This window comes from Euzebya sp. (assembly GCF_964222135.1).
Lineage (GTDB): Bacteria > Actinomycetota > Nitriliruptoria > Euzebyales > Euzebyaceae > Euzebya.
In genome coordinates this window covers 53,836-99,514 of record NZ_CAXQBR010000030.1, presented here as the reverse complement: position 1 = coordinate 99,514, position 45,679 = coordinate 53,836, and the positions used below count along the sequence as shown (strand labels likewise).

The 45,679-nt window shown below is 70.8% G+C and carries 44 protein-coding genes and 1 pseudogene (1 of these 45 cut by a window edge); 14 read left to right on the top strand and 31 right to left on the bottom strand.

Annotation, left to right across the window (positions count from 1 at the left end; genetic code table 11):
* The coding region (locus tag ACEQ2X_RS08330; RefSeq protein ID WP_370325337.1) for an FHA domain-containing protein at positions 1-635 on the top strand (635 nt) is incomplete at its 5' end.
* Positions 636-665: 30 nt separating this feature from the next.
* Here ACEQ2X_RS08330 and ACEQ2X_RS08325 read toward each other — a convergent pair.
* Complete coding sequence (locus tag ACEQ2X_RS08325; protein WP_370325336.1) at positions 666-2,411, bottom strand: cell wall-binding repeat-containing protein; 1,746 nt, start codon at positions 2,409-2,411, stop codon at positions 666-668.
* A gap of 178 nt (positions 2,412-2,589) precedes the next feature.
* On the opposite strand from ACEQ2X_RS08325, the gene ACEQ2X_RS08320 reads away from it, so the two are divergent.
* Positions 2,590-2,850 carry a hypothetical protein gene (locus tag ACEQ2X_RS08320; RefSeq protein ID WP_370325335.1) on the top strand — a complete coding sequence of 87 codons (261 nt, stop codon included), beginning with the start codon at positions 2,590-2,592 and terminating at the stop codon, positions 2,848-2,850.
* Between the two features lie 445 nt (positions 2,851-3,295).
* Positions 3,296-4,285 (top strand): LacI family DNA-binding transcriptional regulator, encoded by a 990-nt coding sequence (locus ACEQ2X_RS08315; protein ID WP_370325334.1) that lies wholly within the window; start codon positions 3,296-3,298, stop codon positions 4,283-4,285.
* A 27-nt stretch (positions 4,286-4,312) separates the two neighbouring features.
* Here the strand turns inward: ACEQ2X_RS08315 and araA are convergent, their stop codons facing one another.
* The 3 genes from araA to ACEQ2X_RS08300 are packed head-to-tail and all read right to left on the bottom strand — an operon-like array spanning position 4,313 to position 8,255.
* A complete protein-coding gene (gene araA / locus ACEQ2X_RS08310) occupies positions 4,313-5,815 on the bottom strand; it encodes an L-arabinose isomerase (protein ID WP_370325333.1) in 1,503 nt (500 codons plus the stop codon).
* Positions 5,812-6,537, bottom strand: coding sequence for an L-ribulose-5-phosphate 4-epimerase AraD (araD, locus tag ACEQ2X_RS08305; RefSeq protein ID WP_370325332.1), 726 nt, complete (start codon positions 6,535-6,537; stop codon positions 5,812-5,814). The genes araA and araD overlap by 4 nt, the downstream gene beginning before the upstream one ends.
* Positions 6,537-8,255, bottom strand: a complete 1,719-nt coding sequence (locus ACEQ2X_RS08300; RefSeq protein WP_370325331.1) for a ribulokinase — start codon at positions 8,253-8,255, stop codon at positions 6,537-6,539. Before ACEQ2X_RS08300 ends, araD begins: the two co-directional genes overlap by 1 nt.
* A 57-nt stretch (positions 8,256-8,312) precedes the next feature.
* Between ACEQ2X_RS08300 and ACEQ2X_RS08295 the strand changes: the two genes are divergently transcribed.
* Positions 8,313-9,194 (top strand): hypothetical protein, encoded by an 882-nt coding sequence (locus ACEQ2X_RS08295; protein WP_370325330.1) that lies wholly within the window; start codon positions 8,313-8,315, stop codon positions 9,192-9,194.
* Between the two features lie 31 nt (positions 9,195-9,225).
* Here ACEQ2X_RS08295 and ACEQ2X_RS08290 read toward each other — a convergent pair whose 3' ends face one another.
* From ACEQ2X_RS08290 to ACEQ2X_RS08275, 4 genes are all read right to left on the bottom strand, one after another.
* Positions 9,226-10,248 carry a sugar ABC transporter permease gene (locus ACEQ2X_RS08290; RefSeq protein ID WP_370325329.1) on the bottom strand — a complete coding sequence of 341 codons (1,023 nt, stop codon included), beginning with the start codon at positions 10,246-10,248 and terminating at the stop codon, positions 9,226-9,228.
* Positions 10,245-11,327: an ABC transporter permease gene (locus tag ACEQ2X_RS08285; RefSeq protein ID WP_370325339.1), complete on the bottom strand. Its 1,083-nt coding sequence runs from the start codon at positions 11,325-11,327 to the stop codon at positions 10,245-10,247. Before ACEQ2X_RS08285 ends, ACEQ2X_RS08290 begins: the two co-directional genes overlap by 4 nt.
* A 56-nt stretch (positions 11,328-11,383) precedes the next feature.
* Complete coding sequence (locus ACEQ2X_RS08280) at positions 11,384-12,883, bottom strand: sugar ABC transporter ATP-binding protein (RefSeq protein WP_370325338.1); 1,500 nt, start codon at positions 12,881-12,883, stop codon at positions 11,384-11,386.
* Positions 12,884-12,979: 96 nt separating this feature from the next.
* Positions 12,980-14,032, bottom strand: a complete 1,053-nt coding sequence (locus ACEQ2X_RS08275) for an ABC transporter substrate-binding protein (protein WP_370325328.1) — start codon at positions 14,030-14,032, stop codon at positions 12,980-12,982.
* Positions 14,033-14,289: 257 nt separating this feature from the next.
* Between ACEQ2X_RS08275 and ACEQ2X_RS08270 the strand changes: the two genes are divergently transcribed.
* Entirely contained in the window at positions 14,290-15,015 is a 726-nt protein-coding gene (locus tag ACEQ2X_RS08270) for a hypothetical protein (RefSeq protein ID WP_372530553.1), read from the top strand.
* Entirely contained in the window at positions 15,012-15,392 is a 381-nt protein-coding gene (locus tag ACEQ2X_RS08265) for a hypothetical protein (protein ID WP_370325326.1), read from the top strand. Before ACEQ2X_RS08270 ends, ACEQ2X_RS08265 begins: the two co-directional genes overlap by 4 nt.
* Positions 15,393-15,698: 306 nt before the next feature.
* Here the strand turns inward: ACEQ2X_RS08265 and ACEQ2X_RS08260 are convergent, their stop codons facing one another.
* A complete protein-coding gene (locus tag ACEQ2X_RS08260; RefSeq protein WP_370325325.1) occupies positions 15,699-15,977 on the bottom strand; it encodes a hypothetical protein in 279 nt (92 codons plus the stop codon).
* Positions 15,978-16,114: 137 nt separating this feature from the next.
* Here ACEQ2X_RS08260 and ACEQ2X_RS08255 point away from each other — a divergent pair, with 137 nt between their 5' ends.
* From ACEQ2X_RS08255 to ACEQ2X_RS08240, 4 genes are all read left to right on the top strand, one after another.
* On the top strand, positions 16,115-16,951 hold the full coding sequence (locus tag ACEQ2X_RS08255; RefSeq protein WP_370325324.1) for a helix-turn-helix domain-containing protein: 837 nt from the start codon (positions 16,115-16,117) through the stop codon (positions 16,949-16,951).
* Between the two features lie 646 nt (positions 16,952-17,597).
* Positions 17,598-18,095: an RNA polymerase sigma factor gene (locus tag ACEQ2X_RS08250; RefSeq protein WP_370325323.1), complete on the top strand. Its 498-nt coding sequence runs from the start codon at positions 17,598-17,600 to the stop codon at positions 18,093-18,095.
* A 262-nt stretch (positions 18,096-18,357) separates the two neighbouring features.
* Positions 18,358-19,500 carry a LysM peptidoglycan-binding domain-containing protein gene (locus ACEQ2X_RS08245; protein ID WP_372530552.1) on the top strand — a complete coding sequence of 381 codons (1,143 nt, stop codon included), beginning with the start codon at positions 18,358-18,360 and terminating at the stop codon, positions 19,498-19,500.
* A gap of 704 nt (positions 19,501-20,204) precedes the next feature.
* Positions 20,205-20,378: a hypothetical protein gene (locus tag ACEQ2X_RS08240; protein ID WP_370325321.1), complete on the top strand. Its 174-nt coding sequence runs from the start codon at positions 20,205-20,207 to the stop codon at positions 20,376-20,378.
* Between the two features lie 79 nt (positions 20,379-20,457).
* On the opposite strand, the gene ACEQ2X_RS08235 is transcribed toward ACEQ2X_RS08240, so the two are convergent.
* The 9 genes and pseudogenes from ACEQ2X_RS08235 to ACEQ2X_RS08195 all read right to left on the bottom strand — a co-directional run bounded on the left by ACEQ2X_RS08235 (position 20,458) and on the right by ACEQ2X_RS08195 (position 30,785).
* The gene (locus ACEQ2X_RS08235; protein ID WP_370325320.1) at positions 20,458-20,667 is read right to left on the bottom strand and encodes a hypothetical protein; all 210 of its coding nucleotides are present in this window, start codon (positions 20,665-20,667) and stop codon (positions 20,458-20,460) included.
* 119 nt (positions 20,668-20,786) lie between these two features.
* Positions 20,787-22,649: a cell wall-binding repeat-containing protein gene (locus tag ACEQ2X_RS08230; protein ID WP_370325319.1), complete on the bottom strand. Its 1,863-nt coding sequence runs from the start codon at positions 22,647-22,649 to the stop codon at positions 20,787-20,789.
* 99 nt (positions 22,650-22,748) lie between these two features.
* Positions 22,749-22,996 (bottom strand): annotated as a pseudogene (locus tag ACEQ2X_RS08225) (hypothetical protein); the annotation flags it as partial.
* A 288-nt stretch (positions 22,997-23,284) separates the two neighbouring features.
* Positions 23,285-26,776: a MobF family relaxase gene (gene mobF, locus ACEQ2X_RS08220; protein ID WP_372530551.1), complete on the bottom strand. Its 3,492-nt coding sequence runs from the start codon at positions 26,774-26,776 to the stop codon at positions 23,285-23,287.
* Positions 26,777-26,968: 192 nt separating this feature from the next.
* Entirely contained in the window at positions 26,969-27,865 is an 897-nt protein-coding gene (locus ACEQ2X_RS08215) for a tyrosine-type recombinase/integrase (protein ID WP_370325317.1), read from the bottom strand.
* A 721-nt stretch (positions 27,866-28,586) separates the two neighbouring features.
* On the bottom strand, positions 28,587-29,183 hold the full coding sequence (locus tag ACEQ2X_RS08210; RefSeq protein ID WP_370325316.1) for a hypothetical protein: 597 nt from the start codon (positions 29,181-29,183) through the stop codon (positions 28,587-28,589).
* Positions 29,180-29,503 carry a hypothetical protein gene (locus ACEQ2X_RS08205; RefSeq protein WP_370325315.1) on the bottom strand — a complete coding sequence of 108 codons (324 nt, stop codon included), beginning with the start codon at positions 29,501-29,503 and terminating at the stop codon, positions 29,180-29,182. Before ACEQ2X_RS08205 ends, ACEQ2X_RS08210 begins: the two co-directional genes overlap by 4 nt.
* A gap of 2 nt (positions 29,504-29,505) precedes the next feature.
* Positions 29,506-29,763 carry a hypothetical protein gene (locus ACEQ2X_RS08200; protein WP_370325314.1) on the bottom strand — a complete coding sequence of 86 codons (258 nt, stop codon included), beginning with the start codon at positions 29,761-29,763 and terminating at the stop codon, positions 29,506-29,508.
* Positions 29,760-30,785, bottom strand: a complete 1,026-nt coding sequence (locus ACEQ2X_RS08195; RefSeq protein ID WP_370325313.1) for a peptidoglycan-binding protein — start codon at positions 30,783-30,785, stop codon at positions 29,760-29,762. The genes ACEQ2X_RS08200 and ACEQ2X_RS08195 overlap by 4 nt, the downstream gene beginning before the upstream one ends.
* Positions 30,786-30,849: 64 nt before the next feature.
* Here ACEQ2X_RS08195 and ACEQ2X_RS08190 point away from each other — a divergent pair, with 64 nt between their 5' ends.
* Positions 30,850-31,008: a hypothetical protein gene (locus ACEQ2X_RS08190; RefSeq protein ID WP_370325312.1), complete on the top strand. Its 159-nt coding sequence runs from the start codon at positions 30,850-30,852 to the stop codon at positions 31,006-31,008.
* Positions 31,009-31,024: 16 nt separating this feature from the next.
* Here the strand turns inward: ACEQ2X_RS08190 and ACEQ2X_RS08185 are convergent, their stop codons facing one another.
* Positions 31,025-31,186 carry a hypothetical protein gene (locus ACEQ2X_RS08185; protein ID WP_370325311.1) on the bottom strand — a complete coding sequence of 54 codons (162 nt, stop codon included), beginning with the start codon at positions 31,184-31,186 and terminating at the stop codon, positions 31,025-31,027.
* 159 nt (positions 31,187-31,345) lie between these two features.
* On the opposite strand from ACEQ2X_RS08185, the gene ACEQ2X_RS08180 reads away from it, so the two are divergent.
* Both ACEQ2X_RS08180 and ACEQ2X_RS08175 read left to right on the top strand, forming a co-directional pair.
* Positions 31,346-32,212: an FkbM family methyltransferase gene (locus ACEQ2X_RS08180; RefSeq protein ID WP_370325310.1), complete on the top strand. Its 867-nt coding sequence runs from the start codon at positions 31,346-31,348 to the stop codon at positions 32,210-32,212.
* Positions 32,209-33,495 carry an O-antigen ligase family protein gene (locus ACEQ2X_RS08175; protein WP_370325309.1) on the top strand — a complete coding sequence of 429 codons (1,287 nt, stop codon included), beginning with the start codon at positions 32,209-32,211 and terminating at the stop codon, positions 33,493-33,495. Before ACEQ2X_RS08180 ends, ACEQ2X_RS08175 begins: the two co-directional genes overlap by 4 nt.
* On the opposite strand, the gene ACEQ2X_RS08170 is transcribed toward ACEQ2X_RS08175, so the two are convergent.
* The 9 genes from ACEQ2X_RS08170 to ACEQ2X_RS08130 are packed head-to-tail and all read right to left on the bottom strand — an operon-like array spanning position 33,448 to position 43,749.
* Positions 33,448-35,490 carry a glycosyl hydrolase family 28-related protein gene (locus ACEQ2X_RS08170; RefSeq protein ID WP_370325308.1) on the bottom strand — a complete coding sequence of 681 codons (2,043 nt, stop codon included), beginning with the start codon at positions 35,488-35,490 and terminating at the stop codon, positions 33,448-33,450. The genes ACEQ2X_RS08175 and ACEQ2X_RS08170 overlap by 48 nt on opposite strands.
* Positions 35,487-36,218: a hypothetical protein gene (locus ACEQ2X_RS08165; RefSeq protein ID WP_370325307.1), complete on the bottom strand. Its 732-nt coding sequence runs from the start codon at positions 36,216-36,218 to the stop codon at positions 35,487-35,489. The genes ACEQ2X_RS08170 and ACEQ2X_RS08165 overlap by 4 nt, the downstream gene beginning before the upstream one ends.
* A complete protein-coding gene (locus ACEQ2X_RS08160) occupies positions 36,215-37,111 on the bottom strand; it encodes a hypothetical protein (RefSeq protein ID WP_370325306.1) in 897 nt (298 codons plus the stop codon). Before ACEQ2X_RS08160 ends, ACEQ2X_RS08165 begins: the two co-directional genes overlap by 4 nt.
* 13 nt (positions 37,112-37,124) lie before the next feature.
* Positions 37,125-38,282 carry a baseplate J/gp47 family protein gene (locus tag ACEQ2X_RS08155; protein WP_370325305.1) on the bottom strand — a complete coding sequence of 386 codons (1,158 nt, stop codon included), beginning with the start codon at positions 38,280-38,282 and terminating at the stop codon, positions 37,125-37,127.
* Entirely contained in the window at positions 38,279-38,575 is a 297-nt protein-coding gene (locus ACEQ2X_RS08150) for a hypothetical protein (protein WP_370325304.1), read from the bottom strand. Before ACEQ2X_RS08150 ends, ACEQ2X_RS08155 begins: the two co-directional genes overlap by 4 nt.
* Positions 38,576-38,585: 10 nt before the next feature.
* Positions 38,586-38,849 (bottom strand): hypothetical protein, encoded by a 264-nt coding sequence (locus ACEQ2X_RS08145; RefSeq protein WP_370325303.1) that lies wholly within the window; start codon positions 38,847-38,849, stop codon positions 38,586-38,588.
* 18 nt (positions 38,850-38,867) lie between these two features.
* Entirely contained in the window at positions 38,868-40,655 is a 1,788-nt protein-coding gene (locus ACEQ2X_RS08140) for a C40 family peptidase (protein ID WP_370325302.1), read from the bottom strand.
* On the bottom strand, positions 40,652-41,389 hold the full coding sequence (locus tag ACEQ2X_RS08135; protein ID WP_370325301.1) for a LysM peptidoglycan-binding domain-containing protein: 738 nt from the start codon (positions 41,387-41,389) through the stop codon (positions 40,652-40,654). The genes ACEQ2X_RS08140 and ACEQ2X_RS08135 overlap by 4 nt, the downstream gene beginning before the upstream one ends.
* On the bottom strand, positions 41,386-43,749 hold the full coding sequence (locus tag ACEQ2X_RS08130; protein WP_370325300.1) for a hypothetical protein: 2,364 nt from the start codon (positions 43,747-43,749) through the stop codon (positions 41,386-41,388). The genes ACEQ2X_RS08135 and ACEQ2X_RS08130 overlap by 4 nt, the downstream gene beginning before the upstream one ends.
* Positions 43,750-43,853: 104 nt before the next feature.
* Between ACEQ2X_RS08130 and ACEQ2X_RS08125 the strand changes: the two genes are divergently transcribed.
* Positions 43,854-44,063, top strand: a complete 210-nt coding sequence (locus ACEQ2X_RS08125; RefSeq protein WP_370325299.1) for a hypothetical protein — start codon at positions 43,854-43,856, stop codon at positions 44,061-44,063.
* Here the strand turns inward: ACEQ2X_RS08125 and ACEQ2X_RS08120 are convergent.
* The 3 genes in view from ACEQ2X_RS08120 to ACEQ2X_RS08110 are tightly spaced (at most 14 nt apart) and all read right to left on the bottom strand, a layout consistent with a single transcriptional unit that may run on beyond the window.
* Entirely contained in the window at positions 44,033-44,584 is a 552-nt protein-coding gene (locus ACEQ2X_RS08120; protein ID WP_370325298.1) for a hypothetical protein, read from the bottom strand. The two genes, ACEQ2X_RS08125 and ACEQ2X_RS08120, sit on opposite strands and share 31 nt — an antisense overlap.
* Positions 44,581-45,030 carry a hypothetical protein gene (locus ACEQ2X_RS08115; protein ID WP_370325297.1) on the bottom strand — a complete coding sequence of 150 codons (450 nt, stop codon included), beginning with the start codon at positions 45,028-45,030 and terminating at the stop codon, positions 44,581-44,583. Before ACEQ2X_RS08115 ends, ACEQ2X_RS08120 begins: the two co-directional genes overlap by 4 nt.
* A 14-nt stretch (positions 45,031-45,044) precedes the next feature.
* A protein-coding gene (locus ACEQ2X_RS08110; protein ID WP_370325296.1) for a hypothetical protein crosses the window boundary here: on the bottom strand, positions 45,045-45,679 show its end. It continues 868 nt past the right edge of the window; the window shows 635 of its 1,503 coding nt (coding positions 869-1,503); the start codon falls outside the window, past its right edge; the stop codon is at positions 45,045-45,047.

The following is a 45,679-nucleotide window of genomic DNA, read 5'->3' as shown; positions in this document are numbered from 1 at the left end:
GCCACCGGCGGGTGCTGGCCGGCCCGGTCGCGGAGGTGGTGACGGACCCCGTCCGCGTCGGATTGGTGCCCGTCGGCAGCGCCCTGCGGCCACCCGCCGCCCTGATCGGCCTGCCGGACGGCACGCGGAGCGGTGCGGGGGTGTGGCTGCGGACCGCCGAGGTGCTGGGGGAGGGGCGGGGTGACGTGGAGGGGACGCGCTGTGCCTGCGGCGCCTTCGTGCACCCCCTGACGGTGCTGTGCGCCGCGTGCCACCAGGTCCTGCGGCCACCGCGCCGGCTCGTGGTCGAGCCGACGGTCCCGGTCGCGAGGGTCGTCCTCGACGACGCGCGGGTCCTGCCGCTGTGCGGGTCGGTGCTGATCGGCCGCGAGCCCGCCGCCGACCCTCTGGTGGGGGAGGGGCGGGTCGCCGCGCTGGCCCTGACCGACTCCCAGCGGTCGGTGTCGCGGGCGCACGCGGTGCTGTGGGTCGACGGGTGGGACGTCGTCCTCGAGGACCGGCAGGCGGCGAACGGCACGGCCGTCCGCCCGCCGTCGAGCGCGGGGTGGACCGTGCTCGTGCCGGGCGGATCGGTCCGGCTGCTGCCCGAGACCGAGGTGCAGATCGGCCGTCGGACCTTCCGGCTGACGACCTGAGCCGTCGCGGAGAGGGTGAGGAGCCGGGGCCTACTCGCCGTCGTCCGCCCCGACGTCGGCGGCGATCTGGCCGGCGACGTCGTCGCTGATGAAGTCGGCGTTGCCGATGATGAACGCGGTGCCGGCCGGTGGGGTGAGCCCGCGGAGGAACCCGGCGGTCTCGGTCGGGTAGGTCGTCGCGCCGGTGCCGAGCTGCGGTGCGTCACGTCGGGCCGACACGGGCGCGGAGGCCAGGGTCAATGCCCAGCCGTCCGCCCGCTCGATGTTGGTGACGACGACCTGGTCGACGGTGTCGAGGACCGAGCCCCACAGCTCCGTGGCGACCGCGGCTGCGGTGGCCATCCGGTTCCCGCCGGCCACCCGCGTGCTGCCCGGCGCCGCGTCGGCGGCGGCATCGGACACCGCCGCCGGCCCGCCCAGGACGATCGTCCGGGTGACGCCGAGCTCGTCCATCGCTGCCGCCGTCGCCGGGTGCAGGGACGCGCCGCCCGTCAGCAGGATCGGGGTGCCGGTCTCCGCGCCGTAGGCGCCGCCGGTGACCGCGTCGGGGAACGTGTCGCCCGAGGCGAGCAGCGCGTCGGTGCCGCCGGGGTTCGCGGTCCGGACGGCACGGGCGACCTCGACGGCGGTCTCGATGCGCGTCGGCCCCTCGAAGCGCTGGATCGCGTAGCCGGCCGAGACGAGCTCGGCCTCGGCGGTCGTCGACACCGCGTTGGGCCCGCCGAGGATCCGGATCGGCCCGCCGTCGGGCAGCACCCGGTCGATCTCCGCGCGCGTCTCGGGGTCGAGGGGCTGGTCGGGCCCGCCGGCGGTGTACAGCACGCAGGAGTCGTCCCCGGCGAGGGGCGAGCCCGCGAGCGCGTCGGCGAACACGTCGTCGCGCGCCAGGACGACGGCGGCGGCGGCGTCCGGCTGGTCGAACAGGAAGGTGCAGACGTTGATCGCGATGCGCTGGACGTCATCACCCTCGATCCGGGGCGTGTCCTCGTCCGGGGCGGGCGGCTCGGTGTCGCAGCGGTCGCTCTCGAGCGTCGCCGGCGGGGCGGTCGGCGGGGTGTCAGGCAGGGCGGCGACCTCGGCGGGGGAGAGGACGTGGTCGAACAGCTCGATCGCGGCCACCGCGCCCGCGGATGCCTCCGTCGTCGGTCCGCCACCGCCGTCGTTGTCCCGGAAGAACCGCAGGGCGCCGTCCTCGATCAGGGCGAGCCCGTTGGTGTCCTCGAAGGTGATCGCCTCGGTGCCGTTCACGTACCCGGTGACCTGGCCGGCGGCGGTGCGGGTCAGCACGACCTGGGCGTAGACGTCCTCGGCGAACTGCGTCCCCTCCGCGGTCGTGACCGGGTAGAAGTTCAGCGCCCCACCGAGGACGTAGAGGCCGTCGTCGCCGACCCCGTCGTTGAAGTCGATGATCCGGTTGTAGCCGGTCAGGTTCGAGAACCGCATGAGCACCGCGATCGAGTACTCGTCGGCGGGCACCTGCGGCGTCTCGACGCGGAGGCCGGTCTGGCAGGCGAAGGCCAGGACCGTGCGGGCCTGACCCAGCACCGTCTCGGTCCGGAAGACGTGCGGGACGTCGCCCACCGGCGTCAGGGCCGGGTCGTCGGGGCTGTCGGCGTCGAACGTGCGCTGCAGCCCGTAGCTGGCCACCAGCGCCGCGCCGGCGGGGGTGACCTGCACCCCCAGCAGGACGACGAGCGCCGTGGCGACCACCGCCACCGCCCGCGTCGTCCACGACGGCTCCTGCGCTCGCACGCTGGTGCGGTCCCGTTCACCCATCTGTCTCGCTCCTCGTCGCTCCGGGGGGTTGGCGGCGCGCATGCTAGGCAGCGGCGCGTGGGGTCACGCGATCCGTCATCCGATGGTCAGGATCGGAGAAGCACCACCCGCCGGTCCGGGCCTACCGTCGCCTCACGCGGCCGGCACCCCGTCGACCGCACGACACCGGGAGACGACGATGAAGACGATGACGTGCCGCGAGCTGGGTGGACCCTGCGACCTCGCCCACCACGGCGAGGACGCCAACGAGGTCATCCAGGCCCAGGACCAGCACCTGAAGGACGCCGTCGCCGCCGGCCGGACCGATCACGAGCCCGCGAACGACGACATGCGGGGGCGGTGGCGCCGGCCGGTCTCCGGGCTCAAGTGGTACCGCCAGGTGATCCGCGACTTCGCGGCGCTCCCCGAGCAGCCCGCCGTCCCCGTCGACGGGCGCTGAGCCGGCGCCGGGGAGGGTGGGTCAGGCGACGGCGGTGCCGGCCAACTCACCGCATCACGCGCTGAGTGGTGCGCCGACGCTCTGACGAGGGGCACGGCTGCCCCTCGTGTGCGAGGTCGGCCGCACGTAGTCCGGTCGACCCGATCGGGCGACTGCACGCGACCCAGGACCCTCCGGGAGATCGTGCAGTCGACCCACCCCCACCACCCGGTGCCGTGCAGGCGCCCGTCGCCCAGCGCGGGGTCGCCGTCACCGAGCTGGAGCGACGCGGCAGTTCGGGGTGACGAGTCCCGCCGGTGTGGCCGGTGACCCGGCACGGATAGAGTTGAGACCCCCTGGGCCGCCCCTTCCCCTTCGCCGAAGGCTTGGACCTCCACTGGCCGCGAACCCCCCGCCTCACGATGCCGAACGGCCCGACGTCACCGCCCCTCCGGGGCGCGCGTTGATGGCCGATGTGGCCGCGCTGGCCGGCGTCTCGCAGATGACCGTCTCGCGCGTCATCAACGGCACGGCCACCGTCCGCCCCGCCACGCGCGAGCGGGTGCTGGCGGCGATGCGGAGCCTCGACTACCAGCCGAACACCGCCGCCCGCGCGCTCGCGACCGGGCGGTCGAGTCGGCTCGGCGTGGTGTCGCACAACGCGACGCTGTTCGGCCCGACCTCGACCCTGCACGAGATCGAACGCGTCGCGCGATCCGCCGGGTACACCGTGTCGGTCATCACGGCCGACGCCCTGGACACCGTCGGCATCCGCACGGCCGTCGACGCGCTCCGACGCCAACCGGTCGACGGCATCGTGATCATGACCCCGCACCGCGACGCCGTGGCCGGGGTCGAGGCGCTCGACTGCGACGTGCCCATCGTCACGGTGCACGGCAGGACGGGGCACGGGGCGGCGGCGGTCACCATCGACCAGCGCGCGGGTGCACGTCGGGCCACGAACCTGCTGCTCTCCCTCGGCCACGAGACGATCTGGCACATCGCCGGCCCGCAGGAGTGGCTCGAGGCGCAGGAGCGCGCCGAGGCGTGGGCCACGGCGCTCCGCGACGCTGACCGGCCCGTGCCCGACCTGCTGCAGGGGGACTGGGACGCGCGGTCCGGCTACGAGCTCGGGCGGCAGCTGCTGGTGGAGCACCCCGAGGTGACCGCGGTGTTCGCCGCCAACGACCGTCTGGCCCTCGGCCTGTACCGCGCGGCCGCGGAGCTCGGCCGGCGGATCCCCGAGGACCTCAGCATCGTCGGCTTCGACGACGTGCCCGAGGCCGCCTACTACGCCCCGCCCCTGACGACGATCCGCCAGGACTTCGGCCAGGTCGGGAAGCTGAGCATCGCGCTGCTGCTCGACGAGGTGGACAACGGTGGCGCGACCGTGCGCTACCCGGTGGTCGACGCCGACGTGGTCCTGCGCGACAGTACCGCCCCGCCGCCGGGCTGACGGCGCCGCCCGGATCCCTCCGGGGTCTCAGCGGTCGATGCCGCGTCCTCGACGGCGCGCGCGCAGGCCGTCGACGAACGCGGTCGCGTCCGTGTCGGCCGTGATCGCCAGGACATCGATGCCGGCCATGACGGCGTAGTCGCGCAGCATCTCCGTCGTCACGGCGTAGCTCAGGCACGTGTGGTGGGCGCCGCCGGCCTGGATCCAGCACTCCGCGGAGGTCGCGAGGTCCGGCTTCGGTCGCCACACGGCGCGCGCCACCGGCAGGTTGGGCAGGTCCGCCGGCGGGTCGACGACCTCGATCTCGTTGACCGCCAGCTGCATGCCGTCGCCCATGTCGATCAGGGAGGCGACCACCGCCTCACCCGCGTGGGCGTTGAACACCAGGCGGACCGGGTCCTCACGGTCTCCGATGGACAGCGGGTGCACCTCGGCGGTCGGCGTCTCCCGCGCGATCGAGGGGCAGATCTCCAGCATGTGCGCGCCGAGCACCAGCTCCTCGCCCTCGGCCAGGTGGTAGGTGTAGTCCTCCATGAAGGAGGTGCCGCCACCGAGGCCGGTCTCCATCACCTTCATCGCGCGGACCAGGCCGGCGGTCTTCCAGTCCCCCTCGGCGCCGAAGCCGTAGCCGTCGGCCATCAGCCGCTGGGCGGCGATGCCCGGCAGCTGGCGCAGCCCGTGCAGGTCCTCGAAGGTGTCGGTCACGGCGATCGCGCCGAGGTCGTCGATCAGCATCCGCATGCCGAGCTCGATCCGGGCGGCCTCGCGCATCGACTCGTGCCGCGCCGCCCCGGGCTCGAGCTCGGACGCCACCGCGTAGGCCTCGCCGTACTCCTTGCAGAGGTGGTCGACCGCTTCCTCGGTCACCTCGGCGACGCGGGCGACCAGGTCGCCGACGCCGTAGTAGTCGATCCGGTAGCCGAACCGCCGCTCGGCCTCCAGGCGGTCGCCGTCGGTCACGGCGACGCGGCGCATGTTGTCGCCGAGCCGCGCGATGGTGCCCCGCGACAGGTCGTGGTGCGCGGCGGCGGCACGGATCCAGGCGTCGATGCGCGCGTGGACCCCGGGATCGGCGTGGTGGCCGACGACGACCTTCCGCTCGAGGCCGATGCGCGTGCAGATGTAGCCGAACTCCCGGTCGCCGTGGGCGGCCTGGTTCAGGTTCATGAAGTCCATGTCGATCTCCGCCCAGGGGAGATCGCGGTTGAACTGCGTGTGGAGGTGCAGGAGGGGCCGGCGCAGCGCCTGCAGCCCGTCGACCCACATCTTGGCGGGGCTGAAGGTGTGCATCCACGTGATGACGCCGACGCAGGTGGGGTCGGCGTTGGCCTCCTGGATCGCCTCGGTGATCGCGTCCGCGGTCCGGAGGACGCCGATGGCGCGGACCGGCAGCAACAGGTCGCCGGCCGCGTTGAGGCCGTCGACGATCGCCTCGGTGTGGCGGTCGACCTGCTGCAGCGCCTCGTCGCCGTACAGGTCCTGGCTGCCGACCAGGAAGCGGACGTGCCAGTCGGTCAGGTCGATCCTCATCGTGGTGCTCCGCTCGTGTGGGGGTCGGCCTGGCCGTAGGTGGCGCGCGGTCCGTGCTTGCGGGTGTGGTGCTTGTCGAGCAGGTGGGGCTCGAGGGGTGGCAGGTCGCGCTCGGCCTGCCCGGTCAGCAGGGTCATCTCGGCGCACGCGTCGAGCGCGACGGCGTTGTGGACCGCGTCCTGGCCGTCGGTGCCCCACGTGAACGGGCCGTGCCCGGCGACCAGCACGGCGGGCACGTGGGTGGGGGACAGCCCCCGGTCGGCGAACGCCTCGACGATCACCCGGCCGGTGTTGGCCTCGTAGGCCTCGGCCACCTCGGCCGGGGTCAGCTGCCGCGTCAGCGGCACGGTGCCGGCGAAGTGGTCGGCGTGCGTCGTGCCGAGGCAGGGCAGCTCGCGACGCACCTGGCACAGCGCAGTCGCGTGGGTGCTGTGGGTGTGGACGACGCCGCTGACCTCGTCGAAGGCGCGGTAGATCGCCAGGTGGGTGGGCGTGTCGGAGCTCGGCCGCAGATCGCCCGCGACCACCGTCCCGTCGAGTCGCAGCAGGACCATGTCGGCAGGCGTCATGCGGTCGTACGGCACCCCGCTCGGCTTGATCGCGACGATCTCGTCCTCGCGGTCGAACTCCGAGACGTTCCCCCAGGTCAGGCGGACGAGCCCGTGGGTGGGGAGGGACAGGTTGGCGGCGCAGACGCGTTCGCGCAGGTCGTCGTGGCGCATCAGGCGCTGCCCCCCGACCGGACGCGGTCGCGCAGGTCCATCAGCGCGGGCATGACCCGGGCGATGTCGGCGGCCCGACCGGCTGGGTCATCGGTGTCGACGCCGCCGAAGGCGTCGTGCAGGGTGAGGTACAGGACGTACAGCACGTCGTAGGTGGCCGCGGCGTCCGGGTCGGGGTGGAAGGTGCGGCTGGTGCCGGCCGCCATGGCCCGCTGGGCCGAGGCGACGTCGGTGTGCGCCCCGCCGGCGACCGCACCGAAGATGGCGGCACCGAGCGCGCACATCTGGCCGGAGGCGCCGATGCGGACCTCGCGACCGAGCACGTCGGCGTAGATCTGGTTGACGACGTCGTTCTTGTCCGCGATGCCGCCGGTGTGGACGACGGTGTCGATGGCGATGCCGTGCTCCCCCATGCGGTCGATGATCCGCCGGGCGCCGAAGGCCGTCGCCTCCACGTGGGCGCGGTAGGTCTCGTGCGGCCGCGTGTGCAGCGTCTGGCCGACCAGCAGGCCGCTCAGCCGGGTGTTGACGAGCACGGTCCGGTTCCCGTTGTGCCAGTCGAGGGCGAGCAGCCCGGATTCGCCCGGCGCGAGCGTCGCTGCCGCCTTCGACAGCGCCACGTGCACGTCGGGACCGGTGAAGTCGGCACTGGTCGCCTGCTCCGCGGACCAGGCGAAGATGTCACCGACCGCGGACTGCCCGGCCTCGATGCCGATCGCATCGGGCGTCACGGACCCCGGGACGATGCCGCACAGGCCGGGCACGTCGGGCACAGCCGTCCCGCCCTGCGGGGCGATCGTGATGTCGCAGGTGCTGGTGCCGATGATCTTGACGAGCGTCCCGGGGGTCACCCCCGCCCCGACGGCGCCGTGGTGGGCGTCGAAGCCGCCGACCGCGACGACGACGCCGGGAGGCAGTCCGACCTGCTCGGCGACGTGCGGCGCCAGCCCGCCGGCGGGGTGGCTCGAGGGGAACGCCACGGCGTACAGGCGGTCGCGCAGGGCCGCGAGGCCGGGGTGCAGCTCGGCGAGGAACGCCGTGGACGGCAGGCCGCCCCAGCGGGGGTCGAACATCGCCTTGTGACCCGCCGCGCAGATGCCCCGCACGATGTCGTCGGGGTGGGTGACCCCGGTGGCCCACGCCGGCACGTAGTCGGCGAGCTCGACCCAGGAGTGGGCGGCGTCGAACACGTGGGGTGCGACCCGGGCGCAGTGCAGGATCTTCGAGAAGAACCACTCCGAGGAGTAGGTGCCGCCGCAGGCCCGCAGGTACGGCTCGCCCCGGCGGTGGGCCAGCGCGGTGATCTCGAGCGACTCGGCGTGCCCGGTGTGGTCCTTCCACAGCCACGCCTGGGCGTCGAGGTCGTCGCGCAACTCCTCGCGCACCCCGAGCGGCACGCACTCGGCGTCGACCGGCAACGGCGTCGACCCGGTGGTGTCCACCCCGATGCCGACCACGGCGTCGGGCGAGAAGTCCGCCAGCGACGAGCCCTGGTCCACCAGGTCGGCCACGACGTGCAGGAAGCCGTCCTGGTAGTCGCCCGGGTGCTGCCGGGCGAGCGATGGCCGGGAGGCGTCGAGCAGGATCCCTCGCGTCCCCGACGGGTAGTCGAACACGGAGCTGGCGACCTCGGCGCCGTCGGTGCACCGCACGAGGAGGCCGCGGACGCTGTTGCTGCCGTAGTCCAGACCGATCGAGTACACCGCGCCGCTCCCCATCAGATGTTGGTCGATGTTAACGTTACCAGAATGGTCGTCAACACCGCTGGAGAAGCTATGGAGACGTCGGTGGAGCTCGCGGTCGGCACCCGACGGTTGACCGTCGACGTCGCGCACGGTCCCCGGGTCGTGTCGCTCCTGGATCTCGACGGCCAGGAGCTGATGGCCTCCCTCGATCCCCCGGTGGCCGTGGGACCGACGACCGGCCCGCAGGCGCACCTGCGCGGGGGACATCGCCTCTGGCCCGCTCCCGAGGTACCGGCCGTCACCTACGCCTGCGACGACGCGGTCGGGCGGGTGGTGCGGACCGGGCGCGGTGCGGTCGCCGTCGACGACGGCACCCCGGTGCGGCGACGGCTCGAGGTCGCGACCGACGGTGACGTCGTCCGCCTGGAGCACACGATCACCAACACGGGCTCGGACCCGCTGCCGGTGGCGCCGTGGGCGCTCACGCAGCTCCGACCTGGAGGGGTGGTCCACCTGCCGGTCGGGGACACCCCCGCGGACGAGCACGGGCTCCAGGCCAGCGGCGCGATCCTCACCTGGCCCTACACCCGCCTGGCTGATCCGCGCATCGCCCTCACCGATGGGGTGGTCGTGATCGACGCCACCGGGATGGCGCCGGACGCGCCACCCATCAAGCTCGGCGTCGACGGGTCGATCCCCTGGGCCGCGTACGTCGTCGGTGACACGGTCCTGATCGTCCACGGTCCGACCCGGTCACCCACCGCCGCCTACGTCGACCTCGGCGCCACCGTGCAGTCCTACGCCTGCGGGCGCTTCGTCGAACTCGAGGTGCTCGGCCCCCTGGTGGTCCTCGAACCGGGGGAGTCCACCGCCCTCCCCGTGCGCTGGACGGTGCACCCCCGCCCACCGGGTACCGGGGCCGATCTGGCGGCGGCCCTGCCCCGCCTGGCGGCGCTCGCGGACGCGACCTGACCCGCCGGCCGCAGGCGATGAGCGCCGTCGGCTACGAGCGCCGGCGGATCGCGCGCTGGAGCAGCACGAAGATGAAGAGGATGCCGCCGGTGATGATCGTCGTCATCTCTGCGGGGATGCTGCCGTCCCGGGTGATCAGGACGGTCATCAGGCCCAGGACGAGTGATCCGATCACGGACCCGACCAGGAACCCCGATCCGCCGGTCAGCAACGTGCCGCCGACGACCGCTGCGGCGATCGCGTCGAGCTCCCACCCGATGCCGGTGATGTTCTGCGCGCTCCCGAGCCGGGCGGTGTAGACCACCGTCGCGACGCCGGCCAGGGTCCCGCTGATCACGTAGACCCAGATCTTGGTGCGGGCGACCGCCAACCCCATGAGGTCGGCGGACTGCTCGGACCCCCCGATCGCGTACACGGTGCGCCCGAAGCGGGTGCGGTGCAGCAGGAACAGCCCGGCGACGACGATCACGGCGGCGATGACGACACCCGGCGTGATGGCGAGGTCGTTGACGCGCTCCCCGTCGATGATCTTGAACTGGTACGCGACGTCGCGGATGGGTGAGTCGGTGTCCAGTCGCTCCGGGATGGTGCTGAGCGTCGAGGCGAGCCCGCGGGTCAGGAACATCATCGCCAGCGTGGCGATGAACGGCGGCATGCCGAAGAAGTGGATGAGGACGCCGGAGGCCAGGCCCGTCAGCGTGCCGAGCAGGACCATGACGACCATGCACAGGTAGGGGTCCAGGCCGGCGTTGGCGAGGAGCACGCCGGCGACGCTCGAGAAGGCGAGGATCGCACCGACCGACAGGTCGATGCCGCCGGTGAGGATGACGAACGTCATCCCGATGGCCAGGATGACCAGGTGGGCGTTGTTGATCAGCAGGTTCGAGACCGTGCTGTACTGGATGATCCCGCCGTAGGCGATCTGCCCGTACGCGACCATCGCGAGGAAGATCAGGAGGGCCGATCCCGTCGGGACGAGGTTCGGGTGGCGACTCAGCCAGCCGGGTGCCTGCGCCTCGCCGACCGCGGTGTCGCTCCGGGAGATGGTGGTCATGGTGTGGTCACCTCATCGCGACGGCGACGGCCGAAGGTCGGGAGCGCCGCTCGCGCCCGCTCGGACTGCGCGATGTACAGCGCGATGATCACGACCGCCTTGAACGCCGGCGTCGCGGACGACGGCACCCCGAGGAACACCACGGTCTTGTCGAGGGTCGCGATCAGCAGCGCACCCACCGCGGCACCGGTGAGGGAGAACGTGCCGCCGGCGAGCGAGGTGCCACCGATCACGACCGCGAGGATCGCGTCGAGCTCCAGCTGGTAGCCCGTCTGGGACACGTCGACGGTCATCACCGTGCTGGTGGCGAAGATCCCGGCGACACCTGCCAGCAGGCCGCTTGCGGCGTACACCGTGATCAGGAGGTCCCGGCGCTTGATGCCGGCCAGGCGGCTGGCCTCGGCGTTGATGCCGAGCGACTCGATCATCAGGCCGAGGGCGCTGCGCCGGACGACGAGCATCACCGCTGCCGTGATCGCCACGGCGAGGACGAAGACCACCGGGAGCCCGAGGACGTACCCGTTGGCGACCCAGCGGTACGCGTCGTTCGAGGCGGTCGTGTTCAGCCCGGAGGTGATCACCTTGGCCAACCCGCGGCCGGCGAGCAGCATGACGAGCGTCGTGATGAACGGCTGGAGGCCCACCACCGCGATGAGCAGGCCGTTGAGGACGCCGAGGCCGACGCACAGCGCGAGGCCGAGTGCGATCGCGAGCAGCGCCGCCCCCAGGGTGTCGGGGCGGGAGCTCATGATCTCCATGGCCACCGCACCGGAGACGGCCATGAGCGACCCGACCGAGAGGTCGATCCCCTCGGTGGCGATGACCAGGCACATCCCGACGGAGATCATCAGGATCGGGGCGCTGGCTCGGAGGATGTCGATGAGGTTGCCGGTGAGCCCGCCGGTGTTGGCGCTGTAGCTGAGCTCCAGGTAGCCCGGGTCGTTCAGGAGGTTCAGGCCCAGGAGCCCGAGGATGGCGACGACGCCCCAGAACTCGGGCTTCCGGACGAGAGCCCGGACGCGGGCGCCGCGCGCACCGTCGGCAGTCGACGTGGGCGGCGCGACGTCGGGCCGGGGGATGGCATCCGACTCCTCCGTGACGTCGACGGGGAGGCTGGTGAGGTCCGGCTGGCGGGTCACGGCGTCGCCTCCCCCGCGATCATCTCGACCACGGTCGCCGTGGTGGTGCCCGGCCCGACCAGGATCTCGTCGATCTTGCTCCGGTCCCTCAGGACGACCACGCGGTCGGACAGGCGGACGACCTCGTCGAGCTCTGAGGAGATGAAGACGACGGACACGCCCTCTTCGCTCAGCTTCGCGATGGCGGCCTGGATCTCGGCCTTCGCCCCGACGTCGATGCCGCGCGTGGGCTCGTCGAGGATGAGGATCCGGGGTTGAGTGGCGAGCCACCGGGCGAGCAGCACCTTCTGCTGGTTCCCGCCGGACAGGTTCTTCATCGGGATGTCCGGGTTGGGCGGGCGGACCCCTAGCGCCGCGATGTACTCGGTGACCAACGTGTCCTGCTCCTCCGCCGACATCGGTCGCATCCACCCGCGCTGGGCCTGGAGGGCGAGGATGATGTTCTCCCGGACCGTCAGGTCGCCGATGCTGCCCTCGTCCCGACGGTTCTCGCTCGAGTAGGCGACGTTGTGCGCCAGCCCGGTCGCGGGCGAGGCCATCCTGACGGGTTCCCCCTCGATCTCGATGGAGCCCGTGTCGGCCCGGTCCGCGCCGCACAGGAGCCGTGCCAGCTCGGTGCGCCCGGAGCCGAGGAGCCCCGCGATCCCGACGACCTCGCCGCGGTGCAGGTCGATGTCGGTCGGTGCGACCGCGCCGCTGCGACCGATGTCGACCGCGTGGAGGACTCGGTCGTCGTGCCGCTCGGCCCGGTGGTCATCCCGATCCGCGTCGAGCGACCGGAGCGTGCGGAGGTCCTTGCCGATCATCTTGGAGATGAGGGAGGAGCGGTCGAGCTCGTCGGTCAGGTACTCGCCCTGGTGGCGACCGTCGCGGAGGACGGTGATGCGGTCGCTGATCTCGTAGACCTGGTCGAGGAAGTGTGAGACGAAGAGCAGCGCGACCCCGTCGGCGCGCAGGCGGCGCATGACCGTGAAGAGCTGCTCGACCTCGTGGCTGTCGAGGCTCGACGTCGGCTCGTCGAGGACCAGGACCCTCGAGTCACCGACCATCGCGCGGCTGATCGCCACCAGCTGCTGCACCGCCAGCGAGACGGTGGACAGCGGCCGACGGGGGTCGAGGTGCCCGAGCCCCAGCTTGTCGAGGTGCTCGATCGCGGCGCGGTGCGTCGCCGTCCAGTCGATCCCGACGCGCTTGCGGACCTCGTGCCCGAGCATCACGTTCTCACCGATGGAGAGGTTCGTGCAGAGGTTCACCTCTTGGTAGACGACCGCGACGCCGGCCCGCTGCGCGTCGGCGGTGCCGGTCAGGCGCCGCGTCTCGCCGTCGATGACGATCTCACCGCCATCGATCGCGTTGACGCCGGTCAGCGCCTTGATGAGCGTGGACTTGCCGGCGCCGTTCTCACCCATCAACGCGTGGACCTCGCCTGGCAGGAGTCGGAGGTCGACGCCGTCCAGGGCCTTCACACCAGGGAACTGGACCGTGATGTCACGCATGTGCACGATCGGTTGGACGTGCGTCACGGGGGGTCCTTCGCAGGCGATGTGCGGTCTGGAACGCGGCGCCCGGCGGCTGCCGGGCGCCGCGCGTGTCTAGAACTGGCGGTCGGGGAGGGCCTCGGCAGCAGCCTCGGGGGAGTCGAAGGTGCCGCTGGGCACGAGGATGTAGGAGTCCACCTCCTCACCCTCGAGGGTGGCGTTGACCACCTCCAGCGCCGTCTCGCCGAACAGCGGGTTGTACTCGGCGACGAAGCTCAGCCGGCCGTCGGCCAGCGCCTCGAGCGCGCCCATGGTGCCGTCGATCGTGGCGATCTTGACGTCCTCACCGGGCACCAGCCCGGCCTCCTCGACGGCGAGTGCCGCACCGAGGCCCATCTCGTCGTTCTGCGCGAAGACGAAGTCGATCTCGTTGTCGTTGGCCCGGAGGACCGTCTCGAAGACGCTCTTGGCCTCCTCAGCCGACCAGTTGGCGGTCTGCGCGCCCACCTTCTCGAACTCCGGGTGCTCGTCCATGACGGAGTCGAAGCCCTCGTTCCGCTCGTTCACGACCCCGACGCCAGCCGGGCCTTCGAGGGTGAAGTAGGTCCCACCATCGGGGAACTCCTCGACGGCCCACTCCGCGACGCTCTGCGCGACCACGAAGTTGTCCGGGGCGATCCGGGTGACGTAGAGGCTGTCGTCGTCGGGCTCGATGCCGCGGTCGATCAGGATCACCGGGATCTCCGCCTCCTGGGCCCGCATCAGCGGGTCCTCCCAGCCCGACCCCTCGGTGGCGGACAGCAGGATCACGTCGACGCCCTCGTCGACGAAGGAGGTGAACGCCTCGATCTGTGAGGCCTGGTCCAGGTTGCGGGCCGGGGCGTAGCTCAGGTCGAACCCGTTCTCCTCGCTGAAGGTCTCCTGCATGTTGGCCTCGTTGGCGGCTCGCCAGGCACCCTCGGGACCGACGGCGACGAAGCCGACGCTGACGAGGTCCCCGCTCGCGCCGTCTTCGGCAGCGGCGTCATCGGAGTCGGCCGCGGCGCTGTCCGAGGCGGTGTCGTCACCGTCCTCCTCGGCCGATCCGGAACAGCCCGCGACAGCCAGTGCGAGCAGCGCGAGCACGGCGATGACGGCCCGACTGATGGTGTGCGTTCCCTTGTTCATGTTGCGGCCCTCTCACGCGGTCGTATCCCGGCCCGTTGCGCGTGTGGTTGGAGATTGCATGCCTCCGGGGGGCACCGCCCGGCCCGGGCGATCGCAACGGGATGTTAACGCTATCTTTCTGAGTGATACAAGGGGTTCCCGCGAAGGTTTCGAGGGCGGTGCGCGGAGGTGAGCCGTCATGGCGGCGTGACGGCGACGCGCGCCTTGTCCCCTCAGCTCGGCACCGCTGTCGAACGCACCGTCATCCCGCCTGTGGTGTGGATGCTCGGCTGATCACGGAGGAGGGCGACGCTGTCCTGGTAGAGTCGTGTACGACTACCCCGTCTCGTCGAAGGGGCCTCCGCGTGAACTCCGGCCAAGTCGAACGTCGGTTGGATGAGATCGAGCGGCTGACTCAGGAGCTGCGAGAGCTGCTGAGCTCCCGGGCGGACGTCGTCCACGTCCACGGCCAGGGGAGCTGGAGGGCCGACATGCTGGCGCTGCTCTGGCCTCGGGTGGCGCACCTGGCGGGGGTGAGAGCCCTCTTCGAGCTCTGCGCGGCGCGTTCGCCCGAGGACGTCACCTTCGCCGAGCTCGTGGCCCGCAGCGGCCTCAGCGAGCGCGCGCAGGCGAATGAGCACGCACGCCTCTCGCGCGTCGCCCGGGAGCTGTTCACGAAGAAGACGTGGCCCATCGAGAACTGGCAGGACGCTCGGGAGGGGATCATGCACTACCGGATGGACCCCGTGGTGGCACGGTGGTGGCAGGAGGTGGCTGCTGCGGGAACACGCCTCCACGACACGGAGGACGTCGCCAGCGCCATCCCCTCAGACGCAGTTGACGATCTGGCCGGCAAGTGGATCGCCCAGGCAGGTGAGGACGTCATCGCAGTCGGGGACTCCCCCGACGACGTCATCGCGCAAGTCCGGGAGAGCGGTCGGCAGGCCGTCGTACGACGCATCCCCTCGTCCGGCCGCGAAGCTGACATCGACCTGGTCGTATGAGGGTCGAGTACACGCCACAGCCCGGCGGGGCACATCCCCGTCCGCTGCTGCCGGTCCAGGTCGGCGGTGACATATCGGCCGTCGCGCTCGTGGACAGCGGCGCGATCAACACCCTGATGCCGCACTGGGTCGCGCGCGTCGCCGGGATCGAGTTGGCCGAGATCGAGCCGACCCAGGTGAGCATCGGTCAAGGGCTGGTCGCCCGATTCGCGACCGTCCCGCTACGTGCGGCCGGCCTGTCCTGGGAGGCAGAAGTCGGGTTCTCCGACCACTCGATGTTGGAGCGCTGGGGCGTCCTGGGTCATCAGTCCTTCTTCCGCTTCTTCACGGTCACCATCCAGGCCGCGGAGTTGCGCTTCGACGTGACCCCCCGATAGCCCTCAAGCGCAAGGGCGACGGCAGCGACCGGTACCGGAACGCCATCGTCGCCGTAGTTCTCGACGGTCCCCTCCGATGGGTTGGGCGGCGCACAACCTTCGCGAAGTGGCCAGGCGCGTGTTGTGGGCCGGGCGGGGCTCGAACCCGCAACCAATCGATTATGAGTTAAATCGGTTTCAACGGTGTGCCGACCTGCGGTTTTGCAGTTGGCGAGCAGACAATTCTTCGAGTGTTATCTGCTCGCGAGGCCCCTCTGAAATTCAATAGATTGCTGTCCCCGTTTCCAGGGTTTTCGAGTGTACCGCTCAGGCGCCGCCAGAGGGCTTCCGGGTCGTCCCGGCGTCCTTCCGCCGGGCCTTCGCCGAGCGGAGGGCGAGCATCGTCATGTGCGCCGTCAGGGCGTGCTGTGCCCGTCGCTGCCGCTCCTCCTCGGGGAGCTGGCGGTCAGGGTCGACCTGGTCCTCGAAGCGGCGCATGAACCCGTCCCTGGCCGGACGGGTGTGGGCGCGGCCATCGGTCTTGGCGTGCAGGGCGTGCGCGGCGAGCCGGGCACGGATCGAACGCTGCTGGGGCGTGAGTCCCATCAGGCAGCCGCCGTCCCGGTGCGGGGCAGGGGGAGTGGGCGCGGTCGGGCCATGTCGTCGTACAGGTGCGGGTTCACAGGGTCCTCCTCGTCGGAATGGGTGCGAGCGAGGAGTCAGACGGGGCGGGAGGCCCGTCTGTGTCAGCCGATCTGGCCCGGATTCGTCTACCAGTCGTGCGCCATGCCCAACAGTATTCCGCATCCGGTAGGCTGTTGGGTATGTCCCAGCGACTGCTGACCGTCAGCGAAGCCGCCGACCGACTCGGTGTCGCGCCACGCCGCGTCCGCGCGCTCGCCCAGGCGGGACAGCTCACCGCCGTCCGCACGGGCAGTGGCTGGCTCGTCGACGTCGACTCGGTCGCCCGCCGTGCGGTGATGAACGAGCTCGGGATCGCCGACGCATCGACCCGCCCCTGGAACTCCCGACTCGCCTGGGCCGCCATGCGGGCGCTGGACGGTGACGACCGCCTGCTCGACGCGCTCGACCCGAAGTCCCGTCACCGGGTGCGCCGGCGCCTCGACTCGGCTGCGCCAGCGCGGCTGCTCGCCGTCGTCCGAGATCGGGCCTGTGTCCATCGCGTGACCGTGCACCCGTCGCGCGTTGACCGGTTGCGCGAGCTCGTCGTCCCGTCGGGCGTTGCCGGCGCTGGCATCCATGGTCACGGGTTGACCGGCGACAAGGACGTGGATGGCTACCTGGCGGCCGACGACTTGACCGCCGCGCGTGCGGCGGTGCCGATCCGCGACTCCGAGACGGGCACGCACCTGCTCCGTGTTGTCGACGACTCAGCCCTCCTAGACGGCTTGGAGGTGTCCCCCCGGCTGGCAGTCGCCGCCGACCTGCTCGACCACGCGATCGACGCCGGTCGCGCCGACGGTCGAGTGGTATCGGCCATCCGCGTCCTGCTCGGCGCGATCGACACCGCGTCGGTCGCTTGGCCGAACGTCCCTTCGTCCATGGGACCGCCGCCGTGATCGAGATCGAGGTCCCACCCATGGGAGGGGCAGAACACGCCGCGTGGAACCTCCTGCTGGACATGGCCGGGCACGACCTCCCGCGATGGGTGCTCATCGGTGGGCTCATGGTGCAGGCCCACCTCCACCACGCCGGCGCGACACCGCGCCGCACCACCACTGACCTGGATGTGATCGTCGATGTCCAGGTGGCCCTCGCCAACGCGACGGAACGGTTCGCCCACGCCCTGGTCGATCAGCTTCAACTGCGCCCACGGGGTCGCCCCCACGTGGCGGTTGGTCAGGTCGTGCACCAGTTCATCCGCGACTGCGATGGCGCGGTGGTCGATCTGTTGGCGCCAGACAAGTTCAACGGACCACACCGAACCATCCACCGCCCACACCCTCGAAGTCCCGGGGGAGACGGTACCTGCTTTCACATGCCGAGGAAGCGGTCATCAGCTACGACGGCCGGTCCGAGAACATGCTCATCCCCAACCTGTTGCCGGCGATCGTCGGCAAGTGGCGGGCATACAACGAGATCGCTGACCAGCACGACCCGGACCGGCACCCTGCGGGACGCCGCGGACCTCGGTCTTACTGCTCGGCAGGCACGCTCTAATGTGTGGGTGAACCTCCTGATGGGGTCTGTGCATCGTATGGGGTGATGGAGGAGACGCCGGATGCGGTACTGGCGCCGTTGGCGCGGCCGCTGGTCGCTGCCGTGACGCTCTACGTCGGGGATCGTGGCGTCGCTGAGGAGTTGGCGCAGGAGGCGATGGCCCGGGCGCTGGTGGACTGGTCTCGGGTGCGTGCGCGGGATCGTCCGGAGGCGTGGGTGTACCGAGTGGCCTTCAACCTGGCCCGATCCCGGTGGCGACGCCGAGGAGCGGAGCGCCGGGCGTATGCCCGCCACGGAGCGACGGGGGACGCATCGGTCGATCACGGGCCCCAGACGACGACCGCGGTCGTGGTACGCGAGGCGGTTGCCGCGCTGCCGCCCCGCTATCGCCAGGTGGTGGCGTGCCGCTACCTGGCTGACCTCTCGGTTGCGGACACCGCCGTGGCGATGGGGTGTGCGGAAGGCACGGTCAAGTCGCTGACCTACAAGGCGCTGGCCACGTTGCGGGATGTGGGACTGGAGGAGGTGGTCTTGGATGCCTGATCTCGGTGAGGCTCTGTGGGACGGCGAACCCCGCACCGCCGGGTTCTCGATGGCCGATGTGCACGGGCGTGCGGATCGGCTTCGGCGTCGCCGTCGACGCGTTCAGGGGGTCGTGTCGGCCCTCGTGGTCCTCATGGTCGGTGCCGGTGTGGTGGTGGCGCTGCAACCCGGCAGTGACGAGGTGCTCCTCGGACCGCCCCCACTACCGTCCCCCTCAGGGAGGGTCCCAGCGGTGGACGGAGTCGACGAGGCCTGTGAGCAGGTGGATGCCGCGGCGCGTCGAGGCACCGTCGACGTCCCGGTCGGTGTGGGCATGCAGGAGGCGATCGAGACTGGGTTGGCCGACGGTTGGGTGCTCGCCGGGCCGGTGTGGCAGCTGTCCGTGCAGGGTCCGGCGGATGAGACGCCGACGTGGTGGACCGCCGCTCCCGTCTTGGGATTGGGCCCCGGTGGCATCGCGGTGTGGGTGTCCCCGGATCGTGATGCCACGTTGGCGCCGATGGCCTTGGAGTCGCCGGCTCGGCGGCCGTGGGAGCGCCCCGATGAGGTGTACCTCTACGCCGCCAACGACGTCGCGCGCCGTGCGAGCATCTGGACCGACGCAAACGACACGCCGTATGCAGACCACGGACGCAGCGTCCGGGCCGACGAGCGCGTCGCGGTCTGCGCCGCCTCTACCCAGCGACAGCCGACCGAGTTCGCGACACCGCCGGACCAGCAGTGTGAGGCGCCCGACCGCACCTACCTGATCCAGCCCGGCGACACGCTGGCCAGCATCGCCGAGGCCGTGTACGGCGATCCCAGCAGGTTCGGCGTCATCGCCCAGGCCAACGGTCTGAATGGGAACAACCCACTGACCACAGGGCGGGAGCTCACCATCCCCGGATGCCCGCAGGGCGCCACCCAGTCGTCCACGACAGCGCCCGCGGACACCGCCGGCACCACGCCGGGTGAGGAGGAGCAGGCCGCCCTGGGCGAGGACGAACGGGCTTTGCTCGACGCATTCGTCCAGTTCGCCCACTTCCCGAGCCGACCGACAGTGCTGCGCTGGGCCGACTCGGTCTCTCTTCACCTCGCTGACCGACCACCCAGCGCCACCTTCACCTCCCAGGAGGTCTCCGGGCCGGTCTGGTCCATCGAGGCGGAGGGATTCCGCGCCTACACCGGTCCGTTCAACCCCTTGGAACTCATCGCCGACACTTCCTTCTTGTTGGCCTTCGGCGCGGGTACACATCCCCACTGCGCCTCACCGCCTGTTCCGCCGCCGGAGGGCTTGGAGGACATGCGACGCCTGTGGATCCAGCCAGAGGACACGTCGTCGTGCACCGAATGGTTCACCGTCGACCTCTTCATCGACGAGGACGGTGCGGTCACGGCGGTGACCATGGACCTTTGGGAGCCGTAGACCGCCACGGCGGGGGATCCGATCTCGGATCGCGTTTGCCCTGGGCCTGCCGCCGCGGGTCCCGTCCCTCACGCAGCGCGGGTTCGTCTTGTTGGTAAGGCGCATCGTGCGATCGCGGCCGCCTCCGGTACTCGCTCATCTAGGGCGACCCGTGGCCGGGAGGCCCTAGACGGCAGATGCATGCGCGACGGACACCCAGACCGTGGACGTGAATTGCGGGCGGTCCCGCACGGAGACTCCGCCTCGTCCGGCGCCATGGGGGATCCCCCGATCTCAGAACGGTCGACCGAGGCCGGGTGTATCCGGCCGATGGGTCGTGCTCGACTCGCCGCGTGATCGGGGGTAACGATGGAGGCGCAGCTGGTTGAGGGCCTTGTCGGCGTAGGCCACATCGGTCCGTTGTGCGCCCATGGTCGGCGGCGTGCTGAGTCGATCGTTGGAGGCGATGTTGTGGCGGTCGCGGTAGGCGGCGATGGTGGTCGCCGTCCGGAACCACCGGTCGCGGCCGTGTCAGGTCTGGGTACGACTCCGAGGTAGCGGAGCCACGGTTCGTGCTTGGCCATGGCGGTCTCGACGAGGCGACGGGCTCCTGTTCGATGAGCTGTTGGCGTTCGTTCAGGGCGCTGCGCTTCTGGGGGCAGGCGGGCAACCGACACGGGCGCGGACGGCGCTGAACTCCGCCAGGCTCTGGACGACCGATTGTCATGGCGATCGGCATCGGTGGTGAAGGCGATGCGAAGCCCACCACCGGCGTGGCCGTCCAGCCACAGGCCTGCGTAGGTGTCCGGGGCGGCCTCGGCGGCGTGACGGGTCACGATCGGCTGGTACGTGAAGGCGATGTCGTTCGGCTGAAGATCTCGGCGACCTCCGCTCGGTAGCGGGGGACCCGAACTTCGTGCTGAGGTCGAGGTCGGCCAGCGCAGCGCTAACCCCACTCCCTAGTTTGACCTGGTGCCCTCACGCACGCACGCCGGAGAGGATGAAGAACCCGATGAAGAGGGCGGTAAGAACCAGGTTCGCTACCCCCAGCACCTGGCCGACCCGTCCATACGTGTAGTCCGCACCATGTCGGGATTCACCTTCCAGCCGTGACCTGCGGGCGAAGAACAGAGCCAATGCGCCACCCACCACCGGAAGCACGACGAATGACAAGACGCCGAAGATCATGGCCAACAAGCCTGGAGGCGTATGGGAGGGGGCGGCACCTGTGTTCATGTAGACGACCACTGTACGCGACGGCTTTGTGATGCCGTGTGCGCAGGGCTAGCTGGCGCGTGCGCGCCGGTCTACGTGGGGACCACGATGCCTACAGCATGCCAGATGTACCCCGTGTCGACGCCGCTAAGAGAGACATAGAGGAAGTCGACCTCCGCGGTACTACTGCGAGGACACAACTGGCCCAACGGAACGTTGGGAATGACCTTGACGTCAATGCACTGGATAAACCGCCCCATTTGCTCATGGGAGACCGTAGCATCCAGGTTCTCTTCGTTCTCGTTGCCGAAATCGTACTCCCAACTGCCCAGAGACCCTGGCGTGGTCACATTCGGATATGACTCTGACCTGTCGGACGTGAAGGTGGAGCCGTTGAAGCACACGCTGGACACGTTGGTGAAGTCCCAGACGCGGAACCCGGCTGTGGCATATGCCGACACCGTGAGGTCACGAGTGATGCATCCGCTGCCTCCCGAGCCAGACTCGAAGGCGTCGAATGCGCCGCCAACGTTGTCGGGATCGACTTGAGTCGGAATACTTGCCGCAACCAGTCTGAGTGCCTCGTCGAGTGGTACCTGTGCGGTCAACAACTCATTGAGGGCTTGACGCACTTCGGGATTGATTACACATATAGTGTCGGCAGTGAGATCCACGTCGGGCAGCAGATCGATAGGCGAGATGTCAGAATTGCCCGCGAGGCTGGGTGGTGAGGGCTGGTAGCCAGGGTAACAAGTGATCACTCCGGGGATGCCAAACTCATACTGCCCGGAGAAACGGGACGCGGCCTCCGCTGGGACTTGCAGCCCCACGACGGTGCCATCCACCAAGAACCTGTAGTGGTCGACCGCCGTCGCCTCCGACAGTTGGATCCTTTCCTCCTCGGACAGACTGAGGTCCTCTCCCGCAGTTGCGGCATCTGTCGCCTCAACCAGCAGAGCATGCTCCGGATCCACCGTCGAGTGGGGGACTGGATCCTGACCCGTAGCACTAGTGCACGCGGCCACTGTGACCGGCGGCATGCAGGTCACGAGTTCAAATGCGTGCTCTGAGAGGTATGCCTCTGTGGCGGCTGGGAGCCCCCCCGGAGTGGTGAGCAGGACTGGCACGTTTCGTACAGCGGAGAAGCCGGCAGCCGCGAAGGCGGGCAACCAGGCACCGGGGGTGTCGCTGCCGTCCACTAGAAGAGCGCTCGTAGCGTCGTTAAAGCCCACGTGGCTGGCGATAGCAGTGGCCGTCCCAGCCCTCTCAGCGCCCGCGAGACGGGTGGTGTCCAAGTCCAAGGACTGGAGTGTCTTCTCCACCTCAGTCGAGATGGAGTCCGTTCCTCCCACGATGACTACATGCTCAATCTCGGACGACTGCAAGAACTCAGCAGTGGGCGCGCTGAGCTCATCCGTGTCCGTGAAGATGACTGGTGAGGAACTGTGAGCTGCTAGCGAGCCAGCTGCGATGGAGTCAACGTACGCTTGGCTACCCGCACCAAAGGCGCGGACAAGTATGGCCGTTGTTGCGCGCGGTAAGAGTTCAGACGCAAGCGCAGTGGCCGTCTCGATTCGGGACGGGCCCGCTATGCGGCGCACGGATACGTCGAGCGCTTGAAGGTCCTGTTCGATCTCCTCGGAGACGGCGTCGGGGCCTCCAAGGATTATGATGGATGAGGCTTCAAGTCTCCGTATCTCTTGAGCCACGGAAGCTGGTAGTGCCTCGCCGGGTGTTGCCAGGAGCGGACGGGAGCCGACCTGGGCCCCTCCCGAGGCCAAAGCATCTGCAAAGACGTCGGCTCGTGCGATGACTACTTCGTCGGCTGCGACAAAGGTGGCCCGGCTGATGGCGATCGCCTGGTCCGCGGGAGACGTTGCATCATCTCCGATAATGGATGACCGCCCAGCCTGTGCACCCGCAGGGACCCAGAACATGCTCAAGATGAACGCCAAGGAGACGCAGAAAACTGCGCGATGCCCGCCCGCCATACCGCCCCACCCTTCACGAAGTTCCTACCGCCATCCGGACCCAACCACCACCTCTCCCGATTGTCAATAGGTACTGGTGCACGTTCCGCCCGGCAGATGGGTTAGGCCGCCGCAGGCGGGTGTGGGCATGATCGACTCGTACTCGATAGGGGTCAACCGGCCGAGCCGCGCTTGGCGGTGTCGTCGGTCGTCAGTCCGCTCGGTCCAGACCAGGATGCGAGGCGCAGGTCGTCCCGAGTGCCCAGTGGCCACGGTCCCAAGACGTTGTGTTGAAGGTGGGCGAAGAAGCTCCCCATGGCGGAGTTGTCGGCCGCAGGGGCGTAGCCTATTTGCCGGCCAGCCGTCGAGTCGTCACCACCGCACCGTCGTCCCGAGCGTCATCGCCACACGGACCCCCCGCGAGCACCACGCCGTCATCCCATCGAGACCGCCGTCGCCCGACACGGCCTTGCCGTGGCCGGCTGCATCGTTCACGCCCGCAAGGGGAAGCCAGTTCCGCTCCAGAAGGCTCCACAGCGCCCTGGCCCGGCACGGCCTTGTGGGATTGAGCAGATAGGGCGAGTTGCGCGCATGCCTGGCCTCTAGGAGATCCCCCGCTATCACAATGACCGACCGAGCCTGGGTGAGTCTCGCTGAACTGGCCGACTCGTCGCGGTACCCGGGTCCAAGGCGCGGACCAGGCGCAGTCGGTTCATGGCCGCGCGGGCTCGGGCGGCATCGGCACGCTGCAGCTCGTTGGCCGCGTCGGGGCCGAGCGGGTCGGTGGTGGTGATGCGGTAGCGGTCGCGGTACGCGGCGACGGTGGTCGCTGTGCGGACCCACCGGTCGCGGCTATGCCAGTTCTGAGGTACGGATCCGAGGTGGCGGAGCCATGGCTCGCGTTGCGCGGTCGCGGTCTCGACGAGGCTGCGGGCTCGCCGCTCGATGAGTTGCCGGCGTTCGTCCAGGGCGGTGCGCGTGTCGGGGGTCATGGGACCGGTGGCCTTGGGGATGAGACCCGCGATCAGGTCCGGTGGCCGGCGCCGGGTCGCGGCGAGGCGGGTCGTGGCGGTGGTGACGCGGTGGTGCAGGACGGCGGCGATGTCGTCGGCGTCATCGAGGTCGCGGTCGTCAAGGAGCTTTGGGAGCAGTTCTTCGGGGTTGAGGTGGTGGGCGTCGGCGGTACGCAGCGCGGCTGACAGGGCACCGAGGGCCTCGGAGGTGAGGACTTGGTTGGCCTGGTCGTCGGTGAGACCCGACGCTCGGATCAGTTGGGTCCAGCGGTCGTGTTGGGCGGCGGCGGCGATCGTGTCGTACTCCGCCGCCAGCTGGGCGATGGTGCCCCAGCGGTCCTGCTCCTCCCGGAGGGTCTCGTGGGCGGACTGTTCCGCGCCCACGCGAGCGAGCACGCCGGCCAGCACATGCCGACCCGTGGCGTCTTCGCCGTCGTCCTGATGAAGCTCGAGGTCGGCGTCGGCGGTGGCGGTGTAAGCGGTGTTCGAGACCCGGCCGCGGGTCATGGCGACGTAGAGGGTCTCGCGGGTCATCGCGGGCGTGACGATGGCGTGGGCGGTGTCGACGGTGGCGCCCTGGGCACGGTGGGCGCTGACGGCGTAGCCCAGTTCGACGTGGTCGGCGACGTACTCGGCCGGCAGCTGGACGGTGCCGCCGTTTCCGCGGACGGTGAGGGTGCCATCGGGGTAGATCGAGGAGACGGTCCAGCGGTCGCCGTTGCGGACCCAGCGGCCTGACGTGTTAGTGAGCTGGCGGTGGTTGCGGCGCATCACGATGACGTCGCCGACCCCGGCGAACGTGTGGTCGCGTAGTCGCACGACCACTGCAGCGTCGACGTCGCCGGCGGCGACCCGGTCAGCATGCGCACGCTGGTTGAGGGCGGTCACGTGCTCCCGGGTGGGGGCAATGAGGAGGCTGGTCTTGCCCGCGGCGAGGTCTGCTCGCCAGGCGTCGTAGGCGGCGTCGAGCATCGCGTCGAGGTAACCGTCCATCAGGCGTCCCTGTCGGTCGTAGGTGTCGATCACGGCGGGATTGCCGTCGCGCAGCTGCAGGGACGCGTGCTTCTCCCAGTCGTGGTGGAAGCGTCGGACGTCGGTGAGCTCGGCGACATCGTCACGGTCGGTCGCGAGCAACCTGAACGCGCCGCCGGCATCGACCGCGGCGAGCTGGGCGGGGTCGCCGACGAGGAGCAGCTTGGCGTCCGCGCCGGCTGTGGCGGTGGCGATGCGGTGCAGGGTGTGGGTGCCGGCGAGGGAGGCTTCGTCGACGATCACCAGCTGCCCGGCATGCAAGCGGGCCTTGCCGGCCTGGAGCTCGTGGAGCCACTTCGCGGTGGTCTCGGTGTCGATCTCGAGGTCGGCGGCCAGGACCTCGGCGGCCGCCGCCGATGGCGCCAGGCCGACTACCGTCCCAGGGCCGTAGAGGTGGGTCCACGCGGCGCGGAGGGCGCGCATCGCGGTGGTCTTGCCCGCACCTGCAGGACCGATCAAAACGTCCAAGACGCGCCCGGAGGTCGCGATGCTCACGAGGGCCTCGAGCTGATCGTTGCCGAGGTCCTGGCCGTGGTACGCGATCGTGACCGCCGGGACCTGCGGTCCGTGCGTCGCCCTGGATAGCTGGAGCAGACGGTCCTCGGCCGCGAGGAGCTCGGCGGAGGTGAACACCTCTGAGTGCCGCGGGCGCAACATGCTGGTGCCGTCTTCACGGCGCAGCTCCACCGGGACCGACGCGAGCTCGGGCGGGGTGAGTTGCACCGACGCACGCTCCGCCGCGTGCACGACGCTCGCGAGGATGGTCTCGCGGTCGTGCACTGATGCGAAGCGGATGCCCATGAGCTGGCGGGTGGCTTCGGCGTGCAGGTTCCATCTGCGCCACGTCGAACGACGCTCACCCACCATCTCGACCACGGTCGCGGCGATCCCCTCGACGGTCGCCGGCGTCAGGTCGCCCGCGCGCAGCCGTTGCTGCGACCTGCCGCCCAGGACCGGGGTCAGCCAGTCGGCGGGGGAGTGGCCGCGCGACTCCGCTGTTGTCCGCCAGCGGCCGGTGAGGTCGGCGAGGGAGTGCAGGGTCTTGTCCGGCCGGGTCGCCAGCGTGGCCTGCTGGCGCAGCTTCAAGACGGTCGTCGCCGACGGCTGGTGGCCGTGGGTGGCGACGTACTCGGCGATCAGCTCGTCCTTCGCAACCTGGATGTCGGTGGTGCGGGACGAGAAGACGTCGAGGAGCTCCCTGGGCACACCGGCGATCTCCCACGCCGGGTTGCGATCGGCGCCGCGGTCGCGCTGGGTCCAGACGACGCCGAGGGTGTCGGTGAGTAGGTCGGCGAGGACGGCGTTGTAGTGCTCGGACAGCGCCACCATCGCCGCATGCACCGGCCGGCCGTCCAGCGCCCGCCAGCGCCCGTCGAGGACCGTCTTGGCCTTGTTCGCGACCACGACGTGGGTGTGCAGCTGCGGGTCGCCGGCGCGGGAGTCGTAGTGGTCGAACGCCGCCGCGATCACCCCAGCCACCGGGACCTGGGCGACCGCACCGTCCGGTCCGGAGGCGCCCATCCGGGTGGCGGCGACCTCCCGCTCGAGCAGGTCGATCACGTCGACGATCGCGGCGTGGTGGGCTTCGACCACCTGGGCGCGGGTGTCGGGGTCGGCGAGGGCCCACAGCACTGAGACCGACTTGGGGACGCTGAAGGTCAGGTCGAACCCGGCCACCGCACGCCGGCCACGCCGTTGCGACTCCTCATGCTCGATCCGCTCGACTGCAGCTGCGCGGGCGTCGTCGTCCAGGTTCGGGTCGAGCTCGGCGACGCGGTCGGCGATCCGCTCCGCCCGCGACCGGTACTGGGGGTAAGCGCGTCCCAACGGATCGCCTGTGAGCGGATCGCGGCCCTGACCCAGCAGGCGCGCCACCTGCTCCTCGGTGACCACCACACCCGCTCGCAGCTCTCCGCTGCCCAGGCCCGGCAGTCCTGAGCCGAGCCAACGGCCCGGCGGACAGCCCTCGGCGGTGTAGTAGTCCGCCAGCCCCCGTCCGGGCTCACGGACGGCGTCGCCCACGGCAACCGAATCGCGGAGGTACCGGTAGCCGGCGCCGGCGGACATCACCCGCATCGACACCGTCACCGGCCGCACCCGGTCTGTTGGGTCCCTGACATCCGACCTGCTGCCTCCCTGCCGTCCGCCTGTGCAAGACGTGTGTCCTGGTAGACGGGGGAGAGGGGCCGCTTGTGTCAGGTTTTTCCGACTGTTATCTGCTGAGCGGTGTGCTCGTGTCGCGGCGGGACGGGGCGGTGATCAGAGGGCGTCGCCGGGGGCCATGGACTGGTAGCGCTCGCGGGCGCGGGAGTCCGCGGCAGAGGCGCCGTAGCGCGACAGCATCTGGCGTGACCGCCACCCGGCCAGGCGCATCAGGCTGTCGTCGTCCATCCCCGCCCGGCGCATGTTGTCGGCGAAGGTGTGGCGGAACATGTGGGCGTGCAGGCGGGGGATGTCGGCCTGCTCCGCCCGCCGCTTGACGATCTGGTTGATGCCCGAGGACCCGAGCGGCCCGCGGCCCTGCGCGCCGAGCCACAGCGCGGCCTCCTGCGCGTGCTGGTGGCGGGCCCGCACCCGCAGGTACCGGTCGATCGCCATCCCCGTCCGGCGCCCGAACGGACACGCCCGCATCCAGTTGCCCTTGCCCGTGACCCACACGACCTTGTCGACGTCCAGGTCCACGTCAGGCAACGTGATGCCGGTCATCTCGCCCAGCCGCATGCCCGTGTCGATGAACAGCCGCAGGATCGCGTGGTCGCGGCGGTCGACGAAGTTCTTGCCGTCACAGGTCCCCAGCAGCGCCCGCTGCTGGTCCGGCGACAGGATCGGCACCGGCTGCTCGGGCACCCGCGGCGGCCGCAGCTTCGCCATGGGGGAGTGCTCGACCTCCTCCTCGGCCTCGAGCCACTTGAAGAACTGCTGCAGCGACCGATACCGGAACGCGACCGTCGCCGGCTTGCGCCGATCCGCGAGGTCGGCCAGGTACTCGGTGACCGTCTCGCGGGCCAGCGGATCCAGGTCCCGGTCCTCGGCGAAGTCGACCAGCTGGGCCACCGAGGACACGTAGGTCTCGACCGTTCGCTCGGACCGGTTCGCGGCTCGAAGCCACCGCGAGAAGGACCGGCTCAACGCCTCGATCTGGCTCCGCGATCTCATCCGAGAACCGCCCCGTTTCCGCTCTCTGGACGGGTCCAAAATTCCGTCCATTATCTGCTGTCTGAGCGGTACGCTACCGGACGATCTCGCCGAAGTGAAGCGAAAGTGCTGGTCAGAGGCGTTTTGTGGGCCGGGCGGGGCTCGAACCCGCAACCAATCGATTATGAGTCATCTGGAAACCGCATCTGGGAGTTACAGACCCGGGCTGCACGCGGGATCCCGGATGTCGACAGAGGTGGCTGCACCACGCGGTTACAGCGGTCCGTGGTGCAAACCGTGGTGCAGCGCAGGACGCAGGGCGGCCCGCCGACGGGAAAGACGACGGGCCGCATGAGCAGCCGACCAAACGGGGATTCGACCGGCCACTGCGCACCCTAGCCAGCGGCCTCGGCTGGCGGTAGGCCCAGATCGACGGTCTGTCGGCACCACGGGCACGACGCGCGCCCACGCGGAGGTTCGAGCGCGAGGTCGATGGAGGCCTTGAACGGGTTGGTGCAGTGCGGGCAGCGGCCGAGCAGCGGCGCGACGAGCGGTGGCCTGGTCATGCCGGGATGCTGCCCGTCGGGTGCGACGTCCAGACGTTGAAGGCGGCGCCCGCCTGCACGGGGGGGCGATGCAGGGCGGGCGCCGCGGCGGGAGGCTACCGATCCGCGAGAGGGTCGGCCAAGTCAGCCGCGGACATGACGATGCCCCCGGCCGCCGCGAGGGCCAGCCGGGGGCATCAGCACAGGATGTCGGTGAGCGTGCAGGTGGTGTCGCCCACGTCGTCGAGGGTGTCGTCGCCCAGGTCTCCGGCGCCGTCGAGCAGCTCGCCGACGGCCCCAGCAGGTGGATCCGGGGTCGGCTCCCCGGGTGGGTCGGCTGGCTGAGGCGGTGGTGGAGCTGGTGGGACCGGGTCGGGTGCCGGTGCTGGACCGGGCTCGGAGCCGGGTGGGGCAGCTGGTGGGGGCGGGTCGCGTGACGAGGTCGCTTCGCCGTCCGGGGTCGCAGGCTCGCCGACGGGTGGCGGGTCGACGGGTGGGATGAGGAGGGGGACGATGCCGGCGTCCTCGAGCTGTTGGACGAGGACGCGGACCTGCTCGGTCAGGGTGGCCACCTCCGCAGACAGGTCGGTGACGCGGCCCTGCAGCTGCTCCTCACGTTCGAGTTCGACCTCGAGCTGGCCGAGCGCCTGGTCGAGACGGTCGAACGCCTCCTGACGTGACGCCAGCAGACCGATGACGAGCGCCAGGAACCCGCCGGCGACCAGCACCGCGGCGAACCCGACACCGGTGCGCCAGTCGGCCAGCCACCGCCCGAACGCGCGCAGCCGGGTCACAATCCCACCGCCGCGAGGGCGACCGCCGTGACGATCGCGACGAGGATCGGGAACACGAACGAGCCCCAGATCAGCCGACGGTCGTCCTTGCGGTCGTTGATGACCCCGTCGATGTCGTCGCGTGCCTCCTTGATCGACGCCTCCAACGCCTGCCGCTCGGCGGTGTAGGTGCCGACAGGCACGAACTGGAGTCCCTCGATGCGTTCCTCGAGCCGGTCGAACCGCTTCGAGCTCTCCTGCTCGTTGCGGTCCAGCCGTCGGGCGATCTCCCCGAGCGTGACCCCTTCATCGCGGCCCGGGGGTGGTGGAATGGCGGACACGGTCAGCGGCCGCTCGCGTCGGGCCGCATGTACGCCACCGCGGCGGTGCCCGCCCCGCCGCCGACGAGGGCGAGGAACGCGTCGAGGTCCATGTCGACGACCCCGATCGCGCGCAGCAGGGCGAGCGCGAGGCCGGCGATCACCACGGTGACGATCGCCGCGGCGACCTTCGGGTTGGGCCGGTACGCGTACCACCAGGCGGTCGGCACCGGCTGTGCGCCCGGCGGCGGCGGCGGTCCGGTGGGGTCGTCCCAGGTCATGCGGCCAGTCCCTTCAGGTAGGCGAGCTCGACGGCGTTCGCCGCGGCGTGCGTCTCGGCGCGGGTGGGGCCGGCGAGCTCGACGACATCGCCGGCGAGCTGCCGGTCGAACCCGTCGACCGCAGGGCCGCCGACCAGGTAGACGCGGCCGACGCGCTGGCGGGCGGCGAGCGGGCCGACGTGGACGTGGAGGGTGGCGGCGAGCCCGCGGGCGATCCGCTCATCGACCGGATGACCGGAGGCGTACCTCACCGCCACCTCCAGGTCAGGCTGTGGATCCGGCTCGACCGGCCGGCCAGCCTGCTCGAGCTCGCGGTAGTGAGCCTCCATCGAGGCGACATCGCCGGCGCCGACCATCCCCGACAGCGGCAGCCCGCGGGTGGCCTGCCAGGCGAGCGTGGCGGCGCGGGTGAGGGGGCCGTACTCGCCGTCGACGACCAGACCGGCGTCGGCGACGTGGTTCAGCTGCTGCTGCCAGATCACCGCGGCGTCGCCCGAGTCGCCCAGCATCAGGATCGCGCCCTCCGGCCGGGTGGGACCGCCGCCGGCGGCCGCGCCCGTGTAGCGGGGCCGGAACACCACGACGCGGACCATCCCACCCAGGTCGCGGGTCTTCCGCAGCACGGCGCCGCCGTTGGTCTGGGAGCCGGCGCCGGAGGTGTTGCCCTCGATGGTCTGCCAGCGGCCGCCGCCGAGCGGCTTCTCGAGGATGATGTAGTGCTCGATGCGTCCCTTGCCGCCGGGGAAGTCGACGACTGCGTGGTCGCCCGGCTGGGCGTCGGCGAGGGGGACGGTGCGGCCGGTGCGGGCGGCGTCGACGGCGACCTGCGGGGTGTACGCCGACCGCGACACCGGGTCGAGGCCGGCGAGGATCTGCATGGCGACGCCGAAGGTCGCGCACCAGGCGTAGCCGTTGGCGTGCCCGGCGATCGCCGCGAACGGCTGCCGGTTCGACCCGGCAGGCGACTCGGTGACCCCGAGGTAGCGGCGGGCATGGTCAAGTAGGACCGCAGGGGTGGTCATGAGCGGGCTCCTCAGCTCGAGCGGACGATCGACGTCGGGGGGCGAGGCGGTACGGTCCTGACCGATGACCGCGCACGTGGTGTGCAAGACCTGCGGCGAAGACGTCGACTCAGGGCTCGACGTGGCCGACTGGCAGACGGCTGCCCAGATCGCCGTGACGTGCTCGGAAGGACACGAGCACACCTACACAGGGCCTGACTTCTTCTGGCCCGCCGACGACTAGCCCGCGTGCAGCAGGATCACAGCACGGTCGAGACGACGTCGACGATCGGACGGATCTCGTGGATCGGGTGCACGTAGATGCCCACCGCAGGGATCATGACGGCCAGTCGAACCTCCTGGCCGTCCACCTCGATGTGGGCGCCCCGGCCGACCCAGCAGCTGCCCGTGGGTCCCGGCACCGCAACGTCTCGACCCACCATCAGTCTGGCCAGCGCCACCTGCTCGTCCCGCCCCATCGCAGCCATCTTCACCGATCGGCGTTGCGTCGGTGTGACAGCCCATCGACGATGCGTTCTGCGCTACCCTCAAGTCGCTGGCAGGCGAGACAGGGAGGGGCCATGCCCAACGCGGCATCGGTGATGCGGGACGTCATCATGGCGGACGCTGCCGCAGGGCAGCGCGGCCAGGTCGTGCTCCGCTTTGTGCGCTGGCAGGCATGGCAACGCCTGGCGCGCCGACCCATGACCGTGACCGCATTCGGCAACGCGAAGCTGCGATTGCACCCCCACCGCACCTCGTCAGCTCTCGCCTACTACCACGGCATGCCCGACCCGTGGGAGATGGCCTTCGTCCGCGACGTGCTCCGACCGGGTGACACCTTCCTCGACGTCGGCGCCAACGTTGGTGTGTACAGCGTGCTGGCCGGCTCGATCGTGGCCCCTGATGGTCTGGTTGTCTGCCTGGAGCCCGCCGCCGACACCGCTGAGATCCTCCGGGAGAACCTCCAGCTGAACAACATCCCGGCACGCCTGATCGCTGCTGCGGCGGGAGCCGAGCCAGGCACGGCTGCGATGACCTCCGGGCACGACGCGACGAACCGGATCACCAGTGCCGAGGCCTCCGGTCAGGAGCTCGCAGAGATCGACGTCGTGACGCTGGACGAGGTCTGCGAGAGCCTGCAGCCCGTGGTCGCCAAGGTTGACGTCGAAGGGTTCGAACTCGAAGCCATGCGTGGCAGCAGACGTCTCCTCGCGGACCGGCGACCTGCTGCTTGGCTCATCGAAGTAAACGAACTCAGCGACCGCACAGACCTTGTCGACCTCCTCGACGAGGCCACCGAACCGTTCATCTACGAGCCGCACGAACGGGCGCTCGTGCCGCTCAGCTGGTCCGACGCGGTCGGCCGACGCGACATCAAGAACGTCCTGGCGGTCGCGGACCGCGCCTTCATCGCGTCACGACTCACGCCGGAATCGTCAAGGTGAAGTTCGACCCCGTGCAGCTCGCGTTGCTGATCGTGACCGCGGCGACCGCAGCGATCTGGGTTGCTGCCGTAGTGCGGCATCGCCGGGGTCGTCGTGTCCGTCGGCGTGTGGACGCGTCGGCGCTGCCTCTGCTCGCGGGAGCGGCGACGGTCGCGGCCAGCCTGGGGCTGCTGCGTGTTGCTGGCCCGTTGACTCCGGGTGACGTCCTGCTGGTTGGGTTCGTGGCTGCTGTGGTGGCTGTTCGAGTCCGGCGTGAGGAGCGGCTGTCTCCGCTGCCGCAGGAGATCACGCTGTTTCTGGCTGGGCTGGCGGTGTTCTTCGCCGGCGGGGCCATAGCGGAGCTGTTCGGCGCAGAGCCCAGCTTCGTGGAGTACACCCGTGCGTTGATCGGCGCAGGCGTGCCGCTGCTCGCCTGGCTTGTCTGGCGGCCCCGGTGGGATCAGGTGGTGTTCGCATCGGGTGCAGCCGTCGTGCTGACCGTCGTGCACATCCTGTACGCCATTCCCTTCCAGGAGGAAGGTCGCCGGCTACTGGGTTGGGCGAGCCAGTACAACCACTTCGCCACGGCGGCGATGCTGCTAGTCCCAGCAGCGGTGCTCCTAGCTGTCATCGCGCGGAGTCGGCCGGCGCGGCTGGGATGGACCGCCGCCTTCGTTGTCCTCGCCGTGGGGATCGTCCTGAGTGGGTCACGGGCCGCGCTCGGTGGCCTGCTGGTGTTCGGAGCGCTCGGAGTCGTCCTGTGGTTCAGGAGCCGCACGGTGATCGCCGCCCCGCTCGCTCTGCTGTTGCTGGCCGGCAGCTACGTCGCTTTCATCAACGTCGCCTCCGAGTCCTTGGTCGAGTACAACGCCGTGACGCGAGCGCTGGGATTGCATGAGAGCGGCGCCCTGAGCGATCAGACCCGCGATGTGCTCGTTGACGACGCATGGAGTCGGGTGACCGAACGTCCCGCGATCGGGACTGGATTTGCCAGGACCGCGAACGTCCACAACATCTACCTGCAGGCCTGGGATGTGGCGGGTGCCCTCGGCCTGCTGGGTCTCGCCGTGATGACGTTGGCGGCGGTGTTGATGGGCGTCCGAGCAAGACGTCGACAGGCAGGCGAGATCGTGCCCGCGGTCGGGTTGGTCGCGTTCTTTGCCCACATGAACTTCAACAACTCGTTCTGGGACCGCTACATGTGGCTGTCGATCGGGCTGATGCTCGCGACCTACTGCGCGTCTCGTGTCCGCCGGTCAGATCACCTGCTCGAGCACAACACCGAGCAGGTGCGCGTCTCCTGAGAGATCATCGGAGGCGTGCCCACCGTTGCGTGCTGCTTCGAGCCGTAGCAGCTTGCCGGGCGTGACCGCCAGGTTGGAGATGACCAGAAGCTTGTCGGTTCCGTACTGGGTGGGAGCGGCTGCGATGACGGTCGTCCCCTGGGTGTCAGTGTTGAGCGAGTCGCCGTCGGCAACCTGTCGATGGTCGCATCTCCAGGCAACGTTGCCTCCGCCGGCTGAGGGGTTCGTCCACCAGAGGTAGACGTTGCAGGTGGTCCAGTCCGGCGGGATGTCGACGACGGCGACCGCGGACTCGAACCCGGTGTCGGCGTAGGCGACCGATGACCAGAGGAACCCGGTGCCACCGATGGTGCCCTTGCTGGGTCCGGTCGGAGCTCCGTGGGCTGCCTCGAACGCGCCGGGGGTGATGACTCGTCGGCCGAGGGTCGGGTAGGAGTTCGGCCCGGTGTCGGTGAGGATCTGCCGTCGCTGCCCGGCAGTGCCGTTGATGCCCGATCCGGCTGGCAGACCGGATGGGTAGCCGGGGGTGCGAACGCCGATGACGATGCCGTCGGCGGGCAGGTTCAGGACGCTGTAGCCCTGCAGCGCGGCGTCGTAGGGCAGGTAGCCGCCCTGGACGTACAGGCCCGTGCCGCTCTCGCTGCCCTGGATCGCTGCGCCGGAGCGTTCGATGGTGGGGTCGAAGATCCTCATGCCGGTGCCGGCGGCGCTGATCCCGTTGCTGATGTTGTCGTGGCAGTGGACCCCGCGCAGGGTCGCGTCGACGCCGCCGAGGCCGATGCCGGTGTCGGCGTGGGAGAACTCGCCGCCGTGGACGGTCAGGTCCTCGGCGGCGACGTCCATCGACACGCCGCGTCGGGCGAATCGGCTGACGCCGTGGTTGATGCGGGTGACCTTGCCGCGGATGTGGAACCCGTAGCCCTGCCCGGTGTCGCCGTCGGCACCGAGGGCGTGGCAGTGGTTGAACTCGCCGTCGTAGGACTCGACATGGGTGTCCCACACCGACGACGACCCTTCGCCGAGGTGGCCGATGCCGTGGTTCACCTTCCAGTGGCGTGGGCCGCCGTAGCCGAGGTAGGGCAGGGTCGTGAACACGTGGCGGCAGTGGCGCCCCATGGGGCTGTCGACGATGACGTCGGCGCAGGCGCCGTTCAGCGCGATGCCGTACCCGTAGGAGTCCGCAAGGTTCGGAAGCCCGTCGAAGGTCGGGGCGTTGACGCGCAGCCCGATGGTGTCGGTGACGGAGATCCCGCCGCCTGCCTCGTGGGCGTGGAACCCGTCGACAGTGATGTCGAGGCCGTAGTCGATGCGGAGGCCGTAGCCCTTGTGGGTCGTCGGGGCGGTCGCCTCGATGCGAGGCAGCAGCAGCCGGCCCGTCGCGGGCACGATGCGGGCGTACCGGGCGGTGTCGTCGACCAGGTAGTCGCGGACAAGTGGGCCGTCGAGGTACACCGTGTCGCCGTCGACGGCGATGACGCGGTGCAGCTCGCGGTTCTTCGTGCCGCTGGAGAACCAGGCCGCTTCGGACTGGATCGCGATCACGTCACCGACGGCGAAGATCGACCCCCCGCCGGACGGCAGGCTGATCGACCAGTCGCCGGCCCCGGCATCCGCATCGAGCGGCGTCAGGGTGCTGGTGGACCCCGCGACCCTGAACACCCGGTTGTTGCTCAGCGCCCCGTTGACGATGATGCGGGACTCAGGGTCGGCGACCACCTCGACACCGTTGGGAATCAGCAACTCTCCTCCGGAGAAGAGGAAGTCGCCAGGCGGCAGGTAGAAGCGGTCTCCGGAGGTCAGCGCGGCCACGGCCGCGCGCAGAGCGGTGCCATCCGCGGTGGCCCCATCGCCGACGGCCCCGAACGCCGCCGCCTTCGGGTTCACCGTCGCTCGGTACGTGTTGCCGACGTCCCTGGCGATCTGCTCGGCGATCTCGTGGATCGACGCGGGGTCGTGGGCTTCGGGGACGGTGATGCCACCGACGATCTTGGTCACAGCAGCTCCTCGTCAGGCAGGGTGGTGGCGACGTCGTCGCAGTCGGCGTACGCGGCCTCGACCTCGCCGCAGCTGAGCTCGAGCGCGGCGAGCTGGCCGCAGGTCTGGCCGGGTATGACGCGGTAGTCGACGATGTCGGGGCCGGGCTTGGCGGCCTGCACCGCCGCAGTGGTCGCGTCCGGGTCGGGGGTCTGGGCGGCGAAGGTCTGGACGAGTTGCCGGAACGGCTTGTCGAGGTACTGGTCGTCGATGCCGGTCCGTTCCACCAGGTGCACGAGTCGGGTGGCGTCAAGGGTGAGCCGGACCTCGGCGAGCATGGCGGCACGGCCGCCGCGGATGTACGCCGGGCTGTTCTTCATCCGTTCGCGGCGGCGGTCGGTGGGCAGCCATGGGGCGGGGGTGAGGCCGACGGTCATCTCGTACCAGCCGAGCGCGTAGGCGGGGACGGTGTCGGGGTCGAACACGGCGGCGTAGCCGACGCGGCCGTCGCGGGCCCGAGCGATCTTCTCGATCTCCCACAGCGGCTCCGCCAGAGCGGAGATGACAGCGAGGTACGCCCAGCCGTGAGCCGCGTCGTCGCCTCGCATGGCCGGGCCGACCCAGTCGTAGATCGCCAGGGTCGTCGGGGAGCACAGCGGCGGCGCGTAGGCGATGTCGGTGCCCCATGCGGTGTCGGCGTCCCACGGCTGGTCGGTGGTGGCGATCAGGTCGGAGGGGACGGCGGTCACGTCTCGAGGACCTCGGCGGTGCGGAGCGCGGCCAGGATGGCGTTGACCTTCGCCTCGACCGCGTCGAAGCGGGCGTCGATGTCGGGGAGGACGTTGGCCACCAGGTCCTCACGCAGCGCATCAGCATCGGCCGGCGCGTCGGCCGGATCCGTGATCGTCGTCGGGGTGACGTCGCCGATGGCGGCCTGCTGGGCGACGTGACCGTCCGCTCCGGTGACCGCGACGTGGTCGGTCAGGGCTCCGTCGAGAGCGGTGACAGCGTCCGCGACGGTGCCGAGGTCGTCGGTGGTGGGTGCGCCGATGGCCGCTGGGGTGACCTCGTCGGTCCCGCCGGTCGCGTGGGTAGCCGCATGCGCGATGGTCGCCGCGCCGATCGCCGCGGGGGTCACCTCGTCCGCCTCGCCGGCGGCATGCGTGTCGGCGTGCGCGACGGGGGTGCGGGCGTCGCTGAGCCGCGCGTCGTTGCCGGCGGCGGCCTGCTGGGCGCCGGTGCCGAGCGTGCGCAGCGACGCGGTGGCCGGGTCGTCGTCGGTCGGGACGGTCCACCATTCGAGGCCGGTCTCGTCCGCCTTCACCCGCAGGACTTGCAGGGCAGCGCCGGCGCCGCGGCCGAGCGCCGACGCGGCGATCGATGCGAGGGTCACCCAGGCAGACCCGCCCTCGGACGCCTGCAGGATTCGGCTGCCCGACGGGGAGGACCCGCCGATGCCGACCTTGGCCTGCAACGCAAGGACGGCCTGGCGGATGGTGTTGGTCCAGTTGTGCGCCTGGCGGTGCTCGTCATAGGTGACGCCGTCGGTGTCGAGGTAGCCGGACTGCCGGTAGCCGGTCAGGTCGGGCAGGTTCTCGTCGGTGTCGAGCTGGGCCGGGTAGTTCGTGTCGCCAGCAGCCACAGGGCCTCCAGGTTCAGGTGACGGTGCCGGTCACCGTCGACGGGTCGTCGTCGGCGTCGACCGGGGACGGCAGCGGTGCGATGCCGGGCAGGACGACGGGGTCGCGGCCGCCGTTGACGAGCACCTCGGTGATCAGCTCGAGCCCGGCGACGCGGTCGAGGGCGGCGGCGATCTCGGTCGGGTAGATGATCAGCTCGGCGGCCCACTCCCCCGACGCGCGGGCGCCGGCATTCGCGGGGGACAGCCAGGTGGTGACGGTGGCGATGCCGGCGGCGCGGACCTCGAGCGGGTCGTACCCGGTCTGGGCGGTGGCGGTGAAGTCGATGTCGACGCCGGTGTAGGTCGGGTCGATGACGTGGCCGATGAACCCGAGCTCGCGGCGGGCCTCGAAGGTGGCGAGGATGTCGGCCTTCGCGCCGGCTGTGACCGGGAGCCCGAGGTCGTTGTGGACGATGACGGTGACGTGCCGTTCGGCGTCGGTCGCCCCGGTGTCGGGGTCGTAGTTGGCGATCGCGACGGCGCGGGCGACCTCGGGGTGCTCGAGCGCGGCGTCGGCGAAGTTCTCCGGGGTGATCAGCCGGTCGCCACGGCGACGCCTGAACGCGACGAGCCGGTTCACGTACTCGAGCGCGGACTCGGCATCCACACCACCAGCGGAGGTGGAGGTGGTCACTACGGAGGCGACGGCGGCCAGCTGGTCGACCGGCACCAGCCCAGCCGGTTCCAGGCCGTTCGCGTGGCTGCCGGCGGTGATGGCCTGCATGACCACGCCGGTGGCGGTGGTGTCGCCGGGGTCGATGGTGAGCGGGTCGACGAGTTCGAACTGGACGAACCGGTCACCGGCCAGCCGGTACGCCATCCGCACCCCGGGCTCGATGGTGTAGCCGGCGTCGTCGACCATCGTCCACGTCGTCTCGACCGTGGCCGGCGCGGCGTCGATGAACGCGACCCCGTCGATCTTCACGCCGGAGTCGCGGAACGCCGCACGGGTCACGTCGACGACGGTGAGACGCAGCTCGGCGATGCGGGTCATCACCCCCTCGACGGCGGCGACCAGCGGGTGGCCTTCGTTCACCGCCGCGCCGGTCTGCGCTTCGAGCTGGGCGATCTGCCGGACGGTCAGGTCGACGGGGTCGACGGGCAGCGGGTAGTCGACGAACGGGTCGCTCACGGGTTCACGTCCACGGTGATCGTCAAGGTGCCGGTGTCGTCGGCTCGGTCCTCCACCACGCGGACGGGGACGCCGGGGACGAACCGGGCGGCGGCGGAGGTGAGCTCGGCGGTGTCGAACTCGCGGATCCCGGTCGGGTCCGGGATCCCGTAGCCGGGCGCGGGGATCCGCTCGCCCTGCCGGGTGGCGGCCAGCACGGCGACGTTCTGCCGGGCCTCCTCCTCGGAGCCGACCTCCACCATCACGAAGGCGCCGTCGACGACACGGACCGGCCAGGCGAGCGTGTCGGCCATCAGCAGCTCCTCACACGTGGGTGTGGGCGCCGACGACGCCCAGGGCGAACGGGATGATCACGGCGGCGTCGAGGTTCCCGTTCGGCACCAGCGCGACCGCCGGACCGTCGGCGGGCGGGGCCTGCTGGTCGCCGACGCGCATGTAGCTCGCGGGGCCGCGCAGCCGGTCGGTGTCGTCGACCTGCCACCGGCACGTCCCGTCGAGGTTGGCGGACCGGATGGTGCAGCCGACCAGCTCGAACTGGACCGGGATGTTGCGCGGGAACCTGGCCATGCAGCGTCCCTTCCAGGGTCAGATGTAGGTGGCGCCGGGGATGAGGCCGCCGTGGGTCCAGGCGCGGCCGTCGGTGGCGGAGAACACGCCGACGCCGTAGCGGCGGCCGCGCGCTTCGATGGTGGTGCCGTCGCCGCGGGAGATCGCCACGTGGGTGGGGTCGCCGGTCATGCGGAACAGCGCGGCGCCGTAGGTGCGGACGGCCTCGCCGACGGGGATGAGCCGGCCGGCGTCGCGGCAGGCGGCGTACTGGTTCTTCGACCCGCCGGGGAACGACAGCCCGACGGTGCGGGCGGCGGCGGTGGCGAGGCCGGAGCAGTCGAACGCCGACGGGCCCTTGGCGCCGAACACGTACGGCTTGCCGGTGTGGGTCATGGCGGCGGCGACGACGTCTTGGACGATCCGGCGGCCGCCGACGCCGGCGAGTTGGGCGCCGACGAGGGCGCCGAGGCTGCCGGGGTCGGCCTCGTGTGGCGGTTCGACCAGGGCCGGTTGGGCGCGGGTCAGTTGGATGGTGGCCTCGGTGGAGCCGTAGGTCCGTTCGATCTCCTCGACCATCCAGTCGCCCGACGCCGGCCCGTGGTCGTCGACGGTGACGGCCTGGGAGGGCGGGGCGGCCCACAGCTGGGCGTCGCAGGTGACGGTGGCCTTGACGGCGGGGGTGCCGGGGGTGACGTCGAACTCGATGCGGGTGATGCCGCCGTACCCCTCGCGGATGACGAACGGGCCGGTGCGGCGCATCAGCCACTCGTCGGCGCCGATCACGATCCGGTTCGCGGTCGCGAACCTGCGCATGGCGACCTGCTCGGCGGTGCGGCCGAGCGCCTGCCAGCTCGACTCGCCGACCTCGGTGGTCAGCTCGGTCGGGGTGGGGTCTTCCGCGTCGATGTCGTAGCGGATCCACGGGTGCCGTTCGACGATGCGGCGCCACCACGCCCCGCGGGTCGCCACCCCGGGGCCTTGGGCGACGGGCGGGTTGGGCTTGTCGTGGACGAGGTCGGCGGCGGCGGCGTCGATGAGGGTGAGCTCGAGGTCGGTGCCGACCCGCCGGTAGGCGAACAGGTCCCACAGGATCCCGTCGACGACGGACTGGGAGCGCTGGTCGAGCAGCGGGGAGCGGAGAAGCCGGCCATGCCGATCGGCGACCACCACGGTGAGGGTGGAGGCGTCGCGGATGGACCGGAGCATCCGTGCGTTCAGGACCGTCGCGATCGCGGAGAGCTGTTCGCCTTCGAGGCTGATCTGGTTGACGCCGTAGGTGCCGAGCCCGGCGACCAGGCTCGACGTCGGCGCCGAGGACGATGAGGGGCCGCGCGGCCGGGACGGGTCGGGCTGGCCGGCCGGTGTCGTCTCGCCGGTCGCGACCTCGGTGTTCGCCAGGTTCGCAGCGGCGTCCCGGGCAGCGGGGATGAACGGCCGGTGGTCCCCGGACGCGATCGACGACCACAGGTTGAGCGACGCGCCGGGCTCGCGGAGGACGGCGGCGACGGCGATCGCGCCGTTCACGGGTGATGCGGTGAGGAAGTCGGGGTGCCGGTGGGCGTACCCCTGGGCGAGCTCGGGCCGGCCGGGCTGCAGCGACCTGACCTGGAGGAAGTTGTACGACGGCCCCCACTTGGGCGGGTCGGCGTCGTCGGGGTTGACGGCCTGCCAGTCGGCGTACAGCAGCCCGTTCGGGTCTGCGTCGGCGCCGGGGCCGGACTCGACGACGGAGGCGGCGGTCAGCTGCACGAGCGTGTCGCCGACGATGCCCTGGTCGCGGAGCAGCATGGCGACCTGCTGCAGCATCAACGTCGAGTTGGTCATGGGGCGGGGAGGGTCAGGACGAGGCCGGCCGGGATGAGGTCCCGGTCGACGAGCGGAGGCCGGTTGGCCTGGTAGATGTCCTCGAACCGACGCCAGTCGCCGTACAGGCGGGTGGCGATGCCGATGAGGGTGTCGCCCGGCTGCACCGTGTACGACGTCGGGAACCCGCCGTCGCCGGCGGTGTCGTCGGGCCGGGTGAACGGCCGGGCCGGCCCGGTGGTGGCGTGGGCTTCCTCGACGGGGGTGGTGTCGGTGAACGCCAACGTCGGCAGCCGCGCCTCGGACAGGTCGACGTGGACGACGGCCTGCATGATCCGGCCCGTCGCGGGGTGTTCGACCTGGCGGACCGGGTCGATGTCGTCGATGACCCAGCGGAGCTGCTGGGACCGGCCGAACGTCAACGCGACCAGCGGGGGGGTCGACTCGGGGTCGGCCTGGTTGATCTTGCGGCCGAATAGGTGGAGGAGCTCCAGCTGTGCCTGCACGTCGTCACGGGGGGTGCCGACGGCGTCGAACAGCAGCTCGAGCCGCATCGTGTGGCGGGGGGTGGAGCCGAACTCGACGACGTCGAGGCCGCGGTCCACGGTCCGGCTGCGCCAGCCGCCGACCCCGCCCCGCCGGAGCGTGTGCGGCTTGTGGTCCAGCCACAAGGTCCGGCGGGGTGGAGGGTCGGTCTGGATGATCGCCCACCCGGACCGGGCAGGCTCGGGCCTGACGTAGCGGTTGACGGTCACCCGATGACCTCGTCGACGAGCTGCTGGCGGCGGACCTCGTCGGCGATCTCACGGCCGATGTTGCGGGCCCGCTGCCGGTCGGTGGTGCCGTCACCGTCGAAGGTGGCGTTGACGGTGATGTGGAAGGTGGCGCCGTCGCCGCCCCGGCGGGGTGCGACGTCAGCAGCGGCGGAGACGGCGTGCAGCTGCGGGGCGGCTGCGGCGGTCTGCCGGTGGTTGAGGATCCACCCGGACGTGTTCGGGACGAACAGCTCGGGGCCGAGCTCCCCGACCCGGTAGGGCATCCCGCCGGCGACCGGCCCGCCGGTGGCGCGCGGCTCGACGGGCAGGACGTTGCGGGGGGCGGTGCCGCCGGAGAACGGGTTGAGCCGGTCGACGACGTCGGTGACGGTCTCGAACCCCGACCGGATGTTGTCGATGATCGGCTGGACGAGCTCCCACGCCTCCTGGGCTCCCTCGACGAGGGCGTCCCACCAGGACGACACCGCGCTGGCGGCCGTCTCGACACCGCTGATCAGCCACTCGACGTGGTCGAGGATCGCCTCGAGGATGCCGGTGACGACCGGGCCGGCTTCGCTGATCGCGGTGTTGATGCCCGGCCACAGCGTGTCGACCCAGAAGCTGAGCAGCGGCTCGAGGACGTTGTGCCACAGCGCCTCGTGGGCCTGCACGATCGCGTCGACGATCGGGGAGATCAGCTCCCACACCCGTCCTGCGGCGTTGGAGATCCGTGGCCAGTTGCTGGTGAACCAGTCGACGGCCGGTTGGATGATCCCGGTCCAGACCGCCTGGATGGTCCCGCCGATGTTGCGGACGATCCCGGCGAGGATCGGCGCCACCTCAGCGGCGACGGCCTGCAGGGTCGGCCACATCACGGTGGACCACCAGACGACCAGCGGCTCGAGGACGTTGGTGCGCAGCCAGCCGGCGGCTTGCTGCAGCCACTGCCACACCGCGTCGACGCGGGCCCGGAAGTCGTCGGACGTCCGGTAGGCGTGCACCAGCCCGGCGACCAGCGCGGCGAGGGCGCCGACGACCAGCACGATCGGGTTGGCCGACATGACCAGGTTGACCGCGGCGACGCCGGCGGCGACCGCCCCGAGGACCGGGACGACGGTGCCGAGGACCTGCCCGAACGTCGACACGACCCCGCGGTTCTCCGCCAGCCAGGCGAGGCCGTCGCGGAGCAGCTCCAGCGGGGTGCGGAACCACGGCAGCACCTCACGCATGCCGGCGGCGCCGTTGAGGAACCCCTGGACGACGGCGACGACGACCAGGCCGATGTCTTCGAGGATGTCGCCGACGGCTTCGATCAGTCCGCGGGACTCCTCTCCGAACACCGAGACGAGGGCCTCCTCGAGCCCGCCGCTGCGGAAGGTGGTGATCAGGTCGCCGGCACGGTCGACGACCCGCCACAGGGCGGCCTCGACGACGTCGGCGGACGGGACGACCGCCTCGAGCTGGGCGGCGAGGTTGGGCAGGTGCACGCCGGCCAGCTCGGCGGTGACCCGGGTGAGACCTTCGAGGACCGGCATGAGGGCGGTGCCGATCCGCTCGCGGTTGTCCTGCCAGATGCCGGACAGGCGACGCTGCTGGTTGGCGAGCGAGTCGGCGGTGCGGGCCAGGTCGCCGTGGGCGGCTCCGAGGCTGGCGAGGATGAACTGCTGGCGGAGCGCGACCTTCTCCTGCTCTGACATCGCCGACACGGCGGTGCCGATGCCCTGCTCGAGCGCGAAGGCCTGCAGCGACGCCTCGGACAGGAAGATCCCGAACCGTCGGAGCGGCTCGGCCTCACCGGACAGGCCGGACCGGAGCGCCTCGAACACCTCCTGCGGGTTGGCGTTGTGGAAGCTCGACAGGTCCAGCCCGGCGGTGACGAGCGACGAAGAGAAGTCGTCGAGGTCGCCCTGGGCGATGCCGGCGGCCTGGCCGAACACCCCGAACGTCAACGCGGCCTCACGCAGCTGCGTGTTGGCGATCCCGAACCGGTGGTTCGTCTCCTCGACGTAGGCGTTGATCCCTTCGAGCGGGTCGCCCTGGAAGACGGTGTCGAACGCCTGACGGGTCTCTGCGGCATCGGACGCGGCCTGGGTGAACCGGTAGCCGATCGTCAGCGCGGCGGCGCCGACGGCGGCGGTGAGGGCGGCGAACCCGCGGACCGCGGTGGCGGCGATCCGGCCGACGGACTGGATCGCCGACCCGGCGCCGGAGAACATCCGCCCCATGAGGGTGGCCTTGCGTCCGGCCTGGTCGGATTCCGAGGCGAGGTCGTGGACGTTCCTGCGGGTGGTCTGCAGCCGCCGGTCGACGTCGGCGTTGCCGCGCAGGTCGAGGACGATCGTGATGTCGCCGTTGGCCACCACGCCTCCTCACGTCGGGGCTACTGCTCGTCGGTGATCTCACCCATCGGGATCGGCTCGCCGGCCTGGTCGTCGTTCCACTGGACCGGCTTGCCGGTGATCGCGTGGACGAGCAGGCCGACGTAGCTGCGGAGGATCCGGTGCAGGTGCTCCTCCGCGGCGTTGGTGGCGTGCTCGACGTGGGCGATGTCGTCGATGGGCCGGCCGAGCAGCTCGAGGACGTCGGCGGTCTGGCCGAGAAGCGCCGCACGGCCGGCGAAGTCATGCCAGCCGGTGCGGCGGGTCAGTTTCCCGCGAGCAGCGTCTCGTCGTAGCCGGAGTGGCGCTGCACCGCGGTGGCGGTGACCAGGATCTGCCCGTCGTCGTACAGCCGGCGGATCAGCGCCCGCGGGCCGGTGATCTCGTCGCCGCGGGGCAGGTTCGCCGCGATGGTCTGCCAGTCGTCGGCGAAGGTCGGCCACTCCCCGTCGGGGGCGGTGCGGTTGAACGCGTACCGGTCCCCGTCCGGGGTCTCGGCGAACACGCCCTGACAGGCCTCCAGAAGCAGGGTGACGGCGCCCTGCAGATCCCAGTCGGGCTGGGCGCGCTGCTTCTTTTTCGGCACGTCGAACAGCCGGCGCAGCAGCGCGTGGGGGACCTTCCCGAAGCGGACCTTCACCGCGAAGCGGGGCAGGTCCAGCTTGTCGATGGTCAGGTTGAGCCAGCGGAACTCCTCTTCCTGCTCGGCGATCTCGTCTTCGATGCCGTCGAACAGGCCGGCGCGCATGTCCGCCAGCGGGGAGGAGGGGGCGGCCGGCTGCAACCCGAGGTCGTCGTCGCGGAGTTCGTTGGTCATCCGACGACTCCACGGACGGTGAGGACGCACTGGATCTCGGCCGCCTCAGCGGTGTTCGACCGGCCACCACCGGGCGGCACGACCCCCTTCAGGAAGCCGCGGTACAGGTCGGCCTTGCCGAGCGGCTCCTTGGTCTGGGGGTGGATCGGCTGGTCGATGTACTCGACCGGCGAGGTGATGTGGTTCCGCAGCCACCGGCGGACCTCGGGTTCGACGTCGATGGGGAACGCCGTGGTGAGGGTGATGTCCTCGGTGGTCTTCGTGAGCCCCATGACGGGGAGGTCGCCCTCGGAGCCGGCGCCGGCCCACTTCGATGACTCGACCTCGGTGCGCGGTCCGGTCGTCTCGGCCCAGCCGCGGATGGTGCGGACGACCCGTCCGGTGCGCGGGTCGAGGAAGTTGACCGTCCGCTGTGACGCCGCGGTCGGCCTGATCTGATCGTTCACGGGTGCTCCTCGGGTCAGGCGATCGGGCGGGCGAGCAGGTCGAAGATGACGGTCTCACCGGCCGGGGTCATGGTGACCTCGGCGCGGCCGCGCATCCGGCCGGCGGCGATCTCGTCGGCCGGGTTGACGGTGTCGCCGACGTCGACGGTGAACGCGTCGTCGACGGTGTCACCGAAGATGTCGCCGGCCTCGTAGTCGGCGGTGAGCTCCAACGCGGCGTTGTTCTTCAGCTCCGCGAGGGTGTCGCGGGTGATGTGGCCGCCGACGAACCGTTCGGCGCGGGCGTCGAGGCGGGCCTGCAGCGACATGCCGTAGCGGGCCCAGTTGCCCTGCCGCCACATCGGGTCGGCCGACACCGACCGGAACCCGTACAGGCGGGCGCCGAGCTGCTGGTCGTAGGCCGGGACGTTGATGTGGTCGGCGGTCAGCGCGGTGCGCTGCTGCGCGGTGATGGTCAGCACCGGCTCGCGGAACACGCCGTTGGTGCCGGCGTCGGCGGGGTAGCCCCGCTCGGCGATCGGCATCGTGCTCGGCGTGTTCGTCTGGTCCGCGGTGGCGGTGACCGCGGCGGCGAACACCGACCCGGGCACCCGGCGGGGGATTCCGTCGCCGGTGCCGTACGGCTGCAGGTTGTGCCACACCGGGAACG

Excerpts from the sequence above, each read along its gene's own strand:
- ACEQ2X_RS08265 (WP_370325326.1), top strand. The coding sequence starts at position 15,012 with ATGAGGGTCGAGTACACGCCACAGCCCGGCGGGGCACATCCCCGTCCG.
- ACEQ2X_RS08140 (WP_370325302.1), bottom strand. The coding sequence starts at position 40,655 with ATGACCAACTCGACGTTGATGCTGCAGCAGGTCGCCATGCTGCTCCGC.
- ACEQ2X_RS08275 (WP_370325328.1), bottom strand. The coding sequence starts at position 14,032 with ATGAACAAGGGAACGCACACCATCAGTCGGGCCGTCATCGCCGTGCTC.
- araD (WP_370325332.1), bottom strand. The coding sequence starts at position 6,537 with ATGCGCCACGACGACCTGCGCGAACGCGTCTGCGCCGCCAACCTGTCC.
- ACEQ2X_RS08190 (WP_370325312.1), top strand. The coding sequence starts at position 30,850 with ATGACCGCGCACGTGGTGTGCAAGACCTGCGGCGAAGACGTCGACTCA.
- ACEQ2X_RS08280 (WP_370325338.1), bottom strand. The coding sequence starts at position 12,883 with ATGCGTGACATCACGGTCCAGTTCCCTGGTGTGAAGGCCCTGGACGGC.
- ACEQ2X_RS08250 (WP_370325323.1), top strand. The coding sequence starts at position 17,598 with ATGGAGGAGACGCCGGATGCGGTACTGGCGCCGTTGGCGCGGCCGCTG.
- ACEQ2X_RS08145 (WP_370325303.1), bottom strand. The coding sequence starts at position 38,849 with ATGGCCAGGTTCCCGCGCAACATCCCGGTCCAGTTCGAGCTGGTCGGC.
- ACEQ2X_RS08320 (WP_370325335.1), top strand. The coding sequence starts at position 2,590 with ATGAAGACGATGACGTGCCGCGAGCTGGGTGGACCCTGCGACCTCGCC.
- mobF (WP_372530551.1), bottom strand. The coding sequence starts at position 26,776 with ATGTCCGCCGGCGCCGGCTACCGGTACCTCCGCGATTCGGTTGCCGTG.
- ACEQ2X_RS08315 (WP_370325334.1), top strand. The coding sequence starts at position 3,296 with ATGGCCGATGTGGCCGCGCTGGCCGGCGTCTCGCAGATGACCGTCTCG.
- ACEQ2X_RS08200 (WP_370325314.1), bottom strand. The coding sequence starts at position 29,763 with ATGACCTGGGACGACCCCACCGGACCGCCGCCGCCGCCGGGCGCACAG.
- ACEQ2X_RS08240 (WP_370325321.1), top strand. The coding sequence starts at position 20,205 with ATGGCGATCGGCATCGGTGGTGAAGGCGATGCGAAGCCCACCACCGGC.
- ACEQ2X_RS08325 (WP_370325336.1), bottom strand. The coding sequence starts at position 2,411 with ATGGGTGAACGGGACCGCACCAGCGTGCGAGCGCAGGAGCCGTCGTGG.
- ACEQ2X_RS08180 (WP_370325310.1), top strand. The coding sequence starts at position 31,346 with ATGCCCAACGCGGCATCGGTGATGCGGGACGTCATCATGGCGGACGCT.
- ACEQ2X_RS08120 (WP_370325298.1), bottom strand. The coding sequence starts at position 44,584 with ATGACCAACGAACTCCGCGACGACGACCTCGGGTTGCAGCCGGCCGCC.
- ACEQ2X_RS08290 (WP_370325329.1), bottom strand. The coding sequence starts at position 10,248 with ATGACCACCATCTCCCGGAGCGACACCGCGGTCGGCGAGGCGCAGGCA.
- ACEQ2X_RS08260 (WP_370325325.1), bottom strand. The coding sequence starts at position 15,977 with ATGGGACTCACGCCCCAGCAGCGTTCGATCCGTGCCCGGCTCGCCGCG.
- ACEQ2X_RS08195 (WP_370325313.1), bottom strand. The coding sequence starts at position 30,785 with ATGACCACCCCTGCGGTCCTACTTGACCATGCCCGCCGCTACCTCGGG.
- ACEQ2X_RS08295 (WP_370325330.1), top strand. The coding sequence starts at position 8,313 with ATGGAGACGTCGGTGGAGCTCGCGGTCGGCACCCGACGGTTGACCGTC.
- ACEQ2X_RS08300 (WP_370325331.1), bottom strand. The coding sequence starts at position 8,255 with ATGGGGAGCGGCGCGGTGTACTCGATCGGTCTGGACTACGGCAGCAAC.
- ACEQ2X_RS08235 (WP_370325320.1), bottom strand. The coding sequence starts at position 20,667 with ATGATCTTCGGCGTCTTGTCATTCGTCGTGCTTCCGGTGGTGGGTGGC.
- ACEQ2X_RS08150 (WP_370325304.1), bottom strand. The coding sequence starts at position 38,575 with ATGGCCGACACGCTCGCCTGGCCGGTCCGTGTCGTCGACGGCGCCTTC.
- ACEQ2X_RS08215 (WP_370325317.1), bottom strand. The coding sequence starts at position 27,865 with ATGAGATCGCGGAGCCAGATCGAGGCGTTGAGCCGGTCCTTCTCGCGG.
- araA (WP_370325333.1), bottom strand. The coding sequence starts at position 5,815 with ATGAGGATCGACCTGACCGACTGGCACGTCCGCTTCCTGGTCGGCAGC.